This is a genomic window from Desulfovibrio porci, assembly GCF_009696265.1.
Lineage (GTDB): Bacteria > Desulfobacterota > Desulfovibrionia > Desulfovibrionales > Desulfovibrionaceae > Desulfovibrio > Desulfovibrio porci.
Genome location: NZ_VUMH01000016.1, coordinates 1 through 55,295, shown reverse-complemented (window position 1 = coordinate 55,295; position 55,295 = coordinate 1). Strand labels below are relative to the sequence as shown.

General features: G+C 62.3%; 41 protein-coding genes. 19 read left to right on the top strand and 22 right to left on the bottom strand.

Annotation, left to right across the window (positions count from 1 at the left end):
• Positions 1-366 precede the first annotated feature (366 nt).
• The 6 genes from traT (at position 367) to FYJ44_RS12895 (ending at position 8,323) form a co-directional block, all read left to right on the top strand.
• A complete protein-coding gene (gene traT / locus FYJ44_RS12920) occupies positions 367-1,014 on the top strand; it encodes a complement resistance protein TraT (protein WP_229772705.1) in 648 nt (215 codons plus the stop codon).
• Between the two features lie 1,065 nt (positions 1,015-2,079).
• Positions 2,080-4,194 carry a methyl-accepting chemotaxis protein gene (locus tag FYJ44_RS12915; RefSeq protein ID WP_229772704.1) on the top strand — a complete coding sequence of 705 codons (2,115 nt, stop codon included), beginning with the start codon at positions 2,080-2,082 and terminating at the stop codon, positions 4,192-4,194.
• A gap of 252 nt (positions 4,195-4,446) precedes the next feature.
• The gene (locus tag FYJ44_RS12910) at positions 4,447-5,577 is read left to right on the top strand and encodes a VgrG-related protein (RefSeq protein WP_154512803.1); all 1,131 of its coding nucleotides are present in this window, start codon (positions 4,447-4,449) and stop codon (positions 5,575-5,577) included.
• A 19-nt stretch (positions 5,578-5,596) separates the two neighbouring features.
• Positions 5,597-7,291: a glycosyltransferase family 9 protein gene (locus FYJ44_RS12905; RefSeq protein ID WP_154512800.1), complete on the top strand. Its 1,695-nt coding sequence runs from the start codon at positions 5,597-5,599 to the stop codon at positions 7,289-7,291.
• An 84-nt stretch (positions 7,292-7,375) separates the two neighbouring features.
• A complete protein-coding gene (locus FYJ44_RS12900; RefSeq protein ID WP_154512797.1) occupies positions 7,376-7,981 on the top strand; it encodes a DUF8043 domain-containing protein in 606 nt (201 codons plus the stop codon).
• Between the two features lie 18 nt (positions 7,982-7,999).
• A complete protein-coding gene (locus FYJ44_RS12895; protein ID WP_154512795.1) occupies positions 8,000-8,323 on the top strand; it encodes a hypothetical protein in 324 nt (107 codons plus the stop codon).
• A gap of 99 nt (positions 8,324-8,422) precedes the next feature.
• Here the strand turns inward: FYJ44_RS12895 and thiE are convergent, their stop codons facing one another.
• A complete protein-coding gene (gene thiE, locus FYJ44_RS12890) occupies positions 8,423-9,070 on the bottom strand; it encodes a thiamine phosphate synthase (protein WP_154512793.1) in 648 nt (215 codons plus the stop codon).
• A gap of 11 nt (positions 9,071-9,081) precedes the next feature.
• Positions 9,082-10,086: a DUF362 domain-containing protein gene (locus tag FYJ44_RS12885; protein WP_154512791.1), complete on the bottom strand. Its 1,005-nt coding sequence runs from the start codon at positions 10,084-10,086 to the stop codon at positions 9,082-9,084.
• 123 nt (positions 10,087-10,209) lie between these two features.
• Here FYJ44_RS12885 and FYJ44_RS12880 point away from each other — a divergent pair, with 123 nt between their 5' ends.
• Together FYJ44_RS12880 and FYJ44_RS12875 are read left to right on the top strand one after the other, a co-directional pair.
• The gene (locus FYJ44_RS12880; protein WP_154512789.1) at positions 10,210-12,840 is read left to right on the top strand and encodes a mechanosensitive ion channel family protein; all 2,631 of its coding nucleotides are present in this window, start codon (positions 10,210-10,212) and stop codon (positions 12,838-12,840) included.
• Positions 12,841-12,873: 33 nt separating this feature from the next.
• Positions 12,874-13,224, top strand: coding sequence for a cupin domain-containing protein (locus FYJ44_RS12875; RefSeq protein WP_154512787.1), 351 nt, complete (start codon positions 12,874-12,876; stop codon positions 13,222-13,224).
• 59 nt (positions 13,225-13,283) lie between these two features.
• Here the strand turns inward: FYJ44_RS12875 and FYJ44_RS12870 are convergent, their stop codons facing one another.
• The 8 genes from FYJ44_RS12870 to recA all read right to left on the bottom strand — a co-directional run bounded on the left by FYJ44_RS12870 (position 13,284) and on the right by recA (position 23,877).
• Positions 13,284-14,099, bottom strand: coding sequence for a hypothetical protein (locus tag FYJ44_RS12870; protein ID WP_288230658.1), 816 nt, complete (start codon positions 14,097-14,099; stop codon positions 13,284-13,286).
• An 86-nt stretch (positions 14,100-14,185) separates the two neighbouring features.
• Positions 14,186-15,619: an aldehyde dehydrogenase gene (aldA, locus tag FYJ44_RS12865; RefSeq protein WP_154512785.1), complete on the bottom strand. Its 1,434-nt coding sequence runs from the start codon at positions 15,617-15,619 to the stop codon at positions 14,186-14,188.
• A 204-nt stretch (positions 15,620-15,823) separates the two neighbouring features.
• Complete coding sequence (gene ahbA / locus FYJ44_RS12860; protein WP_374042609.1) at positions 15,824-16,279, bottom strand: siroheme decarboxylase subunit alpha; 456 nt, start codon at positions 16,277-16,279, stop codon at positions 15,824-15,826.
• A gap of 101 nt (positions 16,280-16,380) precedes the next feature.
• Positions 16,381-17,541 carry a heme b synthase gene (gene ahbD, locus FYJ44_RS12855; protein ID WP_195841029.1) on the bottom strand — a complete coding sequence of 387 codons (1,161 nt, stop codon included), beginning with the start codon at positions 17,539-17,541 and terminating at the stop codon, positions 16,381-16,383.
• Complete coding sequence (gene hemB, locus FYJ44_RS12850; RefSeq protein ID WP_154512779.1) at positions 17,541-18,530, bottom strand: porphobilinogen synthase; 990 nt, start codon at positions 18,528-18,530, stop codon at positions 17,541-17,543. Before hemB ends, ahbD begins: the two co-directional genes overlap by 1 nt.
• 282 nt (positions 18,531-18,812) lie before the next feature.
• Positions 18,813-19,994: a 12,18-didecarboxysiroheme deacetylase gene (gene ahbC / locus FYJ44_RS12845; RefSeq protein WP_154512777.1), complete on the bottom strand. Its 1,182-nt coding sequence runs from the start codon at positions 19,992-19,994 to the stop codon at positions 18,813-18,815.
• A gap of 11 nt (positions 19,995-20,005) precedes the next feature.
• Complete coding sequence (alaS, locus tag FYJ44_RS12840) at positions 20,006-22,684, bottom strand: alanine--tRNA ligase (RefSeq protein ID WP_154512775.1); 2,679 nt, start codon at positions 22,682-22,684, stop codon at positions 20,006-20,008.
• An 89-nt stretch (positions 22,685-22,773) separates the two neighbouring features.
• Complete coding sequence (gene recA, locus FYJ44_RS12835) at positions 22,774-23,877, bottom strand: recombinase RecA (RefSeq protein WP_154512773.1); 1,104 nt, start codon at positions 23,875-23,877, stop codon at positions 22,774-22,776.
• 190 nt (positions 23,878-24,067) lie between these two features.
• Here recA and FYJ44_RS12830 point away from each other — a divergent pair, with 190 nt between their 5' ends.
• The 3 genes from FYJ44_RS12830 to FYJ44_RS12820 all read left to right on the top strand — a co-directional run bounded on the left by FYJ44_RS12830 (position 24,068) and on the right by FYJ44_RS12820 (position 27,555).
• Positions 24,068-25,159: an adenine nucleotide alpha hydrolase family protein gene (locus tag FYJ44_RS12830; RefSeq protein ID WP_154512771.1), complete on the top strand. Its 1,092-nt coding sequence runs from the start codon at positions 24,068-24,070 to the stop codon at positions 25,157-25,159.
• A gap of 161 nt (positions 25,160-25,320) precedes the next feature.
• Positions 25,321-25,683 carry an RNA polymerase-binding protein DksA gene (gene dksA / locus FYJ44_RS12825; protein ID WP_154512769.1) on the top strand — a complete coding sequence of 121 codons (363 nt, stop codon included), beginning with the start codon at positions 25,321-25,323 and terminating at the stop codon, positions 25,681-25,683.
• 228 nt (positions 25,684-25,911) lie between these two features.
• Positions 25,912-27,555 carry an NFACT RNA binding domain-containing protein gene (locus FYJ44_RS12820; protein WP_229772703.1) on the top strand — a complete coding sequence of 548 codons (1,644 nt, stop codon included), beginning with the start codon at positions 25,912-25,914 and terminating at the stop codon, positions 27,553-27,555.
• A gap of 26 nt (positions 27,556-27,581) precedes the next feature.
• Here FYJ44_RS12820 and FYJ44_RS12815 read toward each other — a convergent pair whose 3' ends face one another.
• The 7 genes from FYJ44_RS12815 to FYJ44_RS12785 all read right to left on the bottom strand — a co-directional run bounded on the left by FYJ44_RS12815 (position 27,582) and on the right by FYJ44_RS12785 (position 34,891).
• Complete coding sequence (locus tag FYJ44_RS12815) at positions 27,582-28,046, bottom strand: YbaK/EbsC family protein (RefSeq protein ID WP_154512767.1); 465 nt, start codon at positions 28,044-28,046, stop codon at positions 27,582-27,584.
• Positions 28,047-28,348: 302 nt separating this feature from the next.
• The gene (locus FYJ44_RS12810) at positions 28,349-28,777 is read right to left on the bottom strand and encodes a DMT family transporter (protein ID WP_154512765.1); all 429 of its coding nucleotides are present in this window, start codon (positions 28,775-28,777) and stop codon (positions 28,349-28,351) included.
• A 444-nt stretch (positions 28,778-29,221) separates the two neighbouring features.
• On the bottom strand, positions 29,222-30,175 hold the full coding sequence (locus tag FYJ44_RS12805; RefSeq protein WP_154512763.1) for a carbohydrate kinase family protein: 954 nt from the start codon (positions 30,173-30,175) through the stop codon (positions 29,222-29,224).
• Between the two features lie 26 nt (positions 30,176-30,201).
• Positions 30,202-30,525 (bottom strand): divalent-cation tolerance protein CutA, encoded by a 324-nt coding sequence (gene cutA / locus FYJ44_RS12800; protein ID WP_154512761.1) that lies wholly within the window; start codon positions 30,523-30,525, stop codon positions 30,202-30,204.
• Between the two features lie 167 nt (positions 30,526-30,692).
• A complete protein-coding gene (locus tag FYJ44_RS12795; protein ID WP_154512759.1) occupies positions 30,693-33,356 on the bottom strand; it encodes a hybrid sensor histidine kinase/response regulator in 2,664 nt (887 codons plus the stop codon).
• A 70-nt stretch (positions 33,357-33,426) separates the two neighbouring features.
• Complete coding sequence (locus tag FYJ44_RS12790) at positions 33,427-33,777, bottom strand: Hpt domain-containing protein (RefSeq protein ID WP_154512757.1); 351 nt, start codon at positions 33,775-33,777, stop codon at positions 33,427-33,429.
• A 10-nt stretch (positions 33,778-33,787) separates the two neighbouring features.
• Positions 33,788-34,891 carry an HD domain-containing phosphohydrolase gene (locus FYJ44_RS12785; protein WP_154512755.1) on the bottom strand — a complete coding sequence of 368 codons (1,104 nt, stop codon included), beginning with the start codon at positions 34,889-34,891 and terminating at the stop codon, positions 33,788-33,790.
• A 466-nt stretch (positions 34,892-35,357) separates the two neighbouring features.
• Here FYJ44_RS12785 and FYJ44_RS12780 point away from each other — a divergent pair, with 466 nt between their 5' ends.
• The 5 genes from FYJ44_RS12780 (at position 35,358) to FYJ44_RS12760 (ending at position 44,757) form a co-directional block, all read left to right on the top strand.
• Positions 35,358-38,981, top strand: a complete 3,624-nt coding sequence (locus tag FYJ44_RS12780; RefSeq protein WP_195841028.1) for a PAS domain-containing protein — start codon at positions 35,358-35,360, stop codon at positions 38,979-38,981.
• A gap of 314 nt (positions 38,982-39,295) precedes the next feature.
• Complete coding sequence (gene nth / locus FYJ44_RS12775) at positions 39,296-40,003, top strand: endonuclease III (RefSeq protein ID WP_154512751.1); 708 nt, start codon at positions 39,296-39,298, stop codon at positions 40,001-40,003.
• A 105-nt stretch (positions 40,004-40,108) separates the two neighbouring features.
• On the top strand, positions 40,109-41,062 hold the full coding sequence (locus FYJ44_RS12770) for a chemotaxis protein (protein WP_154512749.1): 954 nt from the start codon (positions 40,109-40,111) through the stop codon (positions 41,060-41,062).
• Positions 41,063-41,345: 283 nt separating this feature from the next.
• Entirely contained in the window at positions 41,346-42,137 is a 792-nt protein-coding gene (gene fliR / locus FYJ44_RS12765; protein WP_154512747.1) for a flagellar biosynthetic protein FliR, read from the top strand.
• A gap of 295 nt (positions 42,138-42,432) precedes the next feature.
• Positions 42,433-44,757, top strand: a complete 2,325-nt coding sequence (locus FYJ44_RS12760) for an ATP-binding protein (protein WP_154512745.1) — start codon at positions 42,433-42,435, stop codon at positions 44,755-44,757.
• A gap of 235 nt (positions 44,758-44,992) precedes the next feature.
• On the opposite strand, the gene gltX is transcribed toward FYJ44_RS12760, so the two are convergent.
• Both gltX and FYJ44_RS12750 read right to left on the bottom strand, forming a co-directional pair.
• Positions 44,993-46,387, bottom strand: coding sequence for a glutamate--tRNA ligase (gltX, locus tag FYJ44_RS12755; RefSeq protein WP_154512743.1), 1,395 nt, complete (start codon positions 46,385-46,387; stop codon positions 44,993-44,995).
• 187 nt (positions 46,388-46,574) lie between these two features.
• Complete coding sequence (locus FYJ44_RS12750) at positions 46,575-48,572, bottom strand: ATP-binding protein (RefSeq protein ID WP_154512741.1); 1,998 nt, start codon at positions 48,570-48,572, stop codon at positions 46,575-46,577.
• Positions 48,573-48,734: 162 nt separating this feature from the next.
• Between FYJ44_RS12750 and argB the strand changes: the two genes are divergently transcribed.
• Entirely contained in the window at positions 48,735-49,517 is a 783-nt protein-coding gene (gene argB, locus FYJ44_RS12745) for an acetylglutamate kinase (protein WP_154512739.1), read from the top strand.
• A gap of 13 nt (positions 49,518-49,530) precedes the next feature.
• Here the strand turns inward: argB and FYJ44_RS12740 are convergent, their stop codons facing one another.
• The 3 genes from FYJ44_RS12740 to zraS all read right to left on the bottom strand — a co-directional run bounded on the left by FYJ44_RS12740 (position 49,531) and on the right by zraS (position 53,188).
• Positions 49,531-50,151 (bottom strand): HD domain-containing protein, encoded by a 621-nt coding sequence (locus tag FYJ44_RS12740; protein WP_154512737.1) that lies wholly within the window; start codon positions 50,149-50,151, stop codon positions 49,531-49,533.
• An 88-nt stretch (positions 50,152-50,239) separates the two neighbouring features.
• The gene (locus tag FYJ44_RS12735) at positions 50,240-51,607 is read right to left on the bottom strand and encodes a sigma-54-dependent transcriptional regulator (protein WP_287704669.1); all 1,368 of its coding nucleotides are present in this window, start codon (positions 51,605-51,607) and stop codon (positions 50,240-50,242) included.
• Between the two features lie 54 nt (positions 51,608-51,661).
• Entirely contained in the window at positions 51,662-53,188 is a 1,527-nt protein-coding gene (zraS, locus tag FYJ44_RS12730; RefSeq protein WP_154512735.1) for a two-component system sensor histidine kinase ZraS, read from the bottom strand.
• A 230-nt stretch (positions 53,189-53,418) separates the two neighbouring features.
• On the opposite strand from zraS, the gene FYJ44_RS12725 reads away from it, so the two are divergent.
• Complete coding sequence (locus FYJ44_RS12725) at positions 53,419-53,892, top strand: periplasmic heavy metal sensor (RefSeq protein ID WP_154512733.1); 474 nt, start codon at positions 53,419-53,421, stop codon at positions 53,890-53,892.
• A 364-nt stretch (positions 53,893-54,256) separates the two neighbouring features.
• Positions 54,257-54,760 carry a Spy/CpxP family protein refolding chaperone gene (locus FYJ44_RS12720; protein WP_154512731.1) on the top strand — a complete coding sequence of 168 codons (504 nt, stop codon included), beginning with the start codon at positions 54,257-54,259 and terminating at the stop codon, positions 54,758-54,760.
• The last annotated feature ends 535 nt before the right edge of the window (positions 54,761-55,295 follow it).

The window sequence follows — 55,295 nt, the reverse complement described above, 5'->3', positions numbered from 1 at the left end:
TCGACCGCGTGCAGTCAATTTGGCATTCTTATGGCTGTTCACCCTGTCCTCGGCTCGGTTTACTGTTGTCTGTCAACTCCAGCTTTACCGGCTTGAGGCAGGGTGAACAACCTATTGGAACATTACACCTAGGTTGTCTCTGAACCGGTCTTTTTGACTTCCGGCCGCGCCTTCAGATCGTTGTCATCCGCAAGGCGCAAAGCCGACGACGACTGAAACAAACCCGTTTCCCTTGCCGGAAAGCAAAAACTGCTTATGGGGGAAACTCCTCCCCGGTACAGATCATCTTTGAAGCGCTTCGCCTTTTCAGCGGAGCGCGGGCAGCGCCGTCAGGCGCGCCGTCATGCAAGGAGCCGTATGCCTATAATGCGATTATTTCTTCTCCTGCTTCTGGGTTTAAGCCTGATTCCCCTCAATGCCTGCGTCCGCCAGCGCGACGGCGACGCCTCCGAGGTGGAGGTGCTGCGCTCCGGCGCGCTGAACCGGGCCGGTGACGAGGACATTCCCAATGTAGTCTATGTGAACGTGCGGGACATGACCAACCGCGTTTTCCACCTCCGCTCCCAGACTGAAGCATGGTTGGGACGCAAAGGCTTCACCGTGACCGACAACCCCAGCCAGGCAGGCTATATCGTCCAGATTACCGTGCTCGCGGCGGGGCAGGCGGCCCCGGAGAGCCTGCGCGGCGTGGTGGACGCCGGTTATGACGCCCCGTCCGTTCTTTCCGGCACGGGGGGCACAGCCCTGCTGGCCGATGTGCTGCTGGTGCAGCGGCGCGTGCCCAGCTCCCGCCGCCCCAGCCGGACGAATTTGAAAAACATCTCCAACCGTAATGCCGTGGCCAGCAGCCAGATGCGTCTGGGCCTGCTGGTGCGCCACGATATCCGGCTGAAATCCGAGCTGCCCGCCTATTTCGCGGATGTGCTGGCCCGTGAGCTGAGCACGGATATCAGCGCCGCCGACAGCGACACCGCCACCGCCACGGCCGCGCCTCAGCCCACGCCCGCGCGCTGAACGCGCGAATCCCATCCATTATTGTGGCGCGGTCCCCCGCAACGGCGGAGGGCCGCGTCATTTTTTCGTACTTTTCAGCGCGCGTTCTGTGTTCGCCCGAAATTCTACAATCCCGAGAATATGCATTCTGAAGGGCTGAAGCACGTCTGCTTCAGCCCTTGCCCTTTCGCCCGGTGCAAGAGCGCAAAGCTGCTCGTAGACCTGCGCGGAACATCCGCACCTCTGACGCCCGTATGCCGTTCAGGCCACATGGTCCTGGCGGTCCGCTTCGGACGCTCCCGCAGCCGACGGCTGCATAGCGGCCTTTTGAGGTAACATGCTCCGAAAATAGTAATCCGCATAATTTGTGATAATTAGTAAATTATAGCTATTTCCCCATCATATTTATCATATTTAGCCTTATTTAAAATATTTCATCTAAAATAATAAAAATATTTTTATTATTTATTTTATTAAATAAAATTTCTTCTTATAATTCATTGTTGATTCGTCATTACAATTAAAAAAACATTGTTGCTTGTTAATTGCCTTATCTAAAGTTATGCTTTTTTATTCCGATTATAATCACATGGCTTTTTGTTTTTCAGCAGAAAGATATGATTTATCCAATTCTGCGTAAAAAATATGCCCGTTATACTGCCTGATAAAATTTAAATCGTAGCGGTGCGGATTATGACCTCCAGCAATATTTCCAACCACCTGCTTTCCATAGTGATCTTTTCGGCACTGTCTCCCTTCGCAGAGAGAGAGAGAGAGAGAGAGAGATTCTGCGCAGAACCGCCTTCTCCGCGTATCATTTCTTAAAGCCTGCATTCCCCGCATAGAGAAAAAATACGGAGTCTTTATATTCCGGCCAGCCTGGAACGTTTTGTCATTGAAAATATCGAAACATTCCAGGCTGCGCGAATAAACACCGCCCCCAAGGATAAATCAACTCCAGTCCACCTGAACGCTGTGGACGTCCCGGCGTTCGGATTCCGAGGAGAGATGCTGTCCGGTCTGGATGCATATCCCCCCCAAAAAACTACAGGAGATGCTATGCTTGCCTAGTACCGCCATCTGCGTATGACCCCCAAAATAGTTCTGCCCGTCACTATCGTGCTTGTGGTGACCCTGAGCCTCCTCACCTGGCAGATCCAGTCCAAGAGTTCGCAGGCCATTGAAGAAGTGGCCAAGCGGGAACTGGCGGCCCTTGGCGCGCAGAACGGCAACTTTGTGATGAGCTATCTGAACACGGCTCTCAGCGAAGCCGCAGCCATGGCCGACAGCATGGAACAGACCCTTAAAAAGGGTGTGCCCCCGTCGCGGGAAACTCTGATGGCCATGGAGGAAGGCGTACACAAGGACAATCCCGATCTTTTCGGCTGCGGCATCATGTGGGAGCCCAATGCCTTTGACGGCAAGGATGAGGCCTATCGGGGCGCTCCGGGCAGCAATGCCGAAGGACGCTTCCTGTCTTACAGTTCCACAGGCGCGGAAATAACGGATCTGAACGACCAGCTCCAGCAAAGCTATTACACCGTGCCCAAAAAGACGCTGGCCCCCTATCTCTCCGACCCCTATCCGTTCCCGGTGGGCGGCAAGGAAGTCGACATGTCCACGGCCGCCTATCCCATCGTTATCGACAACGTGTTCCGTGGCGTGGCGGTGGTGGACATGTCCCTGGAAAAACTGAATACGCTTGTCACCGAGATTTCCGCCTACGAGAGCGGTTACGCCGGGCTGCTCAATGACCAGGGCCGGGTGATCGCCCACAAGGACAAGACCCTTGAAAGGAAAAATCTTTTCGAGATCAACAGATTCAACAACCCTCAGGAAGCCAGAAAGGCCTTCACCGCCGGCGCACCCTATATGGAAGAGGTGGACACCAAGGCCGGCAGGGTTTTCCGCTACTATCAGCCCATCCCCATCCGGGGCAGCAGCCAGCACTGGTACCTGGCCATCGTCGTGCCCATGGGCGAAGTGCTGGCCCAGGCAACGTCCATCAGCCAAATGACCATCGCCCTGTGTTCCGCCACTCTTGTGGTCCTGCTGGTGGTGATCTTTCTGCTGATCCGCTCCTCGGTGAAACCCATCAACTATCTGGCTAATACGGCGGAAATCATCGCCGGCGGCAATCTGCAACAACCCATCGAGGATGAGCGTTTCGGCGGCGAAGTGAAGATGCTGAGCACTTCCCTGAAAAAAATGATCGCTTCCCTGCTGGAAGGCATCACAAAGGCAGAGGCTCTCTCCGCCTCGGCGCAGGAGGAATCCCGCAAGGCCCAGGAGGCCATGCAACAGGCCGAAGCCGCCGGCCAGGAGGCCAAGAGCAAAACGCAGGCCATGCTGGCGGCCGCCGACAAACTGGAAGAAGTGGGCAATGTGGTTTCCTCGGCCTCCAGCGAACTTTCGGCCCAGATCGAACAGTCCGACCGCGGCGCGGCCGAATCCGCCCAACGCCTCTCCGAAGCGGCCACGGCCATGAACGAAATGAACGCCACGGTCCAGGAAGTGGCCAAGAACGCGGGTTCCGCCTCCGCCGCTTCCTCTGAAACCAAGGAAAAGGCCGAAGCCGGCGCGCACGTGGTGGAAAAGGCCGTGCGCAGTATTGAGGAAGTCCACCAGCTGTCCCTGGTGCTCAAGAACGACATGACCCAGCTTAACGAGCACGCCCAGGACATCACCCGGATCATGAGCGTCATCTCGGATATCGCGGACCAGACCAACCTGCTGGCGCTGAACGCCGCCATTGAAGCGGCCCGCGCGGGCGAGGCCGGGCGCGGCTTTGCCGTAGTGGCCGACGAAGTGCGCAAACTGGCTGAAAAGACCATGGCCTCCACCCAGGATGTGGGCAACGCCATCAAGGCCATCCAGGAAAGCACGGCCAAAAGCATGACCGGCGTGGACAACGCCGTGGAGCGCATCGGCGAGGCCACGGAACTGGCCAACCAGTCCGGCCGGGCTTTGCAGGAAATCGTGGCCACCGTAGAAGCCACCGGCGACCAGGTCAACGCCATCGCCACGGCCAGCGAGGAGCAGTCCGCCGCCAGCGAAGAGATCAACCAGTCCATCGTCCAGGTCAACGACATGTCCCGCCAGACCGCCGAGGCCATGGCCGAAGCCGCCAGGGCCGTGTCGGATCTGGCCGCGCAGGCCCACAGCCTTACGGAACTTATTGAGGCCATGAAAAAAGCTTAGGTCAAAAACAGCCCTCAGTCCGCCACAACAGTGGCGCTTCCCCCCCTGCCCCGTCGGCTCCGCGCCGACGGGGTTTTCCTTTTCCAACCGCGTCGGCAATTTGTCGCGCGGGCCTCGCGTCCCTCCATTCCCAAAGCGCGCCGCCGCGCAAGGCCCGTACCACGCTCCTTGCCGGACATTGGCACTGTCCTTGCTTTCATCCTGTCGAGGCGGACCCAAGTCCGCCCTTCGCCCCGTCCCAGGAGGAAGAACATGGCACACTCCGCATGGCTGATCCGGCCTCCGGCCGAACAACAGCAGCAAAACCCGTCTCCCGCCGCGCCCCAGCGCCGCGCCCAGAGCGCGCCCACGGGGGGCATCTCGCCTTTCGCCGCCCTGATGGCCGGTCAGGAACGGAAGGGAGCGGACAAAAGCGCGCCCGAGGCAGGGCGGCCGCAGGAAGCGACCAGCACGCTGCAATTGCGCAATCCCGTTCTGGCCGGGCGCTCTCCCAGCGACCTCGCGCGCTCCCAGACCTTCACCAAGGCACAGGCGGATCTGCGTCAGACCCAGGCCATGGAAGGCCTGATGCAAAGCCTTTCCGGCGGCGATTCGCCGTTGGATCTGGCCCGCAACATGGGCGTGGCCCGGCATCTGCGCAGTCTGACCAACGCCGTTGAAGGGCGAGTGGGCAATCTGTCCATGGGCGACTTCATCCACACACGCTCCACCGGCAAGCGCGCGCGCCGCGCGCCCACGCCGGAAAGCGACGGCCTGGGTCGTCTTTCCGCCCGCTTCGAATCCGGCGGCGACGGCATCGCGGCCATCGGCTACGACCGCAACGGCGGCACGTCCTACGGCAAATACCAGATCGCCTCGCGCGTGGGCAGCATGAAGAATTTTCTGGAATTCCTGGACGGCGAGGCCCCGGATGTCGCCCAGCGCCTGCGCAAGGCCGGACCGGCCAATACGGGCGGCCGCCGCGGGGGCATGCCCGACGCCTGGCGGGCCATCGCCAAGGAGCAGCCCGAGCGTTTCGAGGCCCTGCAGGAGGCCTTCATCCGCGAAAGCCACTACAAGCCCGCCATGGAAGCCATTGTGGAGCGCACCGGCCTGGAAGCGGACAAACTTTCCCCCGCCATGCGGGAAGTGATCTGGAGCACCGCCGTGCAGCACGGCCCGGCCGGCGCGGCCCGTATTTTCGACCGGGCCGACAACCTCAGCGGCAAGCCTACGGACCCGGCTTACGAGCGCAAGCTCATCAGCAACGTCTACAAACTGCGCGCCGGGCAGTTCGGTTCCTCCACCGAAGCGGTGCAGGCGGCGGTGCAGAACCGCTTCCGGCAGGAAAAAAATCTGGCCCTGAACATGCTGGACGGCGGCGGGCGCACCGCCCTGGCCTGAACCCTCGGGACGGCGCGGCATGAGCACTGATGTTCTGCTTCTCAATCTGACCCGTTTCGGGGATCTGCTGCAAAGTCAGCCCCTGATCCAGGATCTGCACGACAGCGGCCACCAGGTGGGTCTGGTCTGTCTGGACAATTTCGCCGCCGCTCTGCCCCTGCTGCGTCATGTGGACGCGGCCTGGCCTCTGCCCGGCGCGAAACTCATGGCCGCGCTGGACCGGGACTGGCGGACGGCGGCCGCGCAACTGCTGGATCTGGCCCGGCGCATCCGCCGGGAGGCCGCGCCCCGGCACGTCGTCAACCTGACGCCCACCCTGCCCGCGCGCCTGCTCTCCAAGCTCCTGGCCCCCACGCCGGAAGCGGTGCTGGGCTTCGGCCTGGATCCCGAAGGCTTTGGGGTCAACCAGGGCGTCTGGTCCTCCTTTTTGAGCGGCGCCACCCTGCGCCGCCTGAACGCGCCCTTCAATCTGGTGGACATGTTCCGCATGGTCGGCGCGCCCCTTTTCGCTCCCGGCATTGCCGGGCGTCCGGGACGCTTCAGCCTGCGGACCCCTCCGGATGCGGCCATGGCCCATGCCGACGCCCTGCTGGCCCGGCCCGAAAATCTTCCCATGAGTGCGCATCCCAAAGGTTTTGTGGCTCTGCAACTGGGGGCCAGCGAAGCCCGGCGGCAGTGGCCGGTCGCGCATTTCGCGGCTCTGGGCGAACGCCTCTGGCGCGAGGCGGGCCTCTGCCCGGTCCTGCTGGGCGCGCCCGCCGAACGTCCGATGGCGCGGGAGTACGCGGCGTGCGCCGCCCGTGATCGGACGCCCTTCGTCAATGCCGTGGGCCGGACCGATATTCCTCAACTGGCGGCCCTGCTGCGCAAAATGCGTCTGCTGGCCACCAACGACACCGGCACCATGCATCTGGCCGCGGGTCTGGGCCTGCCCTGCCTGGCTTTTTTTCTGGCTACGGCCCAGCCCTGGGACACCGGCCCCTATCTGCCGGGTTGTTGCTGCCTGGAACCGGCTCTGCCCTGCCATCCCTGTTCCTTCAGGCAGCCCTGTCCGCACGGTCATGCCTGCCTGACGCGCATCAGCCCGACCAGCGCGGGCGACCTGATCCTGGCCCGTCTGGAAGGCGGCGGCTGGCAGGCGGGCCTGAGTCCGGAGCTCCGCCGCGAGGCCCGCGTCTGGCTGACGGAAACCGACGCGCGGGGCTTTGCCGGGGTGCGCAGCCTCTCCGGCCACGATTCCGAAGACCGTAGCCTCTGGCTCAGCCAGCAACGCCCGTTCTGGCGTCACATTCTTGACGATCTGAGCAGCAACGCGGCCGGCCAAGCCGCCGGGCCGGCGAACGGGCACATTGAAAAGCACGCGGCCGGGCAAACAGGCGGGCAGTTGGACGCGCCGCCCTGCTCCCCGGATTTCTGCCGCCAGGTGACCCCGGTGCTGGCCCAGGCCGCGCGGCTGCTGGACATGCTGTCCGAGCAGGGCCGCCTGACGGGCAAGTCTGCCAAGGCGGGTCAGCTCTTTCTGCTCAATTGCGAACGCCTGCAAAATCTTCTGAACGCCTGCCCGCCGCTGGCCTCTCTGGCCTGTTTCTGGCGCGAGTTACGGCAGGAGCGCGGCGACCGCATGGATGAATTGCTGCATTTTGTGGGCCTGCTGGCCGGGCACCTCGAACGCTGGGCCGCACACATGACGGTTTCGAGCCGCAATCCATTGTAATTCCTTACTTGGTACGTGCCTTGCATAGTTAAAAGCACGCAACGTATCGGCAAATAATTCCCCGTGGGGAGCAAGGAGGGTTATATGATTATTGTTGACGGTTGCAAAAGCGACAAGGAAATTTCCAATTTCGCCAACCTGGAAGAAGTGCTGACCACTGTGATGGAAGACGAAAAAATGGATGACCGGGTGGTCACCGATGTTTTCGTGAACAATGAAATTTTTTCGGAAATATATCCTCATCAGGCCGAGGACATGTCCTGCGACACCATCTCTTCTGTGGAAGTGCGCTCCGTGCCTGCCGCCGAGCTGGCCGTGGACATGTCGGCGGAAATGGGCAAAGTGGCCCGGATGATGGGCAACGGGGCGCGCAATGTGGCCCGCCTGTTCCGCGAAGCCTCGGACACCGACGCCCTGGAGCTTTTGCAGGATCTGCTGGACGTGACCCGCGATTTCATGGGCATGCTCGGCGCGCTGCGCGAACGCTATCTCGGCGGCGCGGATGAGGAATTCACCCGCAAGGCCGAAAAGCTGGCCGACCTGCTTTCCGAAATGAGCGACGTGCTGGAAAATGAAGACTGGATTCTGCTGGCCGACCTTCTGGAATACGAATTCCTGCCCCTGTGCGAGGAATGGCAGGTAGTCAGCGAACATCTGCACGAGCAGATGGTCAAACGCATAGCCCAGTAAGGGCTGAAGGAGCGCCCCATGGGTCAGGGACTATCTCTCCTGGATCAGGCTCTGGATCTCGCCCGCCAGGAAATGGCGGCCCTGGAGGACGGGGCCTATGACAGGGCGGTGGAACTGGCGGAACGACGCGGCGAGATCACCAGCATGGCATGGCACCTGCTGGAATCCGGCGGCGCCGATCAGTACCGGAACCGCCTTATTGAACTCACCCGGCTTCAGGAACATCTGACCGAACTGGCCGCCCAGGCGCAGGAAGTCGTCCGGGCAAGCCTGCAACGTTCACGGCTGGAGAAACAGCGTATGCGGGGCTACCATCAGGCGGTGGGACAGGCTCTGCAATAGCCGCCATCCGGCACGCACACCGACGCGCAACGGGAAACAGCAACGCCCCGGCCTCCTGACGGAAGCCGGGGCGTTTTGCGTGCGGCGGAACCGGGCCGCTTACTGGCCGAGCCCCTGCCGCATGGCCAAGCGCACGGCCTCCACCTGGGCCGGGATGTCCCGCGCGCCCACCAGTTCCGAGACCAGAGCGCAACAGCGCGCGCCGTGGCGGGCCACCTCGGCGATATTGTGCGCCTTGATGCCGCCGATGGCCACAAAAGGCAGCTCAATATTACGCGCCACCCAATCCAGATAATCGAAGCCCACCGGGTCCACCACGTCCTCCTTGGTCTGGGTGGCGAAAATGGGCCCCACTCCGATGTAGTCCGCGCCCGCGTTCACGGCGGCCACAGCCTGTTCCGGCGAATGGGTGGACAGGCCGATGAGCATGTCCGGCCCCACCAGACGGCGCACCTCCGGCACGGGCAGGTCCTCCTGTCCGATGTGCACGCCGTCGGCCCCCACCAGCATGGCAATGTCGATGTGGTCGTTGACGATGAAGCAGGCCCCGGCCTTTTCGGTCAGGCGGCGCAGCAGGCGGCATTCTTCAAGCATCTTGCCGGCTTTGAACTTTTTTTCCCGGTATTGCAGGATGCGCACCCCGGCGTCCAGCAGGGCCCCGGCCACCACGGCCAGAGGGCGGCCCAGGGAAAGGCGCGAATCGGTCAGGGCGTAAATGTCGGTCTGTCCGGGCAGAATGGCGGGCATGACTGTCTCCTTCAGGGTTTGCACGCCGCCCACAGGCGGCGGACGCAGCTTTTTACAAAGCGCGCGGGATGAAACGAGGTGTGGGCCAATTCGCGCGGCAACTCAAAGTCACGCGCGTTAAAATCTTCAGGCCGTTGCAGCACGTATGCGGCGCGCCAACCGGCCGCGCCGCAGCCTTCGGCCTTGCGCCGCTCCAGAGCCGCGCCCAGCGGCGTCGCGTCGGGAGCCAGGCCCAGTACGGCGCAGAGGGCTTCATCCAGCGCCACGGCGGACGGGCTCGCGCCGATGAGCCCCAAGACGAACGGCTTCCCCCGGCTGGGGCCGGTGACGTGCATGGCCCGCACGCCGTCGGCCAGCGCGGCCACCGGCGGCAGAGCCGCCCAGAGCGCGGCCAGACAATCCGCAAAATAACCGGGGTCGCGGCCTTCGCGGGTGTGGATCAGGGCCTTGCGCAGTCCGCTGACGCAGCCGAAGCAGTTCTTTACCGCCAGGGTCAGCAGCATCTGGCTGTGGGCCTTGACCCTGGGCACGGAAAGAATCAGATCGCACTCCAGCGCCCGCCGGGAAACCATAAAACGCGGGCCGCCTTCCGGAGATGCGGAGGACGCGGGCGAAGAGGCGGGCAGGTGCAGACGTACCGGCACGGGCCGGTCCAGGGCGCGCACTCTGAGCTTCAGGGGCCGCAGGGCCTCCTCCAGGCCGATCTTGCGGGCCACGGCCTCGGCGCGGCCGAAACCCGGCGAATCGGCCACCTCCACGTTGGCGCCTTGTTCCAGCAGCCAGGCGCAGACCGCCGCCGTCACTTCGGGATCAGAGCAGGCCAGAGGCTGGGCCGTGATCAGATTGGGTTTGACCAGGACGCGCAGACCCGCGCCCACGCGCGGCCCGGCGGCCTCCAGCGCCTGAAACACGGTCTGCCGGAGCCGGGGCGCGGCATAATCCGGGCAAGCCAGCAGGGCCACAGGCAGAGCGCGCGGCCCGGCGGGGCGGGATGCGGGGAAAGAGGCGTCCGTCATACGGCGACTATGACGTTACAGACCCGGATTGTAAAGATCACCGAGGCTTGCACTCTTTTCAAGCCGCCCCTCTTGGCGTAAAAACAGTCAGCCGCGTTCACGCGGCCTATAAGGATATCCATCATGCGCCATTTCCGCCTCATCATTCTCCTGTTCCTCTCGCTCTGCCTCTCGGCCGCGCCGGGCCTGGCGGCTTCCGCCACGGCTCCGGCGGCCGCCGCCGGAGCCGCCAAAACGGAAAAAGCCGCCCCGGCCAAAGCTGAAAAAACAGACAAGGCCGCCGGGGCCGTGGACAAGGACAAGGCCGCCGACGCCGCATCGGACCAGAAAACCGACGGCGGGACAGCCGGGACGGAGGCCGAGCCGCCGAAACACGACCCCTGGGAAATGATTTGGACGGGCCAGCGCGGCATGCTCAATGAAATCAAAGAAACCGCCGTCAGGCTGAGCGACGGCTTCTCCGATCAGGCGGCCAATCTGACGGGCAAGGTCCAACCCTACGAGGAGGAAGCCCGCCGCCTTCTGGTGCTGACCAATACTTTCAAAAACTGGCCCAATCCCATGGAGGCCGTCAGTCGCCGCATCACGGTCACGGTCACCCAGCTGAACCAGGTGCTGGAGCCGGTCATGCTGGCCCGCTCCGAGGCGCAAGGCCTGCTGGAGCGCGTCAACTACATGGCCGACAGCCTGCCCGAGGATCTGCATGACGGCCGGATCAGCCCGGAAATGCAGAGCTATATTCAGGATATCGGTCAGGCCCGGCTGCGCCTGGCCGCCGTGCTGGCCCAGTACGATTCGGCGCTGGCTCCCTCCCTGGCTCTGCTCAAGCGGCTGGAAAAAACCCGCCAGGACATCAGCCAGCAGTTGCCGGTTCTCTGGAAAGACTATTATCTGCAACGCCCGGTGCCCTATCTCAGCCCCGAGGCCTGGGCCGATTTCGGCCAGCAGATGCTCTATTCCTATCAGGGCATGATATTGCGCCTGCCCGTGGAAATGCCGGTCACCCCGGATCAGTGGGGCACGGCTGCCCTGCGCTTTCTGATCTGCCTGCTGTTCACCGGCGTGATCAGCCTGCTGCTTTACCGGCGCTGGATCAATCAGGACTCCAGACCCGCCGGGCGTCATATTTTCCGGGTCAGCCTGCCCTGGCTCTGCCTGGGGCTTTCCCTGCTGGGCAGTTCCCTCTCCGCCACGGGCGAGTTTTTCCGGCTCTTTCTGGCCTTGGGCAATTTATCCATCATTCTGGGGCAGGTCTTCCTGGCCTGGGATCTGCGCCTGCTGAAATATCCGGATGTGGAGCAACAGCCCGCGCCCTTCCTGCGGCTGCTGCCCCTGACCCTCTGCGCCTATGCCCTGCTCTACCTGCCCCTGACCAAACCTCTGGTGCTGGTGATCTGGACGGCCCTGGTCATCGCCTCTCTGATCTGGCGGCGGCGCTGGCGCAAAGTCAACTACGGCTCCCTGCAACTGGAATCCAGCGTGCTGGACGGCGACTCCATCGTGCTCTGGCTCTGCCTGCTGCTGGCCCTCTCGGGCCTGCACATCTACAGCATGGCCCTCTACCTGATCTTTGTCTCCTGCTCCCTGGCGCTGGAGCTCAGCCTGGGCGGCATGGCCCTGGTCAGCAACATCAACGAGCATCTGCCCAAGGAAGGCGCGCGGGCCGCCCTGGCCCGCCTGCTGGTGGCCCTGGCCGCGCCCGTTGTCCTGGTGGTGGCCGTGGTGGGCGTGCTGCTCTGGGTGGGCACCCTGCCCGGCGGCATGTATCTGCTGGGCGAGTACGTGTTCAGGGGCGTGAACGTGGGCGCCACCCAGTTCAACATCGTCCAGATACTGCTGATCATCAGCGTGTTCTACCTCACGCGCACGGCCGTGGCCATGGGTTCGCGCTTTCTGGCCAAACTGCCCAAACAGGGCCTGCAGATCGACGCCACGCTGATCCCGCCCATGCAGACGGCCTTCACCTACGCGGTGTGGGCCATCTTCGGCCTGTTCGTGCTGCGTGCCCTGGGCATGGAGCTGAGCAACCTGGCCATGGTGGCCGGCGGTCTTTCCGTGGGCATCGGCTTCGGCATGCAGACCATTGTGAACAACTTTCTCTCCGGTCTGATCCTGATCTTCAGCCGCACGCTCCAGGCCGGGGACGTGGTGGAAGTGGGCGGCACCACGGGCCGGGTGCGCAAGATCAGCGTCCGCGCCACCATGGTGGAAACCTACGACAACGCGCTCATCTACGTGCCAAACTCCGAATTCGTGGCCAGCCGCCTGATCAACTGGACCCGCAACAGCCGCACCGTGCGGCGCGAGATCAAGCTGGGCGTGGCCTACGGTTCGGACACGGCCCTGGTGATGAAGCTGCTGCTGGCCGTGGCCAACGGGCACGAAAACGTGCTCAAGTATCCCACGCCCACGGTCACTTTCAACGATTTCGGCGCCAGTACCCTGGATTTCCTGCTGCGTTTCTGGGTCAAGGACTATGACGTGGGCGTGTCCACCGCCTCGGACATCCGCCTGGCCATTGAAAAGCAGTTTCGCGAACACCACATTGAAGTGGCCTTCCCGCAGTTGGACGTCCACATCAAGGACATGCCGCCGCGCGTCAAAAGCCCGCAGGCTCCGTCCCGCGCTCGCGCCGGGCGTCCCGCGCGCCGACGCCTGCACCGGCCGCCGCAGATCCGGTCCGCAAAGCGGGCCGACAGCGCGGCGGAAAATACGGAGGCGACAGGGGCAAAGGACGCGCCGCAAACCGCGTAGGCGTCCTCATACACACACAACAAGGGAGGGGGTATGATCCGTCGCGCCCATGAACGGGAAAAACTGGAGAAAACCATGTTCGGCGGACCGGGGATGGCCCATTTCACCAAGCTTCTGAACGAGGATGAATTCGAGGGCAGGGGGCGCCTGTACAATCACGTGCTGCTCCGTCCCGGCGACGCCGTGGGCAAACACCGCCACAACGGCGACTTTGAAGTTTTTTTCATCCTCAAGGGCGAAGGCCTGTATGACGACAACGGCCGCGAAACCACGGTCAAGACCGGGGACGTAACCGTATGCCGCCACGGCGAGGAGCATGCCCTGTACAACAACGGCCCGGACGATCTGGAAATGGTCGCCCTGATCCTCTATTCCGGCAACTGATGCATTGAACGCGGAAAGGGACGGCCCCAAGCCGCCCCTTTCGCATCGGAGCGGTAGCCTCAGGCGGCCGCCTTCTTCTTTCTGCTCTTGACCACCCAGCCGATCAGGCCGCCGACCAGACCGCCCACCAGCGCGGCCAGCAGAACCTTGACCAGAAAAGAGTCCAGATAGGATATCCAGGGCACGCCCTGTTTGATGTCCAGCTCCGCCAGGATTTTCCGGGCATGGACTTTGGCCGCGCCCAGTTGCTCGGCCATGTTTTTGGCCGGGTCGAGAATCTGATACTGGTTGACGATGATCAGCTTGCCCCGGGCCAGCAGGTAACTGGAAACCACGACCTGCTTATCCACTTCCCGCCGCCCGCCCGCGCGGCTCACCTGATCCATGACCGCCATGAAGGAAAGGCTGGTGTCGCTGGAGTCGAAAACGCCCAAGGTGTCGATATCGCCAATGCTCATGCTGCCGTCGCCGGCCTTGCCCAGCAGGCGGTTGATCTTCTGTTTGAGGGTCGTTTTCAACTGCTCCTGCGCCTTGGCGACGCCTTTTTTCACCTCCACGAAGTCCTTGACGCTCAGGCTTTTGTCCGCAAACGGGCGCAACGTGGACAAAATGAAATAATTCTCCAGGCGCTGGCCCTGCGGATCCATAAATTTTTTGTGGCTTTCCTCGTCCACATAGAGGGCCAGAATCTGCATGTTTTTGGGGGAAATACCGGCCAAAAACTTGCGCATGCCGAGATAGGGCTCCTTGTCCCCGGCCATATAGCCCTGCGGCACCCTGTAGCTGATGCTCTCGCCGCCGATGGTCAGGGTTTCGGCGTGCGCGGCCACGGACAGCAGCAGGCAGGCGACAAGCGTAAACAGGATTTTCTTCACGAATTCTTCCTTTTCCGCACTGGAGGATATCGGGTAATGTGTGACGCGGGGCGCGACAGGCGCGCCCCGGCTGTTCGTGCCGCCGCTTAGTACTGAATATAGGCCACATGCGTCTGTAAATACTCCATCAGTCCGTGCTTGCCGTCCGCGCCGCCAATGCCGGACTTGCGCCAGCCCGCGTGAAAACCCTGCATGCCCTCGAAATTTTCGCGGTTGACGTAGGTCTCGCCGAACTTGAGGCGGTTGACGGCCTCCAGGGCCAGGGACACGTTGCGCGTGTAGATGGAGGAGGTCAGGCCATACTCGCAGTCATTGGCCAGAGCGATGGCTTCATCGAAATCGCTGAAGGTCAGCATGGGCAGCACCGGCCCGAAGATTTCCTTGCGCACGATTTCCATATCCTGGCGGCAATTGCGCAGCAGCGTGGGCATGTAGAAATAGCCCTTCTTTCTGTCCGCAGGCGCGCCGCCCATGACCGCCTCCGCCCCGTCGGCCCTGGCCCGGCGGACCATGCCTTCGATTTTGGCCAGCTGTTCGGCGTTGATCTGGCTGCACATGTCCGGCGCGGGTTCGTCAAAAGGATCGCCCAGCCGCACGGCTTCAAAAGCTTTGACCAGCTTTTCCGCGAAGGCGTCGGCAATGCTCTCGTGCACATAGACCCGCTCCGCGCAGTTGCAGACCTGGCCGCTGAAGATCGTGCGCGAGGCCGTGACGGCTTTGGCTGCCAGATCCAGATCCGCGTCCGCGCAGACGATGGCCGGAGCCTTGCCGCCCAGTTCGAGAGAAACCTTGGTGATGTTGGCCGCGCCGGCCGCGATGATGCGCTGCCCGGCCTCCACGCTGCCGGTGAGGGAAACCATGTCGGTGAGCGGGCTTTTGGCCAGGGCTTCGCCCAGGCGCGCCCCGCCGCCGGTGACCACGTTCAGCACGCCCTTGGGCAGGTCCAGCCCGGCGGCGATTTTGGCGAATTCCATGACCGTGACCGGGGCCACGCTGCTGGGCTTGATCACCACGGCGCATCCGGCCAGCAGAGCCGGAGCCACCTTGCGGGCCGTGACAAAGAGCGGGAAATTCCAGGGACAGATGCCCGCCACCACGCCGATAGGCTGACGGTAGAGCAGGATATTTTCACGCGGGCGGTCACTCTGGATGATTTCGCCTTCATAAATCCGCGCCCAACCAGCGTAATAGTCGAAATATTCGGCGGTGAAATCCACCTCCACCTGCGCCAGGGGCAGGGTTTTGGCCTGCTCCTCGGCCAGGATGGCGGCCAGTTCCGTGCGCCGCTCGCGGATGCCCCCGGCCAGCTTTTTCAGCGCCGTGGCGCGCGCGGGCGCCGGCAGCGCGGCCCAACCGTCCTGCGCGGCACGCGCCGCCTCCAGCGCGGCACGCGCGTCCTCCGCGCCGCCGTCAGGCACCTGGGCCATGATTTCTCCGCTGGAGGGGTTCTCCACATCAATCATTCCCGTGCCGGGGCGGCTAACCAGTTCGCCGTTGATGAACTGTGCATAGATGCGCATGGGGCTCTCCCTGAAAAAGGTTGGCGGGTACGCCGGGACGGCCGCGCGGCCGCCTCTCCATGTTTGCAAGCATACCTCCAGAGCGGCAAAGCCGTAAAGGCCGTGACCACGGAAAAGAAGAATCTCCCCCGCGCCGCGCCGGAACACGGAGCCGGGGAGATTGCTGCAAACCGGGTCTGCCCGCGCCCGAGGCGCGCCACGCGGCTAGGCCTCGTCGCCCATGCGGAAGTCCACGCGGATCTTGAACAGTTTTGTGGCGGGCAGGTTGAGAATGGCCACGCCGGTGCGCGCGCTGATCTCGTCCAGCACGGCCTGGGCCTCCTCACGCGAGGGGCTGATCAGGGTAAACCAGACGTTGTAGTTGTGCTCGCGCAGATAATTATGGGTCACGCCGGGCCGGGCGTTGACCTCGGCAATGAAGGCGTCCAGCTTGTCTTCGGGCACCTTGGCCGCGCAGAGTGTGGACACGAAACCCAGCTTGGCGGACTGGAAATTGGCCCCCAGGCGACGGATGATCTTGCGGCCGCGCAAGGTCCGCACCCGCTCCAGGGCTTCTTCCTCGGGAATGCCCAGGCGTTGGCCCAGCTCGGCGTACGGCCGCGGCGTCAGGGGAAAATCCGTCTGGATGATGTCCAGCAGCTGCCTGTCCAGACTGTCCATGCGGCTGTCCGCCGGGGGAAGAGCGCCGCCCTCCCCGGCTTTGCGGGTCTGTTTGTTCATAGTGCGGTCCTGTGCGCTGTCTGCCGGGTCGCCGCCCGGATTCAGCGCGTCTTCATTTTCGCGGGCTGATAGGTGCACAGCGGTTCCGGCCCCATGTGGTCCCCGTCCATGCTCTGCGCGCGGGCCCGGCAGCCGCCGCAGACCTTGTGGAACTCGCACGAGCCGCACTTGCCCTTGTAACAGGACTGGTCGCGGAACTGGCGGAAGTATTCGCTCTTGCGCCAGATTTCCGGGAAGGGCGTTTCGCGCACATTGCCGCAGTTGAGTTCCAGATAGCCGCAGGGCTGGACCTGGCCGGTATGGCTGATAAAGCAGAAGCCCGTGCCGCCCAGACAGCCCCTGGTCATGGCGTCCATGCCGAAGGTTTCCGGCGTGACGCGCAGGCCTTCCTCATGCGCGCGCTGGCGCATGATCCGGTAATAGTGCGGCGCGCAGGTGGCCTTGAGATGCATGCTTGTGCCCTTGCGGAAATCATAGAGCCAGTGCAGCACGTCCTCATATTCCTGCGCGGTGATGACCTGATCCGCCAGCCCCGAAGCCCGGCCCATGGGCACCAGCAGAAAGATGTGCCAGGCCGCCGCGCCGATGCGTTCGCAAAGCTCGAAGATTTTCTTGAAGCTGCTCAGGTTGTTGCGCGTCACCGTGGTGTTGATCTGAAAGGGCACACCCGCGTCCTTGAGATGACCGATACCGCGCATGCTGGCCTCGAACGCGCCGGGCACGCCCCGGAAGGCGTCGTGACTTTCCGCGTCGGCCCCGTCAATGGAGATGGAGCAGCGCTCCACCCCGGCTTCCTTGATGCGCCGGGCGTTTTCCGGCGTGATCAGGGTGCCGTTGGGCGAAAAGGCGCAGGTCAGTCCCTTGGCGTGGGTATAGGCCACCAGTTCATAGACGTCCGGCCGGATCATGGGATCGCCGCCGGTGAAAATGATGATGGGATTGCCCACCTGCGGAAAGGTGTCGATGAGCGCCTTGGCCTCGGCCGTGGACAACTCGCCGGGATAGGGCTCGGGATGGGCTTCGGCCCGGCAGTGCTTGCAGGCCAGATTACAGGAGCGGGTCACTTCCCAGGCGATGAGGCGGCAGACCGGGCTGCCGTCCTCCAGCACGCGGGTCGTGCCGGGCGCGCCGCCCGGATGTCCTGTCGTATGGCCGGCCATGGTTCCCGGATGAGCGCCGGAGTGTTGGTCCTGTCCGTGCATCAGCGCGCCAGCCTTTGCCGGAGGATTTCCTCGGCGAAATAGGTGATGAGCATGTCCGCGCCCGCGCGTTTGAGGCCCTGCAGGCTTTCCAGCATGACCGCGCGCTCGTCGATCCAGCCGTTGAGCCCCGCCGCGCGGATCATGGAATATTCGCCGCTGACCTGATAGGCGCAGAGCGGCACGTCCACATGCTCGCGCACCAGACGGATGATGTCGCTGTACGGCCCCGCCGGCTTGACGATGAGCGCGTCCGCGCCCTCGTCCAGGTCTGCGCGGGCTTCGATCAGGGCTTCGCGGGCGTTGCCGGGATCCATCTGATAGGATTTGCGGTCACCGCTGGCCGGGGCGGATTCCGCCGCGTCGCGGAACGGTCCGTAATAGGCTCCGGCATACTTCACGGCATAGGACATGATGGGCAGCTCTTTCAGGCCGCCTTCGTCCAGGGCCGCGCGGATGGCCGCTACCCGCCCGTCCATCATGTCCGAGGGGGCCACCATGTCCGCGCCGGCCGCCGCGTGGCTCACCGCCGTCTTGGCCAGCAGGGGCAGTGTGGGGTCGTTGAGCACAGCGCCGTCGGGCATCAGCACGCCGCAATGGCCGTGGCTCATGTATTCGCAGAGACAGACGTCGGTAATCACGATGAGCCTGGGCCAGCGCTCCTTGAGACGGCGCACGGCCTGCTGCACGATGCCGTCCTCGGCATACGCGCCGCTGGCCTTTTCGTCTTTCTTGGCCGGAATGCCGAAGAGCAGTACAGCCGTCAGGCCCGTATCCACGGCTTTTTCCACCTGCTTTTCCAGCTCGCCCGGCGAAAGCTGGTACTGGCCGGGCATGGAGGCCACTTCTTTGCGGAAAGACCGGTCTTCGGTTTCCACCACAAAGTAGGGCATAATCAGGTCTTCCACCAGTAGAGGCGGAGTTTCGCGCACCAGGGCGCGGAGTTCCGGGGTCCAGCGCAGCCGACGGCCGCGATGAAATGGCGTAGTCATGGCTTTTTCCTTTATATGTAGGCAGCCTTTCTTGTTGTTGACCGCCTTTACGCTAAACCAGCTCTTTTCCGAAGGGGGCTTCGCTCAATACTGAGGGCTAGACCAAAGTATTTTTTCTCACAGGCCGCCATTTTTTGCGGCGCACCGGACGCCAAGGAGTTTTGCCCCGCCCTCAAGGAAAGTGAGCCTTGCGCGCGGGAGTGTACTCCAATGGCACTCGACCAAGCGACAAGACGAGCTTGACGCCGAGGGCGGGCAAAAGAACCGGAGTCCGGCGCGTCGCTATATTCCGATTTCCTCGTCAGTCAGATAACAAGCCGGGTCCTGCGCCCACTCGTCGCCGTAAAAAGCCTCGGCCCTGGCCCGGAAGTTGCCGCCGCAGATGTTCAGATACCGGCATTTGGCGCAACGGCCGCCCACATGGGCCTTTTTGTTCTTGAGCTTGTGCAGCAGTTCGATGGACGGGTCGTCCCAGATCTGCGAGAAGGGCCGCTCCAGCACATTGCCGAAGACGTGTTCACGCCAGAACTGGTCGGCGTGCACCTTGCCGTCCCAGGAAATACAGCCGATGCCCCGGCCCGAATTGTTGCCTTCGTTGTACTGCAAGAGTTCAAAGACTTCCTCGGCCCGTTTGGGGTCCTCGCGCTGCAGGCGCATCCAGACATAGGGGCCGTCGGCGTGGTTGTCCACGGTGAGGATTTCCTTGGGATGGCCCGCGTCGAACAGGGCGCGGGTTTCATCCATGATCAGGTCCAGCACGGCGCGGGTTTCGGCGTGATCCAGATCTTCCTTGATCAGTTCCGAACCGCGTCCCGAATAGACCAGGTGGTAAAAACAGGCGCGCGGCACTTCCAGCTCTTTGAGCAGACGGAAGATGCCGGGGATTTCCGCCACATTGCGCTTGTTGATGGTGAAGCGCAGGCCCACCTTGAGGCCCTCGGCCTGGCAGTTGGCGATGCCTTGCAGGGCTTTTTTGAACGCGCCGGGCACGCAACGGAAATGGTCGTGCACGTCTTCCATGCCGTCCAGGGAAATGCCCACGTAGGACAGGCCCACTTCCTTGAGTTCGCGCGCTTTCTGCGGCGTGATCAGAGTGCCGTTGGTGGAGATCACCGCGCGCATGCCCTTGCCGGTGGCGTGGCTGGCCAGTTCCACCAGATCCTTGCGCACCAGGGGCTCGCCGCCGGAGAAAAGCATCACCGGCGCGCCGAAAGCCGCCAGATCGTCGATCATGGCCTTGGCCTGTTCGGTATTGATGTCGTCCGTGCCGTCCACTTCCACGGCATGGGCGTAGCAATGCACGCACTTCAGGTTGCAGCGCTGGGTCATGTTCCAGACAATGACCGGCTTCTTGTCCTTGGAGAATTGCAGCAGATGCGAGGGCAGTTTGCCGGATTCCCGGCCGTAGCGCAGCGCGTCCGAAGGTTCCACCTGCCCGCAGTACAATTTCGAAATGCCTATCATCAGGATAGTCCTTATTTTTCGATCAGGGTTTTCAGCACGGCAAAGGCTTCGTCCAGACCTTCGGGCCTGGCGCCTCCGGCCTGGGCCAGATCCGGACGGCCGCCGCCCGCGCCGCCGCAGGGCGCGGCCACCTGTTTGATCAGGGCCGGAGCCGTGAATCGGCCGTGCAAATCTTTGGAAACATAGAGCAGCAGGCCCACCTTGCCCTCTTCCACCGTGGCCAGACAGGCCACGCCCGCGCTGGAAAGACGCGAGCGCACGTCGTCCATGACCTCGCGCAACGCCTTGACCGGCACATTGTCCAGGCGCGCGGCCAGCAGGCGCACGCCGTTGACATCCTCGGCCCGGCGCAGCAGGTCCGCGCCCGTGGCGGGCGCGGCCGAGGCCTTTTCCGAGGCCTTGCGCATTTTCTTGACTTCCGTCTGCAAGGCCTGGACGCGCTCGGCCAGCTGGCCGGGTTTGGACTTGAGCATTCCGGCCAGAGCCGCGACCTCGGCGCGCTGCTCCGCGGCCAGGCTGTAGGCGTTCCAGCCGGTGACCGCCTCGATGCGGCGAACGCCCGCGGCCACGCCGGTTTCGGCCACGATCAGGAACGATCCGGCCTGGCCGGTGCGGCAGAGATGCGTGCCGCCGCAGAGTTCCACTGACTCGGGGCTTTCGCCCTCGCGGCCTACGCTCAGCACGCGCACGGTCTCGCCGTATTTCTCGCCGAACAGGGCCATGGCTCCGTCGGCCAGCGCCTGTTCGCGCGGCATTTCGCGCGCGGTCACCGGCAGGTCGGCCAGGATGGCGCGGTTCACGTCGCGCTCCACGGCGGCCAGTTCCTCGGGCGTCAGGGCCGCGATGTGCGAAAAGTCAAAACGCAGGCGCTGCCCGTCCACCAGGGAACCGGCCTGCTTGACGTGGCCGCCCAGCGTCCGGCGCAGGGCCGCGTGCAGCAAATGCGTGCAGGTATGGTTGCGGGCCGTGGCCTGGCGGCTGTCCGCGTCCACGCTGAGGGCCGCCTCCTGTCCCGCGTGCAACTCGCCGCGCAAGACTTCAATTTCATGCACAATGAGGTCCGGCGCGGGCTTGCGGGCGGTCAGCACCCTGGCCTGGCCCGACGCGGCGGAGAGCAGCCCGGCATCGCCCGCCTGACCGCCGGATTCGCCGTAAAACGGCGTTTTTCCCGCCACGGCGAAGCCGGTTTCGCCTTCGCCCAGATGGTCCACGGGCGCGCCTCCGGCGTTCAGCAGAGCCGTGATCGGGCTTGCGGCCGTGAGGCTTTCATAACCCACAAAGACGCTGCGCAGGCCGTCGGCGGCCAGCTTTTTGAAGGTCGCGTCGCCCTGCCCCGCGCCCTGGCCCAGCAGGCCGCCCTTTTTCTGATGCTCGCGGGCGCGCTCGCGCTGTTCGCGCATGTGGGCTTCAAAACCCGGCCCGTCCGCCGTGAAGCCGCGCTTGCCCGCCACGTCCGTGACGATATCCAGGGGGAAGCCGTAGGTATCGTAGAGCTTGAAGCAGAACGCGCCGGGGATGACCGTCTGCCCGGCGGCGCCCAGGCGTTGCAGTTCCTCGTCCAGCAGATGCAGGCCCTTTTCCAGGGTCAGGGAGAAGCGCTGCTCCTCCTCGAACACCGCGCGGTCGATGAAATCCGCGTTTTCCGGCAGGTCGGGGTAGGCTTCGCCCATGACCTCCGTCACCTTGCGGGCCACCTTGTGCATGAATGGCTCGTGCACGCCCATGAGCGTGGCGAAGCGTAGGGCCCGGCGGATCAGACGGCGCAGCACGTAACCCCGGTTCTCGTTGGAAGGCAGCACGCCCTCGGCAATGAGAAAGGCGGCGGAGCGGCTGTGGTCGGCGATGACGCGCAGGGCCGTGTCCACGTCGTTGGTGTCCGGCGCGCTGAAACTGTAGGTCACGCCCGCCAGCCCGGCCGCGTACTGGATGATTTCCTGAAAAAGATCGCAGTCGAAGTTGGATCGCTTGCCCTGGCAGACCGCGGCAATACGCTCCAGGCCCATGCCGGTGTCGATGTTGGGCGCGGCCAGCAGGGCGCGGCTGCCGTCGGCGGCTTGGTCGAACTGGGTGAAGACCAGGTTCCAGATTTCCAGAAAGCGGTCGCAGTCACATTTGCCGATGCCGCAGTCCGGCCCGCAGGACATGTCCTCGCCCTGGTCGATGTAGATTTCGGAACAGGGGCCGCAGGGGCCGGTATCGCCCATGGTCCAGAAATTGTCCTTCTCGCCCATGCGGATGATGCGCGCGTCGGTGAGTCCGGCCACTTCTTTCCAGATTTCGGCGGCCTCGTCGTCTTCGCGGAAAACCGTGACCCAGAGCTTTTCCTTGGGCAGTTGCAGTTCCTCGGTGACGAACTGCCAGGCCCAGGTGATGGCCTCGCGCTTGAAGTAGTCGCCGAAGGAGAAATTGCCCAGCATTTCGAAAAAGGTGTGGTGACGCGCGGTGCGGCCCACGTTTTCCAGGTCGTTGTGCTTGCCGGACACGCGCAGGCATTTCTGGCAGGAGGCCGCGCGGGTGTAGGCGCGCGTCTCCTCGCCCAGAAAGAGCTTTTTGAACTGGACCATGCCCGCGTTGGTGAACAGCAGGCTGGGATCATTGGGCGGGATCAGCGGTCCGGACGGCACGACTTCGTGCCGGTGGCTCAGAAAAAAGTCCAGATAACGACGGCGGATTTCTTGGGCAGTCAGCATACGGGCTCCGTGGCGGGGCTGCCCGGCCAAAGCTGCGGCGGCCGGGGAAAGAATTACGGCCGGGGGAGAGAAGTCCCCGGCCCGGACGGCTACTCGTATTCCGGCGCGGCCGGGATTTCGGCGTCCAGCGGGGAAGCGCCCGCGTCCAGATCTTCGGGGCCGGGCGTGAATTCCTTGGGATGCATGCCCAGAAAATCAATGACCTTGGCCTCGATCTGATTGCGCAGGTCCAGGTTTTCATCCAGAAGGGCGCGCACCTTTTCCCGGCCCTGGCCCAGCTTTTCGGAGCCGAAGGCGAACCAGGAGCCGCTCTGCTCGACGATCTTGGCCTCAATGCCCAGATCCAGCAATTCGCCGGAACGGGAAATGCCCTGACCGTAGAGGATGTCGAAAATGGCGCTGCGGAACGGCGGAGCCACCTTGTTTTTGACCACCTTGACCTTGGTGCGCGAGCCGAAAGACTCTTCCTTGTCCTTGAGGGTCTGGATGCGGCGGATGTCCATGCGCACCGAGGAATAGAACTTGAGCGCGTTGCCGCCGGTGGTGGTCTCCGGGCTGCCGTAGCCCTGTACGCCGATCTTCATGCGGATCTGGTTGATGAAGATCACCGAGGTGCGCGACTTGTGGATGGTGCCGGTGAGGCGGCGCATGGCGTGGGACATGAGGCGGGCGTGGCCGCCCACCTGGGTTTCGCCCATGTCGCCCTCCAGTTCGGCCTGGGGAATCAGGGCCGCCACCGAGTCGATGACCACCAGATCCACCGCGCCGGAACGCACCAGCATGTCCGCGATGTCCAGAGCCTGCTCGCCATAGTCCGGCTGGGAGATAAGCAGGTCGTCGGTATTCACGCCCAGGCGCTTGGCATAGGCCACGTCCAGAGCGTGCTCGGCGTCCACAAAGGCGCAGGTGCCGCCCTGCTTCTGGCACTCGGCGATGATGTGCAGGGTAAGCGTGGTCTTGCCCGAGGATTCGGGGCCGAAAATTTCGGTAATCCGACCGCGCGGGATGCCGCCCACGCCCAAGGCCAGATCCAGGCCGATGGACCCGGTGGGGATCACGGGGATATTGACATGGGCCTCGTCGGACAATTTCATCACCGCGCCCTTGCCGTATTTGCGCTCAATGGTGCCCAGCGCGGTGTTCAGGGCTTCGAGACGGGCATTTTCAGGGCTCAGGGCCGGTTTTTTGGCCATAACTGTTATTGCTCCGGGTAAGAGATATTCAAGCGCATTATCTTAGCAAAGGGCGCAACGCAAGGCAAATGCCCCGGCCGCCCGTGATATGGCATCCTACCTTAACAGAGATAATTATCAATAGCTAAAAACCGGCCGGATCCGGCAAAAGTCTTGCGCTCGGGCGCGTCCTTCGCGTACAAGGCCGGACATGACTGCTTCTCCCGACATAATTGTCCTTTTTTCCGGCGGCCTGGACAGCATTCTGGCCGCCAAGGTGCTGGAAGATCAAGGCCTGCAGGTGCGTTGCCTGCACTGCGTCTCGCCCTTTTTCGGCGATGCGGAGGCCCTGCCGCGCTGGCGGCGGCTGCACGGCCTGGACATCGTCAGCCTGGACGTCAGCACGGATTTCGCGGCCCTGCTGCGCCGTCGGCCCGCGCACGGCTTCGGCAAGGTCATGAATCCCTGCGTGGACTGCAAGATACTGCTGCTGCGGCACGCCCGCCTGTACATGGAAACCGTGGGCGCGCGCCTGCTGGCCACGGGCGAGGTGCTGGGCCAGCGCCCCATGTCCCAGCGGCGCGACACCCTGCACCTGATCCCCCGCGACGCGGACGTGACCGGCCTGCTGTTGCGCCCGCTCTGCGCGCGCCTGCTCCCCCCCGTTCCGGCCGAGGAAAACGGCCTGGTGGACCGCTCGCGCCTGCTGGCCATTTCCGGGCGCGGGCGCGGCGAGCAACTGGCCCTGGCCGCGCATTTCGGCCTGAAGGAAATTCCCACACCCGGCGGCGGCTGCCGCCTGACCGAGCGGGAAAACGCCCGGCGCTACTGGCCCGTGCTGACCCGCCGCGCCGGGGACGGAGACGCGCTCGCGCGGGATTTCGCCCTGGCCAATCTGGGACGGCAGTTCTGGCGGCGTCTGGACGGACGCGATTACTGGCTCGGCGTGGGCCGCAACAATGCGGACAACAAACGGCTGGCCGCCGCAGCCGGACCGGAGGACGCCCTGCTCAGCCTGACCGGCCTGCCCGGCCCTCTGGGCCTGGCCCGCGAGGGCGCGGCCTGGCCGCGTCCCCTGCTGGAGGAAGCCGCCGCCCTGACCGCCTCCTACGCGCCCAAGGCCGTGGCCGCCCAAGGCCTTACCGCCCTGCGCGCGGACTGGCGGGACGGCGGCCAGGACCTGGCCGTGCCGCCGCAACGCGCGGGCACGCTCTGGTCTGAGCCTTCCTGGGAAGAGGTGCGGGCCGAAATCCGGGAAGAGGCCCGCCTCCGGCGGGAAGCGCAATCCCGGTCCGACGCCTGAGCCGCCGGAACAGGGCGCAATCCGCGCGACTCTTCCTCCTCAGAGGCGAAGTCTCTTTACAAATACGGTTTTTACAGCTATACATTCCTATTGCAACCTGAGAGAAGTCTACACGTTGAACCGACGCCGCATGCGCGACGCCCGGTCCGACCGGAGGATATATGGACCACAAAGATCTTGAATTTTTTCGCAAGCTCCTGTCCGACATGCTGGAGGAAGCCCAGCAGAAGGGCGACAGCACCATCGAGGAGTTGACCGACAGCAATGAAGTCTTCGCCGACCCGGCCGACCGGGCCACGGCGGAATCCGACCGCGCCTTCACCCTGCGCATCCGCGACCGCGAACGCCGCCTGATCCGCAAAATCCAGGCCGCCCTGCAACGCATTGATGACGGCACCTACGGCATCTGCGAAGAATGCGGCGACGAGATCAGCATTCCCCGCCTCAAAGCCCGTCCGGTGACGCGCCTGTGCATCAACTGCAAGGCCAAGCAGGAAGAGGATGAACATTTGCGCGGCGACTAGGCATGCGGCCTTTTTTGCCGCCGACGGCATTAAACAGCGCGGTCCGGCTTGGTTGCTTGCTGATCCATGCTCCCGCGCCGTTTATCCTCGGCATGGGTATCAAAGGCTGTAAGCGGCCTTGTCCCAACAGTCTTTAGCCCCGGCGACGACAAAAAATTTTCGCATTTCTCTGAAACCATACATTTTTTCCACTTTTCCCGCCCCCACAGGCGGGATTTTTCATGGTCAATGGCGCGAACGGGTCGGCCGCTGTTGCCGCCGGGTCTGTTCCCCGCTAATCTCATCCACATGGACGCCCATCTTTTCCGCCGCTTCTGTGACACGCTGCTCCCGCTGCTCACCGGCGCGCGCCTGGAAAAACTCCAGGAACCCGCGCCGGGCATGCTGACTCTGACCTTCTACGGCGCGGGCCGTAAGCACCAGCTCTGTCTGCGTTTCGGCCGCAAAGAGCCGTTCTGCTTTCTGACCGGAAACCGGATCAGCGCGGGTCACGCGCCCACAGCCCAGCTCATGCGCCTGCGCAAATACGCGGCGGACCGCCGGACGGCCGCCTGCGTGGCGCAATACTGGCAGCGGCGGCTCTGGCTGCTGCTGGGCAACCCGGCCCCCGCCGAAGCCGGAACCATGCTGACCTGGCTCTTGCTGGACCTGCGCGAGGGGCCGTCCCTGCATTTTCTGGACGCCCAGGCCGAACCGGAAGCGGAAGACGCGCGCTGGCCCGCTCCCGCCGAACTGGCGCAAGCCCGCCGCGACTGGCGGCAGTGGCCCGTGCTCACGCCCGCCCTGCGCCGCAGTCTGGAGCATTTGGAGGAGCCCGAACAATGGGCCTTGCTGGAAGATCTGCGCGCGGGCGGGGGAGATGTTTTTCTATACCGGGGCGCGTCCGGCATACGCGCCATCTCGGCCTGGCCCCTGCCCCCGGCCCTGCGCGGCGAGCTGCGGGAGGAAAGCGGCCCGGACGTTCTTCCCCTGCTGGAACAGGCCGGGCAGAGTCTGGTGCTGGAACGGCTGGCCAGGGACCAGGCCACGGCGGCGGCCCAGCCCCTGACCCGGCGCGGGCGCAAGCTGGAACGCCTGCTGGACAAATTACGGGAGGAGGAAGCCCGGCTGAAGGGCATGTGCGCCGCCCAGGCCGACGCCCTGACCCTGCGGGAAAATCTCTGGCGCTGGCCGCCGGAACTGCGCGCGCCCGGCGTCAGCGTACCGGAAGGGGAGCACGGCCCGGCGCGGGAAATCAGGCTGGATCCGCGCTACACCGTGCGCGAAGCCATGGAACGCCTTTTTCACACGGTCCGGCGCGGGCGGCGCGGTCTGGAACATCTGGCCCTGCGTCGCGCGGCTCTGGAAGCCGAGGCCGCAGCCCTGGAACGCGCGCGCCGGGAGAGCATGGCGGGAGCCGCGGCCGGAAATGCGAAAAACGCTGCGGCTCCCGGCCCGCAAGGGATGGCCGGAACAACTGGTGTCGCCCTGCCCGGCGGCCTGCCCAAAAACGTGCAGCTTTTCATCAGCGAGGACGGCTTCGCCCTGCTGCGCGGACGCGACGCCAAAGGCAATCTGGCGGCGCGCAAGCTGGCCGCGCCCCATGATATCTGGCTGCACGCCGACAACGGGCCGGGCTCGCATGTGATCATCCGCCGAGCCCACGGCGGCCAGCCCGTGCCGGAGCGTACCCTGGACCAGGCGGGCGGCCTGGCCGCCTGCAAAAGCTGGCAGCGCGACGCGGCCAAAGCGCGCATCCTCTATGCCGAGGTGCGCCACGTGAAAGCCCTGCGCAACGCTCCGGCGGGCACCGTGCGGGTGGACAAGGTTTTCGCCTCGCGCGAGGTCCCCGTGGACCACGACCTGGAAATCAGGCTGCTGCCCGGCGCGTAGCGCGCAGCGTCCGGGGAAGCGCCGTATTATTCCGCCTTGCAGACGTCCACCCAGACGCCGCGCGTCACCCGCTCCAGGTCCGCCAGGGAAATTTCCACGGCGTTGTTGGGCGCGCCCGCGGCCGGATAGACCGGGTCGAAACGCTTCAGGCTCGCGTCCAGATAGACGGGCACGCCGTCCGGCAGGGCAAAAGGGCAGACGCCGCCCATGGGGTGGCCCACCAGACTTTCCACGTCCTCGGCCTTGATGAAATGGGCTTTCTCGTGAAAAACGTCCTTGAACTTGCGGTTGTCCAGCCGGGCCGTGCCCATGACCACCAGCACCAGCGGCCCGTCCTTGCCCAGCAGGGAAAGGGTCTTGGCGATGCGCCCCGGCTCGCAGCCGACAGCACGCGCCGCCAGATCCACCGTGGCGCTGGAGACCTCGAACTGGCGGTAGGCCGCGCCCAGGCCGTGCCGCTCCAGAAATTCCCGTACCGCATCCACCCGCATGGCTTCCTCCTCCGAAGTGTCTGGCGGCATGCTCACGTTAAAAACGCATCCACCGCCCCAAGCAATACGCCCTCATCCACGAGTCTACACGATGAAGGCTGAAAGAAGCTGACACTTCCGCCACAACATTTCAATATTTTCAACATCGCAAGACCGTTGAGCATACCGCCACGAGATGGTTTTTCGAGGTATATCAAGGAAAACGAATCCGCTTTGAAGGAGTGTACTCTTCCGGTACTCGACTGAGAAAGCGGGGGAAGTTTGACGCAGAGATAACCGAAAAGACACTCGTGGCGGCATGCTCAGCGGCGGAATATCAGCAGCAAGCCGGCCAGCACCAGGGCAAAACCCGCCAGTCGCCGCCAGCCGAAAGGCGTCACCGGCAGGCCGAACCAGCCGAAATTGTCGATAACAGCCGCCATGACCAGGTTGCCGAAAATCATGGCCAGCACGGTGGTCAGCGCGCCGATGCGCGGCACGGCAATAACGGTGTTCAGCACCATGACCGCGCCCAGAATGCCGCCGATCCACTGCCAGGGCGGCGTTTCCGCCACGCGCGACAACTGGCCCCGTCCGAAAAAGAATACGGCCAGGGCCAGAAAGCACGCGCCGACCGTAAACGAAATCAGGCTGCTTTCCAGCACGCCCACAGTGCGGCTCAAGGCCGCGTTGATCGGCGACTGCATGGCGATCATGCAACCGGCCACCAGCATCAGCAGAATATACAACATAGAGGCTCCGTCCTTTAACGCAATTTCACGTTGAAATTGCTCCGGCGGCTGCGAGAGCAACCGCCCGCCACAAAGGCGTGCGCGCAATGTATTTGCGCAGGTAAGCGCCGAAGTGGGCGTCTTTACACGTTAAAAATATACATTCTTAACGTCAATCTGCTCTCGGGCCTGTTAACACGATAGAATTTTTGTTTGCCTGCAAGGAAGATACACCTGCTTCGCGGGAGTATACTCTTCTGGTACTCGACTGAAAAAGGAGGTGAAATCTGACGCAGCAGGCGGGCAAAAAGGCATAGTGTCAGCAGGACCGAGGACGAGTCTGGTCCAGGGCTGTCTCGAAAAAAAACGGCTTCGTTTCCTGCCACACAAGCGGGTCATTCCGGACCAGGGGGAGCGCTGTCCTCCCGGACAGCGCTCGGTGGAAAAATTTTTTTAAGACGGCTTCTACGGAAGCAGGCCCTCGGGCAGCGGTCCGAACACGGCCTCATAGCGTTCCCGGAAGCGGGCCGGGGTATAGGCATGTTCCTGCGTACCCATTTTTTCCAGGGCGAAGCTGGCGCTCACCGAACCCAGCTTGGCGGCCTCGGGCATGGGCAAGCCGTGCGTGAGGCCTTTGAGCAGACCGGCGCGGTGGGCGTCGCCCGCGCCGGTGGGGTCCGTCACGTTCGCAGGCGGCGCCGGCGGAATGCGCACTTCCGTGCCGTCGGCCCCGCGCACCAGCGCGCCTTCCGCGCCCAGAGTGGTCACCAGCCAGAGCGTGCGGCCCAGAAGCTCGTCCTCGCTCTTGCCCGTGGCCTTGCAGATCATGTTCAGTTCATAGTCGTTGGTGATGCAGGCCAGCGAACCCTCAATAGCCGCCAGCAGATCCGGACCGGAAAGCACGGGCAGCTGCTGGCCGGGATCATAGATGTAGGGTATGCCCTTCTCCTTGTAGAACGAGGGCAGACGGCGCATGTCCTCCACATTGCCGGGCGAGACGATGGCCATGTCATGCTCCGGATCAAGTCCGGGGAACGCGTAGTCGGCGGGCAGGGTCATGGCGCCGGGGTAAAAGCCGGTGATCTGGTTGCTGTTCATGTCCGTGGTGATGTAGCAGAGCGCGGTGAAGATGTCCGCGTCGCGCCGGATGCCGTCAAGCGGCAGGCCCAGTTTGTCCAGGGCTTCGGCATAGGGCACGAAGTCGCGCCCGGCGGCAGCCACTATAACCGGCTTTTCGCCGAGCAACGCCAGGGAATAGGCGATATTGCCCGCGCAGCCGCCGCGCCGCTCGTCCATGCCGTCCACCATGAAGCTGACATTGATCATATGCAGCTTGTCCATCAGGATATGATCCTGAAAATTGCCGGGAAAGGTCATAATGCGGTCAAAGGCCAGAGAACCGGAAACGTAGATGGACATGTTCACCTCACTGTTGCGGATACGCTCTACGGCGCGGACGGCAGGCTGTTTTCCTCAATCCAGCGCAAAAAAGGCTGGTGCCCGGCCTCCAGGGGCAGGGCCACGATACAGGGCACTTCATAGCTGTGCGCGTCACGCACGGCCGCGCAAAAATCCTCGAAAGCCGCCCGGCTGACCTGGGCCAGCAGCAGGCATTCCCCGGCCTCGCGCACCTCGCCTTGCCAGCGGTAGACCGAGCACGCGCCGGGCAGCACATTGACGCCCGCGGCCAGGCGGGTTTCCACCAGCATCCGGGCCAGCGCCAGAGCCTCGGGCTCATCAGGCACGGTGACATACACCAGAAACGACATGCTCCCTCCGGCGCGCGGCGCGGCCTTCGCGCCCGCCACGCGAGGCCAGTTTACACGGCCTTGCCCTGGTGGTCCAGCCGAGCGGCTGGAGCAACAGGACAGGCGCATGGATGGCCCGGCCCTGGCCGGGAGAGGGGCCGCCGGGGGACTCCCCGGCGGCGGGCGCACTACGTGAGGTCTGAGGCGAGATGCGAGGCAATGAGCCGGTACAGCGCGGGCACGTCAATGGGTTTGGCCAGATGACCGTTCATGCCCGCCTCTGTGGCGGCCGCGATGTCTTCATTGAAGGCGTTGGCCGTCATGGCAAGAATGGGGACGTTTTTCGCGCTTGCATGCGCCGAAGCGCGGATTGCCCTGGTCGCCTCGTAGCCGTCCATGACCGGCATCTGCACGTCCATGAGGATCAGCGCATAGCGCCCCGGCTCCGAACTCGTGAATTTTTCCAGGGCTTCCTGGCCGTTTTCGGCGCACTCGACGGCCGCGCCCGTCATTTCAAGAAATTCCTGGGCCACCTCCCGGTTGAACGCGTTATCTTCAACCAACAAAACGCATTTCCCGGAGAAATCATACTGCTCGCCGGAGACCCCGGACCCGGCCTTGGGCGAAATGCGCCGGGTGACTGAAAGCAGGGTGTCATACAGCGTGGAGGCGAAAAACGGTTTGGGGATAAAAGCGTCAACCCCGGCCTCGCGCGCCTGCCGCTCAATAGGCGCCCAGTCGTAGGCGCTGATAATAATGATAAGCGTGTCCGGCCCGACCTCCCGGCGGATGCGCCGCGCGGTTTCCACGCCGTCCATGTCGGGCATCTTCCAGTCAATGAAGCAGACGTCGTAGTCATCGCCGTGCTCGTGCGCCCGCAAGATACATTCCACAGCCTCCCCGCCGCTGAGCACCCAGCGCGTGCGCAGGCCCATTTTTTCCAGCAGGAGCGAAGCATGCTCGCAGGTGCCGCGGTCATCGTCCGCCACCAGCACCTTGAGCGGGTCCAGCCCGGCGAAATCCTGCGGTGTCCGGCGTCCGCTCAGGCCGAAGGGCAGTTCCACAGTGAATTCCGTCCCCTCGCCCTCCCGGCTTTTTACCGTGATGCCGCCACCCATCAGAGAAACAAGGTTTTTGGTAATGGCCATACCGAGTCCCGTGCCCCCGAAGGTTGTGGAGGTGGAGGCCGTGGCCTGTTCAAAGGGACGGTACAGACGGCTGAGGAAAGCCCGGCTCATGCCGATGCCCGTATCGCGGATAATGAAGCGGAAGCGGATGGTATTGTTCTTTTTGTGGAGTTGATGAATTTCCAGCCGGACAGCCCCGCCGGCCGGAGTGAACTTGACTGCGTTGGAGAGAATGTTGAGCAGAATCTGATTGAGACGCAAGACATCCCCGCACAATTCCTCCTCATCGACTTCGGACAGGGATATTTCAAAATTCTGCTCCCGCTCCTGCGCCTGCGGCTGGATAAGATTGACCACGGCCTGAATGGCCATCCGGAAATTGAAAGGCTCGTGCGCGATGGACAATTTGCCGCCCTCAATCTTGGACATGTCGAGCACGTCGTTGATGAGGCCGAGCAGATGGCGCGAAGACTGGGCTATTTTGCCCAGACAGTCCTCCACTCTGGCCGGATCGTCCAGCCTGCTCATGGCAATGGTGGTCATGCCGATAATGGCGTTCATGGGCGTGCGGATTTCGTGCGACATATGAGAGAGAAAATCGCTCTTCGCGGCATTGGCCTTGCGCGCGCTTTCCAGGGCGTCGCTCAGTGTCCGCTGGTAGGCGATGGCGTCGGTCTGGTCGGCCAATACCGTAATATGGCGTTCCAAAGCACCGTTCTGGTAAACGGGATAAACCCGGATTTTGAATTGCCGTCCGTTCACGGCAAAGGCGACGTCCCGTTCAACCGGGCCGCGCAGGCTTCCGTCGTTGAAAACGGTCCGCAACCAGTCAGTTACCTCGCACGGCAGCAGGGAATACAAGGCATTGTTGTCCCGGTACAGCTCATCAGCATCCAGGCCGAGGATGCGTCCACTGTTGGAGCTGATGTATTCAAACTTTTCTTTGCTGCGGGCAATCAAAAAAACTTCGTCTATGTTTTCGGCCAGCAGGTTGAACAGCTTTTCCCGATAGGCGATTTCCCTGTTTTTCTTGCGCTCAAGCCTGTTCGTGAAAACAATCAGCCAGATGAGCAGCCCACCCATCAGCAGGGTAACCAGAATGGAGAAGACTCTTGTCCTGTCCATATCGGCCAGAATCGCCGCGCTTCTGCGATCGGCGGACTTGCCGAAACGGTCCAGCACGCCGTCCAGCGTTTCCAGATACGGAAGCAGCTCACGCCTGTAGTATGCATTGGCCTGATCAAATGTTGCGACTCCGGCGATTTCCCGGACCGCCCGTCTCCGGACCTGCCGGAACTCATGCAGCACCCTTTCCAGAGCGTCCAGATCCTCCTTTTCACCCAGATAGATAGGCTTGATCCTCGCGATGGCATCATCCTGCGCCTTCTCCTGACGGCTCAGTATTTCTTCGAACTTCGCGGGACTCAGGCCAGGCGTGGAGAGCAGGGCGGGCAAGGTGTTCCGCATCTCGTAGATGCGGGCTTTCATCTCCCGGGCTTCGCGCGAAACCAGATATGGGTGCTCATAAAGTCTCGTTGTTGACTCGCCCATCCGGTACATGGCGAAAACCACAAAGGCGACATAGCAGAGCGTGATGACGCAAAGACCCAGCATCCGCAGGTTTCTTGGAGACACGGCGGCGTATTTTCCGCCGAAAACGGCTGTATCGTTCTTTGCGCGCGACTCTGTCGCCGCGCTGTCCGGGAATGCGACGCGAATTTTCATATGCTGATCCCGATCCCACTCCGCCTGTCGGCGCGGTGCGGGTTCATCAGAGGTAAAAGCGTCCGTTGCCCTACGAGCGCAACGCTGCGCAGATATTATTGTAGCTGTCTGTAATCTCCGGCATCATGCTGACGGCTTCATCCCAGTCGCCGTTACGGATGTGCTGTTCCTGTCGCAGCACCAGCTCCCGCATGCTTTCGCAGCCCAGGGCGCCGCAGACGCTTTTCAGCGAATGCGCGGCCACCCCCGCCGCTTCGCGCTCACCGGCGGCAACGGCCGCCAGCAATCGGGCATAACTTTCTTCCGTAAGAAATTTTTGCAGATAGCGCGCCAGCATGGCTTCATTGCCCATAAAACGCTCAAGAGCGACGCTCAATGCGATTCCAGCCTCTTCCAGCCGCGTTTTCCTGTCCTGATCCATTTCTTCAACCTCATTTCCGGGCATCCGTCGCGCCGGTCAGGTAAAGGTTCCGTATCCGGCCTTCAATAGCCTGAAAACACGCCAGAAGCCGGGGATTGAATACGCCGCACGCTCCGCCGCAAATCATGCCGACGGCTTTGTCGAAACTAAAGGCCTCCTTGTACACCCTTTTGCTGACCAGGGCGTCGTAGACGTCGGCAATGGATACAATCTGCGCCCAGAGGGAAATATCGTCGCCCTTGAGTTTGTCCGGATAGCCGCTCCCATCCCAGCGTTCGTGATGATGCCGGGCGATGTCGTAGGCGTAGTCAAAAAAGGGAAGATCCCGCATCTGGGGAATTTGTGCCAGAAGGCGGCATCCTTCGGTGGTATGCGTTTTCATTATTTCAAATTCCTCGGCGGCAAGCCGCCCTGGCTTGTTCAGTATGGCGTCGGGAACGGATATTTTTCCCACATCATGCATGATGGCGGCCAAGGAAATATACTGGATTGTTTCCTCCGAAAAGCCTTCTCCCAGGGAAGAACAGGTCAGAAAGAGCCGGGCTATGTCGTGAATCCGCCGGACATGCTCGCCGGATTCGCCGCTGCGGAACTCAATGGCCGTGGCCAGAGAGGCTATCATCCCCATGTTCAGCTTCAGGATACGCTCGGCCTGCTGCTGTATTTCAGCCTTTTGCCGGTCGACAAGGTCCGCGAAGCGTTCGCGCGCCACAAAAAGTTCAATGACGGAATTGACGCGGCGCTGCACGATATAGGGCGAAATAGGCTTGGGGATGACATCCATCACGCCGAGGTCGTAAGCCTGCTTGATGACGCGCTCGTCCGCTTCGCCCGTAATCAGAAACACGGGAATCCGGCCGACCACCTTCTCTTTGCTGAGTTCAGCCAGCATGGTCATGCCGTCCATCACCGGCATGACCACGTCAAGCAGGATGGCGCAGACGCGTTGCCCGCGCTGCCGGAGCTTCACAAGCCCCTCCCGGCCGTTTTCCGCCATTTCAATGAGATAAGACCCGGCGAAAATATTTGCCAGCAGCGCGCGGTTCATTTCGCTGTCGTCAACAATGAGCACCGTGTCCGGAGCATCCGCCCGGCATCTGAATGAAGTTTCCATACGCCTTTGCTTACGAGTTGCACAGCATGTAACATTTTATATCGTGATTTTCCCCAGGCCCGAAAACGATATACGGCCTAAATATATACCTCACCTTCACTGCAAACCCAATTAAATCTAAAATGCGCAATATAAAAATAAATATGCTAAAAATCGTAATTGATTGCCTTTTTAAATATATTTCTTGTATTCATTAATCGTGTAGAATATGGTTTGAATAAAGCGTTTTAGCAATTTCTTCAAGTGTTCACATATCATAATTTTATCAATACACTTGCTCAAAATCTTAATATCATAAAAAACATAATGTACACTTATATAATTATATTTTTATCTATTATCAGCATGATCTCCTGCTGATCAATGTAGAGGAGAAGCCCGGATGACCCTGCTTATCAAGAGAGAGAGAGAGAGAGAGAGAGAGAGAGAGTATAATATAAGTATTGTTATTGTGATGAATACAGACATGAACGACATACTGCAGACCATGTCCACCGCGACGCTTTGTTTCGTCCTGTTTTTTTCGCTGACGGCGTCACTCGCGCGTGGCGCGACCCCTGATCCCGTTTCCGCGCCCATCCCCTCCCTGCCCTTTCCCGGCGAGGAAACCTTGCGGGACATGCCCATGACGCCCGGCAGCATCCGCGTCGGCTGTCCCACGGACTTTCCGCCCTATGCCTTTCTGGATGAAAAAGGTCGGCTTACAGGCATCTATCCCGAACTCATCACGACCCTGAACCTGCGCCTGAACGGCCTGCTTCAGGCCGTTCCACTGGAAGCAAACTATCCTTCCGGCAATATTCTCGCCCAATGGCCCGTGGAGGCCGTCATGGGCCCCGCGAAAGAACTGCCCGCCGACGCGCGGCTGTCCATGTCCATTTTCCGCTCTCAAGCCGTCTATCTCGGGCCGGAGCGGAGCAACGGCATGCGCCTGCTGCGCAAAAATCCCCTGCTGGCCATCGCCCTGCCCCACACTCCGGCTCTGACCGCCGTCCGCAGCCAGTACTCCAACATGTCCTTCACCTACCGGCGTACTCTGGACGAGGCCGTGCTGGCGGTGCGCGCGGGCGAGGGCGGCCTTATCATCGGCGACGAGCTTTCCGTACTGGCCGGAAAGCGGGCGCTGCCTGACGGTTTCAACGTTCTGGGTCACGTGGGCAGCCAGTACCACGGTATCGGCGTACGTCCGGATTTGGACAACGTGCTGACGCTGCTGGACAACGCGCTGCTCAACCTGCCGCCTCAGGAGCGGGAAAGCATTCTGAACGCGTGGCGCGGCACGGGTCAGGCCCTGCATCTGAGCAGGGCGGAGAAAGTCTGGCTGGCTGCCAATCCCACCATACGCGTGGCCGTATACAGTCGCATGCCGTATGCCGACATGGCCCGGAACAGTTTCGTCGGCATGGCCGCCAGTTATCTGGAACGGCTGGGCCAACAACTGCATGTGACCTTCAGACCCGTGCCTGCGGCGGACAGGCAGACAGCGCTGCAACTTCTTCGGCAGGGCAAGGCGGACATGCTGGCGGCGCTCTCCGTCGTCACAGCGGAAAAGGAAGGTCTGCGGACGACGCGGCCCTGGTTGAACGTCTCCGTGGCCATCGCCTCGCCCCAAGATGCTGTGAAGCCCGACCTGGAAAGCCTCAACGGTCAGAACTTGAGCGTCGTCGGGCACAGCCTGACCGCGGAATGGATCGCGGCCAACAATCCCGGCATCACCCTGCTGCCCGAAGCCGGCGAGGCGGCGACCCTGGACGATGTGGACAGGGGCCGGGCGCAGGCGGCAGCGGGTGAGCTGGACAGCCTCATCCATTACATTCGGCGCGACCGCCTGGACAACATTTCCGTCAGCGGCTTCACGCCCTTCACCCAGAAGCTGGGCTTTGCGGCGCGCGCCGATCTGCCCCTGCTGCAATCGGCTCTGGACAAAGGGCTCGCCGCCATTCCTCCGGCCACGTCCCGACAGATCTACCTGCAATGGGCGCAGGCCGTGGAAGTGCCCTTCATGGACTGGGAAATGTTCTGGCGCTATGCCCTGACCGCGTTGTTCTGCATGCTGGCCATCGTGGGCGTGTTCGCCCATGTGAACCGCAAGCTGCGCCGGGAAATCCGGGAACGGCAGAAGGCCGAAGGCATCCTCAAACTCATTTTTGCGCACATGCCGGCGGCGCTCACGCTCTGCGACGCCCGGGCGCGCTGCATCGACAGCAACCGGGGCGTGGCCGAGGCCTACGGCCTGCGCCAGGAAAACCTCAGCGGCAAAACCTTCACCCAGGCCGGCGAGGAGGCCGCCCTGCCGCTGGCCGCCCTCGTCGAACTGCGCCGCCTGGAATCCGTGGCGGACCAGGCATTCGCAACCCGCCGTTGCCAGGACACCCGGCACGTCAACCCGCTCAATCAGGAGAACGCCTATTTCAACACTTGGTTCATGCCGCTCTTTGACAAGGACGGCAAGCCCGACTGCCTGATCGTGCTCAGCGTGGACATTACCCCCGCCATGCGTCTGGAGCAGGAACTGCGCCGGCGACTGGCCCTGAGCCAGGAAATCATGGATTCCCTGCCCCTGCCAGTGTGCGTGCATGGAAGCGACGGCGCGTTTCTGCTGGTCAACAAAGCCTACGGTGAGTTCATGGGGCTGCCGACGGCGGAACTGCCGGGCAAAACCGTGCAGGACCTGCCCCTGCTGACCCCGGAGCAGCGCGTGCACTATCGGGAGCAGATCGCCGCCCTGCTGGAGGGCGGCGGCAGCGTGCGGGAGGAAACCTTTTTTCTGAGTCCGGACGGCGCCAAACGCACGATTCTGAGCTGTCTGAGCGCTTTCGCCGTGGCCGAGGGCGAAGCGCCGCTGGCGGCGGGAGCCATTGTGGACATCAGCGAACGCAAAGCCCTGGAAGAAGACCTGCGCGCAGCCCTGAACAAGGCCGATAAGGCCTCCCAGGCCAAAAGCTGTTTTCTGGCCCACATGAGTCATGAACTGCGCACGCCCATGAACGGCATTCTGGGGCTGAGCGAACTGCTGCTGCATGAGGATCTCACGCTCAGGCAGCGGGATTTTCTGGAAAAAATCCATTTCTCCGCCCGCATTCTGGTCCGGATCATCGGCAATATCCTGGAATTTTCCCGCCTGCAGAGCGACGCGCTGTATCTGAACGAATCGGTCTTTGATCTGCGCGAGGTGCTGGATTCGGTGCAGGCGGCGCTGGCCCCGGGCAGCCGCGCCAAAGGCCTCTCGCTCCGGTACAGTATCGCTCCGGACACGCCCTGCCTCTTGCTCGGCGACGGCGCCCGCCTCAGTCAGGTGCTGCTGGCCCTGGCCGGCAATGCCGTCAAATTCACGGAACAGGGCGGCGTCCGCATCCAGGCCGCTCTGGCGGAAAGGCGCGACGCGCAGGCCCTGCTGAGCTTCGAGGTCTGCGACAGCGGCATTGGTCTGGCTGGGGACGATCCGGCGCGGCTCTTCGAACCCTTTGCCCAGGGAGACGCGGGCATCCGCCGACGGCACGGCGGCGCGGGGCTGGGCCTGACCATCGCGCGCAAGCTGGTGGAAGCCATGCACGGCGAAATCAGTTGTGAAAGCGCGCCAGGCCGGGGTTCCCGCTTCAGTTTTACCGCCCAGTTCGATCTGGCCCGGACGCCGGACGCGGCGGAGGAGGAAGACGCGCCCGCCGGCAAAAGCGAAGAAAGGGAAGAAGATGCGGCCCTGAGCGCCATGTCTCCGGTCATCAAGGGCAGGCGCATCCTGCTGGCCGAGGACAATGCCGTCAATCAGTTGGTGGCGCGGGAACAGCTCACGGCCCTGGGCGCACAGGTGGACACGGCGGATGACGGCCTGGAGGCTGTGGAAAAAGCCCGCCGGAACAGCTATGACTGTATTATCATGGACATTCAGATGCCTCGCATGGACGGGCTCACGGCCACGCGCATGCTTCGGGACGATCCGGCCTTCAACGTGCCGGTGGTGGCGCTGACCGCGCACGCCCTGGAAGAGGACGTGCGGAAAAGCCTGGACGCGGGCATGGCCGCCCATCTGGCGAAACCCGTCGATCCGGCGGAACTGAGCGATGTGCTCTCACGTCTGCTGGAACACGATTGAGGTAGGGCGCTGCCAAGACAGACTCATCTAAAAAATCTTTATTTATTGACTAGATAGCTCAGCAGCGAACAAAAAGGGGCAAAGCCATCTTTGCTCCGCCGGAGCGAAGCGCATGCGGATGACTGGAGAGCAGAGATGTACTCAAGTACGTGAACAGCAAAAGCGCCGGATGACGCCGTCAGCGCCGAAAAGGCTGGTTTTGACGGATAATCACGATAAATAACAGACCGGTAAAACAAAAATTAGATGCGTCTGTCCTGAGGGCGCTGCCGAAGCGCCTTGCGGGCCGCAGCCGCCTGTGGCATAGCTGGGAGATGACAAAAACAGCGGAGTCCCGCCCGGCGCGGGCGCAAAAAGTTCTGGCCGCCCTTCAGGCCCGCTATCCCCGGCCCGAAACCCATCTCAACTCCCGCAACGCCTGGGAGTTGCTGGTGGCCACGGTGCTGGCCGCCCAGTGCACCGACGCGCGGGTCAACACCATCACGCCGGAACTTTTCCGGCGCTGGCCCGGCCCGGCGGAACTGGCGTGCGCCACGCAGGAAGAACTGGAAGAGGTCATCCATTCCGCGGGCTTTTACCACAGCAAGGCCAAAAATCTTCTGGGCGCGGCCCGCCGCGTGCGGGACCATTTTGACGGCCAGGTGCCCCGGGCTCTGGAACATCTGGTGACCCTGCCGGGAGTGGCCCGCAAAACCGCCAACGTGGTTCTGTTCGGCGCTTTCGGCATCAACGAGGGGCTGGCCGTGGACACCCACGTGAAACGGATCAGCCACCGGCTGGGCCTCACGGACCAGACCGACCCCGTGGCCGTGGAGCGGGATCTGATGGAACTTTTTCCACAAAAGGAATGGGGCGACGTCAACCACCGCATGGTCTGGTTCGGGCGGGATGTCTGCCACGCCCGCAAGCCATGTTGTGAAGCGTGCGAAATGGCGGCCTTCTGCCCACGCCTGGAGCCGCCCAAAGAACCGGGCCGCGCCGCGGCAAAACCGGCCGGGCGCCCGGTCGGCGCGCGCCGCTGAGGCTTTTCGGAAATTTCGCGGATATTTCCCCACCCGCCTTAAGGAAAGCGGACGGCGGCCGATAAGGTTCATTGACGCCGCTCCAGCCACAGGACGAGGACTGCCATGACCCAAAACAGCTTGCTCAACGTCAATAACAATGAGCTCGAAATCATAGAATTTCTCATTGATGAGAGGCTGCCCGACGGCGGCACCTACAGCGGCCACTACGGCATCAACGTGGCCAAGGTGCTGGAAATCATCCGGCTGCCCAGCGTGACCAGCGTGCCCAGCAAGCACGACGCCTCGGTGCTCGGCACTTTCAATCTGCGCGGCAAGGTGCTGCCCATCCTGAATCTGGCGGCCTGGCTCGGCAAGGAAATGGCCTCCGAAGAAAACAACAAGGTCATCGTCACGGAATTCAGCGGCGTGCAGGCGGCCTTTCTGGTTTCTTCGGTGACCAGCATCCACCGGATGACCTGGGACCGCATCGAACCGCCCAACCAGTACGTGCAGGCCTACTCGCGCGAAAGCATCACCGGCGTGCTGCGCATCCAGGACCGGGTGCTCTTCGTTCTGGATATGGAAAAGATCCTGGCCAGCCTGGACAGCACCCTGGACATGTCCCAGGTGGAGGTGGACACCACCCCGGTGGAAGGCGCGGGCGAATTTCACCTGCTGGTGGCCGACGACTCCAGTTCGTTGCGCCACATCATCAAGTCTTCGCTGGAAAAATCCGGTTTCCAGGTCACGGCGGTGGGCAGCGGCCGGGAAGCTTGGGATTATCTCACGCAACTGCGCAATGAGGCCCAATCCAAGCAGATGGAGCTCACCGATATGGTGCATCTGGTCATTTCCGACATTGAAATGCCGGAGATGGACGGCCACGCGCTGACGCTCAAAATCCGCGAGACGCCGGGCATGCAGCAGTTGCCGGTGATCCTCTTTTCCTCCCTGATCACCGAAGCACTGCACGACAAGGGCGTCAAGGTGGGCGCGGACCGTCAGGTTTCCAAACCCGATCTGCCCGGCCTGAGCAAAATCATCCGCGAACTGATCGCCGAAAAACTGCACAAGTGATTGCGCCGATCAGCTGACAACGGCGGCAGTTACAACAGCTCCCCTCCATTTTCGACTGCGCTTCAAGCAGCCCGCATTTGCAATGCGGGCTGCTTCGGCGTCAACGCACGCCGCCCTGCACGTCTGAAAACAAGTCGCTTTCAGCCGATCGCGAGCAGGCGGGACCGCATTCCCGCAACGGATCAAGGGCGCCGCAGGCTTTAAAATCAGGGACAAGGTAAAAACAAATCCGCCCGGTCGGGCCGCCGGGCCTTCTGGCAGTCTTTTTGCATTCAAACCCGGCATGGATGTCTTCAACTACGATCCGGCGGCAGTGCTGAGCCTGCTGCTCACCATCATGCGGGTGAGCATCGTCATGTTCATGCTGCCGGTCTTTTCCACCAACAATATTCCCATCCCGGTCAAGGCGGCGATCACCATCGTCTTTTCACTGGGAGTGTGGCCGCATTTGGCCCTGTCCGGCGCGGCCATGCCCGCCCATCCCTTTGACGTGGCGCTGATGCTGCTGGGCGAAGTTGTGCTGGGCTTGGTGCTTGGCATGGCCGTCAATTTTCTGTTCATGGGCATCCAGGCTGGAGGCGAACTGCTGGGCTTTCAGATGGGCTTCACTATGATCAACTTTGCGGACCCGCTCACCGGCAATCAGACCGGAGCCACGGCCTTTTTTCTCTGGATGGTTTCTCTGCTGGTCTTTCTGGCCCTGGACGGGCATCTGTACATGCTCAAGGGCTTTGCCGCCTCCTTCGCCCTGGTGCCGCCCGGCGGCCTGTTCATCGGTGAAAACCTGCTCTGGCAGGTGCTGCACTTGGCGGCACAGGTCTTCGTGCTGGCGCTGAAAATCGCCGCGCCCGTCATGGTGGCCCTGTTCATGGTGGAAGTGGCTCTGGCCCTGGTGGCCCGCACCTCGCCGCAGATCCACATCATGGAGTTCGGCTTTCCCATCAAGATCGGCGTGGGATTTTTCTTTGTGGGCCTGCTGCTGGTGGTCATGGCCGACCATGTGGAACAGTTCATCAGCGGCATGGACGCCCTGTTCACCAATCTGCTGCGCGGCATGAGCCCTCTGTATCAGTAAACGGCTTGCACCCGAGCGATATCCGGCGCATTTTTACCTTTAGTCGAATTATTCATTTGCCTCGCGGAAGCAGGCGAAGTATACTGTTTTCAACCTATTGAAACCTTTCATATTTTACGATTTTTCATTACATATCACGATATACTGTCAGTTAAGAATCAAATTTCTGCCGAGTCATAAAATATAAATTTTGATTACCTCTTAAGGTAAAAACTTTGCGTATATCGCTTATTATCATGCACGCGTATACGGCTGTTGATTTTGCGTGCTGCCACCGGAGTCTGAGGGAGCCGGCATGAGCCAATACGAGAATGAGCGGGAACAACTGCTGGATGTATTCGGCGAATTTCTTTATGTGGCGGATGTTCATACCTATGAACTGCTTTACATGAATGAGCGCGGCCTCAATCTCCTCAATCTCGACCCGAAAAACTACAAATATAAAAAATGTTATGAAGTCATTCAGGGATCTGACTCCCCATGCTCTTTCTGCACCAATAAGTATCTCAGCTATGATCATGTATACATGTGGGAATATAAAAATCCTTATTTAGGGCGTCATTTTTCCATACATGACAAACTGATCGACTGGCAGGGTCGCAAATCACGTATTGAACTTTCTTTCGATATCACGGATTTCAAATATAAAGTACAGACGCTTGAAAACAAGATAGAATCCATAGTCGAAAGCATACCCGGCGGCATCTGCCAGATGGCCGATGACGGCCACCTGAGCATCCTCTGGCACAATGACGCCTTTCTCAAAATTATCGGCTACACGCGGGAACAGTTCAAGGCCGAATTGAACGGCACGGCGGACTATGTTCTCCCTGAGGACATGGCCACACTGGCTGAAGCGCTTGAAAAAACAAAGCGGACCCGCCAGACCCAGCTTCTCGAAATGCGCATCCGGCGGCGGGACGGCGAAAGCCGCACCCTGCTGACCAGCGTCGGCTACAGCCATGCCGCCGAAAACGCGGCCTGCCCGGTCTATTACAATGTCCTCGTCGACATCACCGAATACAAACGCCTGCTGGAGCGGAACGAGCGGCAGGTCAAAGACGCCCTGCTGGCCAAGGCCCGGGCGGCCAGCGAGTCCAAAAGCCGCTTCCTGTCCCGCATGTCGCACGAACTGCGCACGCCGCTGAACGCCGTCATCGGCATGAACCGTCTGGCCATCCACGGACGGAACGACGCCAAGGTCCTGCAAAACTGCCATGCGAAAATAGAAGCCGCGGCCCAGTACCTGCTTTCGCTCATCAACGACGTGCTGGACTTTTCCCGCATTGAAAACGGCAAGCTGCAACTCTCCATCCAGCCATTTTCGCTTCCGGCGCTCCTCTATGATCTTTACGATCTTTTCGCCAATGAGGCGGCCCAAAAATCCCTGATCTTCTCCCTGTATGCCGAACCGTTTGAAGAGGAACTCTTTAACGGCGACGCGCTCCATCTGAAACAGATCTGCGTGAACCTGCTGTCCAATGCCTTCAAATTCACCGGCGAACACGGGCACGTCAGTCTGACAGTACGCAAACTGACGGCCAGAGGCCGGACGAGCGTGCTGGAATTTACCGTTTCGGATACCGGCATCGGCATCTCCCCCGACGGCCTGACGCGCATTTTCAACATGTTCGAGCAGGAAAGCAGCACCGTCACCCACCGCTACGGCGGTTCCGGCCTAGGGCTTTCCATCAGCAAAGCCTTGGCTGAACTCATGGACGGCAGCATTACCGCCAAAAGCAGGGAACGCCAGGGAAGCTCCTTTATCGTTATCCTGCCCCTCGAGACCGCGCCGGACCAGGCGACGCCGGATAGGACGGATGTGGCGGACCTCTGCTCACGCGTGCTGGTGGTCGACGGCCGGAGGGACGGCGGCGCGGCGAGCCGCATACTCAACGCCGCACGCATCAAGACGGCGTGCGCCACGGACGTTTCCGAAGCCATCCGCCTGCTGGACGCCTCCATCACGGAGCACGCGCCGTTTGACGCCGTTCTGCCCGGCGCGGACAGGCTCAGGGAGCATCTCCGCGAACGGCCGGAACTGGCGGATGTCCGTCTGGCTCTGACCGGCATGCCGTTGCCCGATCCGGAAATGATGGAAGACAACACGACCGGCTTCATCCGCAAGCCTTTTTTCCGTTCGGTTCTCCTGGATGGCCTGCGGGAACTCCGCGAAGGCGCGCCCAAGGCCGCGCCCTTGGAGCAACCCATTGACTTCACGGGAAAGCGCCTTCTCCTGGTCGAAGACAACGAGCTCAATATGGAAATCGCGCATGAACAGCTCAAGGCCCGCGGCTTCAGCGTCGAACTCGCCCGCGACGGACAAGAGGCTCTGGAACTCTTCGCCGCCAGCGGACCGCGCTATTTTGACGCCATCCTCATGGATGTGCTCATGCCGGTCATGGACGGTCTGACGGCGACCCGGAAAATCCGCCGCCTGCAACGCGACGACGCGCACACGATCCCCATCATCGCCCTTTCCGCCAACGCCTTTGCGGAAGACCACCAGAAGTCCCTGGACAGCGGCATGAACGCCCACATCAGCAAGCCTCTGGAAATTGACACCCTGTGCGAACTGCTCCAGAACTGTTTCAACAAGCGCTCCGCAACGGACGTTTGAAACCGGCGGCACGGTTCGCGACGTAATAAAGAAGCCCGGTCCGTCATTGACGGACCGGGCTTCAAGCGTGATGACAAACCCCGCTTGGCGGCGTTTGCGCCGCCGTCGGCCCGTTTTCAAGAAAACTCGCCGGGCGGAAAGGCACGAAAATCAGTCGGCTAACGGCGCAGCAAAGCTGCGACCCGCTCCTGATTTTCGGGCTGCAGACAATACGCCAAAGCGTTTCAAAGCGAATCTATGCCTGGGCGGGCCGCGCCAACCTGGCCAACGTCTCCTCCCGGCCCAGGAACGCCATGATCTCATTGAGATGCGAACCGCCCATGAAACCCATCAGGGCCGTGCGCAGGGGCGGAGCCACGTCCTTGAACTTCAGACCATTGTCCGCCACATAGGCGTTAAGCGCGGCTTCCAGAGCCTCGGCGCTGAAGGGCTCGCAGGCCTTGAAAATTTCGGCCAGGGCGCGCAGATGGGTCTTGCCCGCGTCCGTGAAATGTTTGGCCGCGTCCTTTTCCACGTAGACCAGCTCGGCGGCGGACACCAGCAGGGGCCGGAAACTTTCGGCCAGGGCCTTGAGGTTGTTGGCCCGCTCGCGGAACATGACGCAAAGCGACTCCAGACGCTCCCGTGGCACATCGCCCAAACCGGCCTCCAGCACAAAGGGCTCCACCAGCCCGGCCAGCTGGTCCAGCGGCAGTTCGCGCATGAAGTGGGCGTTGCACCACTCCAGCTTGGCCGGGTCAAAGGCCGCGGCCGCCGGGTTGAGATTGCCGCCGTCGAAATATTGCACCAGTTCGTCCAGGCTGAACAGCTCCTGATTGCCGTGGGACCAGCCCAGACGCACCAGATAGCTGACCAGGGCCTGCGGCAGCAGGCCGTCCTTCTGGTATTCGATGACCGCCCGCGCGCCGTGGCGCTTGGAGAGCTTCTGACGGTCCGGCCCAAGAATCATGGGCACGTGGCCGAAGCGCGGCACGGGCAGATCCAGGGCCTGATAAATCAGAATCTGGCGCGGCGTGTTGGAAACATGGTCGTCACCCCGGATCACGTGGGTGATGCCCATTTCGTGGTCGTCCACCACCACGGCCATATTGTAGGTGGGCATGCCGTCGGCGCGACGGATGACCATGTCGTCCAGTTCGCTCACATCCACGGCGATTTTACCCTTGACCATGTCGTCAAAGACCACCTTGCCCGTGAGCGGCGTCTTGAGACGCACGCAACGCCCTTCGCCGGGTCCCAGATCGCGCGTGCGGCAATGGCCGTTGTAGCGCGGCTTGAGGCCTTGCTGACGGGCCTCTTCGCGCATGGCCTCCACCTCTTCGGGCGTACAGGAACACCAATAGGCGTGCCCACTTTCCAGCAGCTTGTCCACATAGCTGTTGTAGATATCCGCGCGTTGCGTCTGGTAGGTGAGTTCGCCGTCCCAGTCCAGACCCAGCCAGCGCATGGAGGCCAGAATGGAATCCGTGTATTCCTGTTTGGAACGGAGCAGGTCCGTGTCCTCAATGCGCAGGTGAAAACGGCCGCCGGAATGACGGGCCAGAAGCCAGCAGAAAATGGCGGTGCGCGCGCCGCCGATGTGCAGATGCCCGGTGGGACTGGGCGCGAAACGGGTGACAACTTCCGACATACTATGCTTTCCTTGAAGAGAGAATGTAGGGCGGGCTTACGCGCAAGCGCGCGGCCCTGTCAAGGCGCGGCCCGGATTACAGCAGGGCAGACGCATCTGATTTCAACTTTTGCCGGCCTCTTTTTGTCCGTTGCCCGAGCTATCCAGTCAATAACATAAAGGTTGTTGGATACATCTGCTCTACGGATCACAGTTCTCCTGGCCGCCGCCGGGCGTGGATTGTGAGCATCCGGGTCAGTTCATTCACATCGACGGGCTTGGTCAGATGCCCGTCCATGCCGGCGGCCAGGCTGCGCTCCGCGTCGCCGCGCATGGCATAGGCCGTCATGGCGATGATCGGAATCTCCGCCGCGCCGGGCAGGCCGCTGGCGCGGATCTCGCCGGTGGCCGTGTAACCGTCCATGACCGGCATCTGTACATCCATGAGAATAAGATCAATATCCGCGTGCCGGGCGCGCCAGATATCCAGTGCCTCCCGGCCGTTGACCGCCGGAATGCAGCTTGCGCCCATGCCGTCCAGCAGGGCTTCCATGATTTCGCGGTTGATGTCGCCGTCTTCGGCCACGAGCACGCGCAGCCCCTTGATGCAACGGAGGTCTTCCGGACCGCCGTCGGCGTCGGCCACGGACGTTTCTCCGTCGGCCACGCGGAACGGCAGTTCCACATAGAATACGCTGCCCTTGCCTTCCTCGCTTTCCACGGCAATGGAACCGCCCATCAGCGCGGCGAGACGGCTGCAGAGGGCCAGGCCCAACCCCGTGCCCCCGAACCGGCGGGTGATGGAAGTATCCGCCTGGGAAAACGGCTTGAAAATCCGGGCCTGCTCCTCGGGGCTCATGCCGATGCCCTCGTCACTGACGCTGCAACGCAGGCGCACCGTATCCACGGTGCGGCACAACAGATCCAGGCTGATGCGCACGGTGCCCCGGTTGGAAAATTTCACCGCGTTGCTGCCCAGGTTGAGCAGTATCTGGCGCAGACGCAGGGCGTCGCCCGAGAGCATGGGTGGAATGTCCGGATCAATGCGGGTTTCCAGGCGGAGCTTTTTGACCTGGGCCTTGGCCTGAAGCAGCGTCAGCACGGCCTCGATTTCCTGTGCGGGCTGGAAGGGCAGGTTTTCCAGCTCCATGTGATCGGCCTCGATCTTGGAAAAATCCAGCAGATCGTTGCTGATGTCCAGCAGGGACACGCAGGTGGTGTGGATTTTTTCGATGTAATCCCGCTGCTGCGGCGTGAGGTCGGTATTCAGGGCCAGGTAGGCCATACCCATGATGCCGTTCATGGGCGTGCGGATTTCGTGGCTCATATTGGCCAGAAAAATGCTTTTGGCGGCATTGGCCGCTTCGGCCTCTTCCTTGGCTTCACGCAACACGCGCTCGTGCAGGCGGTGCTCGGTCACGTCGTCGGTATAGCCCGCGATGCGGCAATGCTCCCCGGAACCCATGACCTCATAGGCCAGCTTGAGCCAGTGCAGACCCAGCCGGGGATGCCGCACGCGCACCTCGGTGTGTTCCTGCCGTCCCTCCGTCCAGTCTTCACGGCGACACAGAGCCCGCCAGACCGGACGGTCCTCGGGCACAAGGCGCTCTTCCACCGCGTCCACGCGCTCTTCAGCGGAAAGATCCTCCGGCAGATCCAGCTGGCCGCAAAAAATGTCGTTGCCCGTGAGTTCCAGACTTCCCTCGCTGTAGCGCAGTTCAAATACGCCGAGCCGCCCCAGTCGGCAGGCCAGGGACAGCCGCGACAGGCTTTCCCGCAGGGACTGATGTATGGCCTGGATCTCACTGACGTCCTGGTGATAGCCGGTTATCCTCACCAGGGAGTCCCCGTCGGGGGAAATGCGGCGGCCGCCGCAACGCACGAAAATCGTGCCCCAATGCGGGTGGTGGTAAGGGTAACGCACTTCGTGCATCTGGGTATCGGCCAGAAACTGCTCCACCACCTCATTGACGTCGTCGTCGCAGCTCTTGTCCACCCGGCTGCGCCAGAAGGTGAAACATTCCTCGGGCGACGGATGCGCGTCCAGCCCCAGCAGACGCAGCATGGGCGCGTTGGCCAGCATGGAACAACGCCCTTCGCGGGTGTCGATCATGATCACCCACAGGCCGGTGTTGGCGGCATCCATGGCTTCCTGCATCCAGGAATGTTCTTTGAGCAGGTCCTGCCGGGATGAGTCTTGGGGCATGTAAACTCCGGGAAGATACAATTCCTCTTTTTTTACCTTGTTTACCGGCGCAAGGCAATGGCGGACGCGGCGGACTTGCGCCCGGCGGCCGCGAATGCTAATTTTCGCTCCTCGCGGCATGCGCCGCAACGCTTTCAAACCTTGCACTTTCGGGGAACAGCCATGACACAGCCCACAGTGGTCATCAAATACGGCGGCCACGCCATGGACAAACCGGAGCTGAGCGAAGCCTTCGCCACGGATCTGGCCCATCTCGCCGGACAGGGCATGCGCCTTGTGGTGGTGCACGGCGGCGGGCCGCAGATCAGCGCCCTGCTTACGCGGCTTCAGATCGAAAGCCGCTTTGTGGACGGCCTGCGCGTGACCGACGAAGCCACTATGCGGGCGGTGGAAATGGTGCTCTGCGGCCAGGTCAACAAGGCGGTGGTCAGCGCTTTCGCCCGGCACGGCGCGCGCGCGGCGGGCATTTCGGGCCGCGACGGCGGTTTGCTGCGCGCCCGGCCCAAAAATCCGGCTCTGGGCCTGGTGGGTGAGGTCACGGCTGTGGACCCGGCCCTGCCCCGCTGCCTGCTGGAGGCCGGTTTTGTGCCGGTAGTGGCGCCCGTGGCCTCGGGCCCGGACGGCGAAGCCCTGAACATCAATGCCGATACCGCGGCCGGAGCCCTGGCCGGAGCCCTGGCGGCCGAGTATTTTGTGCTGATTTCCGATGTGCCGGGCGTGCTGAACGCCGACGGCCGCCTGATTCCCGGTCTGAACAGGGCGGAAATAACCCGCCTGAAAGAAGACGGCGTCATCAGCGGCGGCATGATCCCCAAGGTGGAAGCCTGCCTGAACGCCCTGGACGCGGGCTGCTCGCGCGCCCTGATTCTGGACGGCCGCGCCCAGTCCAGCCTGCGGCGCTATCTGCTGGACGACGCGCCGCTGGGCACCGTGATCGTGCGCTGAGGAAGCGGCTTCCTCAGGATTGCGCCGGGTCTTGGTGGTGAATCCACCAGTCTTTTTCCACCTGGCCGTACCACCAGCGGTTGGGGTCCGTGCGCAGGATGGCCTCGGCCAGTTCGCGGGCCAGGGGCGTCCGCAGCCGCTTGAGCGCGCTGTCCAGCCATTCTTCGGCAAAGGCGTTGCCCTTGCCGAGTTCCACGTGCAGGTTGCAGATCAGGTCCAGTTGATCCGCATCGTGGGCCAGCGCGGCCTCCGGGCTTTGTTCTTCCGCCAGTTCATCCCAGAAACCGAGCACGTCCTCCGCCAGTCCGGTGCCCCGCGTGGCATCTTCCAGGGCCTGCCGCGCGCGGCACTGGTTGTAGCGATGATTGACGTAATTGAAATCGCCGGTGCGGGCCTCGTGCAGATCGTGGAACAGGCAGAGAAAGGTCACCCGCGCCGGGTCCGCCCCGGCCAGCCGCGCCAGGGCGTAGCCCAGCACGCTGACGCGGTAGGAGTGCTCGGCCACGTTTTCCCGGCCCGAGCCCAGAAAGGCGTAGCCGCTGCGCGGCGTATGCCGCAGCATGCCCACCTCGTTACAGAAGTCCGCCAGCCGTCCGAGCTGTTCCAGCGGCAGTTTTACTTTTTTTTCAGCCATAGCACCTTCATCTGTTCTTCACGTATTCAAGGCAAACGAGCGGCGCGCCGCGACGTTTAACGCGACTGGCGGCAAAAAGAACATGGCCTCATTCAAGGCCGTACTTGCGCAGCTTGTTGTGCAGGGTCGCCCGGGTAATGCCCAGACGCCGGGCGGCCTCGCTCTTGTTGTCGCCGGTCTGGCGCAGGGTTTCCTCAATAGCCCGGCGCTCCACCGTATCCAGAGACAATCCGGCCAGGGAAATATCGCCTTCGGGCACGGCGTCCGCCGTCTCCGCCGGAGAGGCGTCAACCACGTTGGCGGGCAGTTCGCGGCCTGTAATCAAGTCGCCGTTGCAGAGAATCACGGCCCGTTCCACGGCGTTTTCCAGCTCGCGCACATTGCCGGGCCAGGAATAGCGCAGCATGCTGTCCAGGGCCTGCGGCGCGAAGCCCTTGATGGTCTTGCGGTTGCGCTCGGCGAAACGCTGGAGGAAATGCGCGGCCAGCAGGGGAATGTCCTCGCTGCGCCGGCACAGGGACGGCACTTCGATGCTGATGACGTTGAGCCGGAAATAAAGATCCTCGCGGAAACGTTTTTCCGCCGCCTCGCGGCGCAGATCACGGTTGGTGGCGGCCAGCACGCGCACGTCCACGTTGATGGGCGCATCCGAACCCACCCGCTGCACCTCGCCCTGTTGCAGGGCGCGCAGCAGCTTGGCCTGAAGCGGCAACGGCATTTCACCGATTTCATCCAGAAACAGCGTGCCGCCGTCGGCCTGCATGAAGCGCCCCTCGCGCCGCCGGTCCGCGCCGGTAAACGAGCCTTTCTCATGGCCGAAGAGCTCGGACTCCAGCAGATTTTCCGCCAGAGCCGCGCAGTTCACGGTCACCAGCGGCTTGTCGGCCCGGGCGCTGCCCTCGTGCAGGGCGCGGGCCACCAGCTCCTTGCCGGTGCCCGATTCACCGGTGATCAGCACGGTGGCTTCAGTGGGGGCCACCGTGCTGATGATCTGCAACATGTCCTTGATCGCCTGGCTGCGGCCCAGAATATCCGGACGGGCCGCGGCGTCGGTGAGCTGGCGGCGCAGTTCGCGGTTTTCCACACTCAGGCGGGAATGCTCGATGGCCTGTTCCAGGGTGTGCTTGAGGGCCTCGAAATCCAGCGGCTTGACCAGATAGTCATACGCGCCCAGACGCAGGGCCTCCACAGCGGTTTCCACCGAGGAATAGGCCGTCATCAGGACCACCGGCAAGGCCGGATTATATTCAAGAATGCCTTTGAGGGCGTGGATGCCGTCCATCCGCGCCATGCGCACGTCGGTCAGCACCACGTCAAAGGCTTTTTCACGCACCAGAGCCACGGCTTCGTCGCCGTCGGCGGCTTCATCCACCGTGTATCCCCAGGAACGGAGCATGGTCCTGAGCATGCCGCGATGGGCATCGTCGTCATCGACTACCAGAATGCCGTTATTCACCCTTGCCACTCCTTATGCATTATATGCGGATACGCCGACCGTGGGGGACGGCGCTTAACTTTTTTTCCGTCCCCGGCGCTGATAGCGCAGTTCCGGGAATTCCTCTTTGGGAGCCAGCGGCAGCCAGACGCGGAAAATGGTTTCCCCGCGGCCGTCCTCTCCGGCGGGACGCGAATAGACGCTGATCTCGCCATCGTGCGCCGCCACGATCTTGTGCACCATGGCCAGGCCCAGACCCGTGCCCTGACCCTTGGTGGTGAAATAGGGATCAAAAATATGAGCTCTGGCGGGAGGGGCGATACCCGTGCCCGTATCCCGCACCATCAGGCAGACCCGCCGCTTGCCCTTGGCGATGGCCAGGGTCATGTGCCCGCCATCGGGCATGGCGTCCAGCGCGTTGAGGCAGAGATTGATCAGGGCCTGACCCATGCGTTCCGAATCCACCAGCACATTGGGCACGCGCCGTGAGGTGCGGTATTCCAGCGTGACCTTGCGCTGTTCCGCGTCCTGGCGGATCAGGCGCATCACGTGCGCCACCACGTTTTCCAGGCAGACCGGACGCGGCCGCACGTCGCTGGGACGGGAAAGGCCGATCAGGTCCGTAATCACCCGGTTCAGGCGGTCCACCTCGCGCACCATGACGGCGGCGGCCTCGCGGTCGTCGCTGCCCTCGGGGAAACGCTGGCCGAAATAGGTGGCATAGCCCTTGATGGAACTCAGGGGATTGCGGATCTCATGCGCCACGCCCGCCGCCAGATTGCCCACGGCGGCCAGCTTTTCCTTGCGGCGCACCTCTTCCTCCAGACGGCGCACCTCGCCCTCGGCCTTGTACTGCCGCCGGCGCGACTCGCGGGCACGCTGGGCATAGTACAGGGCCAGAAGACAGAGCAGGCCCGCCAGCAGCGTCGCGGCCGCCAGCATGGCCACATAATCGCGGTTCTGGCTGCGGGTGATCTCAAAGGGCGACACGTCGAGACCCAGAAAAATGATGGGCATGGGGAAACCCTTGGGAATGTCCTTCAGGCCCGGCGTGAAATAGCGGTAGACCACGAAAACCCGCTGGCCCTCCATCTTCATGATGCCCCACTGCGCCGCCGAGCCCGGGTCCAGGTCGCGCATGCGCTTTTCGTCCAGCTCCTGGCCTTCAAGCTGAAGGATCTCGCCCAGGCGGAAGCGCTTGCTGTGGGCCACAATGGTGCCGTCGGGCATGGTCACGGCCACGAAGATAATGTCCGGGCTGGCCGCCATTTCCTCCAGCAGCACCTGAAGGCGAACCCCGGTTTCGCTGCGCATGCCCGAGCGCAGAATGCTCTCGAAGGCCATGATCAGCGAAGAGCCCTTTTCCGCCAGCAGGCGGGCCATGGCCGCTTCGCTGCGCTCAATGGAGATGAAGGCCAGCAGGCCCACCATCAGAGCCAGCACCACAGCCGCGCCTCCCAGCACCAGGCCCAGAGGCGTGCGGGAAGCCCCCACGCGCATGCCCAGTTCGCGCGGCGGCGCGTCGGAAGCGCGGGCCTCATCTGTTCCGACGGCATCGGGGCCGTCGGCCGCGGGCCGGACGTTGTCTTGCTCAGCACTCATGTTGCGACTATAGCCGTCCGGACGATGCCTGTCATCCCATAGACTATTGCATGGTTAAAATTTTTGCACGTTTTTTGCAAGATTTTCTGAAATTAACGGTGAACGCACGCGGCGGCCTTATGGTTCTTGCGCCATGGAAAGCCGCCTGATATGGGTGAACAATACAAAGTCACATAAAAAATCCGATGAGGACACGCGTGCCGGAGCGAAGCACAATAAAAGGTCAACCTATGCTCAGAACTTGTTTCTCGCTTTGCCTTCTGGCGGCCCTCTACCTGTCGCAGCCTGTGGCCGCGGGGCACGGCGCTCCCGGCCCGCCCGACGGGCAGAGCGAATACAGGATGGGGCGCTACCTCGGCAATGTTCAGGATATGGATGAATGGCTGGAACAACTTTCCCCGACCCAGCAGGTCAAAGCCAGAATCATTATTGATGAAGCCCGGCCCCGGGTCCGGGAGTTGCGCGCCCGCATCCGGGAAAAAAAGGCGGAACTGGAAAGTCTCAATTATGATCAGGAAACTTCCCCGGCGACCCTGCCCCGCCTGGGCCGGGAGCTGCAGATGCTGCGCGACGAACTGCGCGCCACGCTGCTGGAAGTGGACAAACGCATGCTCCGGGAAATGGGAATTTCCCTGGGCCCGCCCATGAGCCGTGGGTGCCGGATGGGCCATGCCGGTATCGTCCCCACTGATGAATCGGACTGAGGCCGTCCCTGTCGCGGCCCAAACGGCCCCCCGCCCCGCCATGACGCCGGGGCGGGGGGCCGCCGCGTTTCCGGTGCGGCGCGCTTTTCAGCCGGGCCCGATCGCCTTGTCCGATCCCTGTGTGAAATATATCCACCTGTGTAAATTTTATACATATCGAGAAAGGACCTGTATAAAAAACATACGCCGGGCCATTTGTCCAGATTCTTGTGATACCAGTAAAACGTTATTAGATTATAGCAGGTTAGCTGTTCTCCCGGATTTTGGCACGCGCATTGCTATAAGAAAGGCATCACGCACGGAACACCGGGCGCGAAAGAAAAAGAAAAACAACCTGAATGCATTGGATGGCAAGGAGAGTATAATGGTAAGTTCCCGTTTCATTTTGTCCGCTCTGTTGGCCGCCGCTCTGACTGGAGGAGCACTGGTCACGGACAGCATGGCCCGCTCCCGCGACAACAGCTTTGATGACAGCTACAGCTGCGAAGGTTGCCCCGGAGGATACGGACCCGGCTACGGATGGAACAGAAACGCGGCTCTGAGCCCCGAGCAGCAGGATAAATATACAAAAATCGTAAGTGAATACGCCAAGCGCATGGCCCCCATTCAGGACCAGATTTTCATAAAACGGCAGGAACTGCGCGCCCTGCAGAACTCTACAAACCCTGATGTGAAAGCAGTGCGGGAAACCGCCACGGAACTAACGAAATTAAACAATCAGCTGGGTGACCTGCACGATGAAATGGCCCGGCGTATTGAGAAGGAAGTGGGCGAACCCGCAGGCGAAGCCCGCTCCGGCGGATACGGTCCCGGATACCACATGAGGGGCCACGGTATGGGTTACGGACACGGCATGGGCCGCTATTAACCCCAAATGCAACCTTTAACCTGCTGACCACCAACTTGCTTATCCGCCGACGGGCGGTCGATATATACGAAAAAATATACAAACAGACAAAAACAAATTTCCGTGCCGCTCTCAGCCCCCATCGGGAGCGGCACGGGGAACCCCCCGAAAAACCTCCTCCTTTGAACAGAACCCTCTAACCATCGGAACATCCTCCCTCTCTGCGGCCGCCGGTTGCCCCCGGCGGCCGCCCCTCTTTTTATCCGCACCATTGCAGACAGGTACGGCGGCACGCGACAGCGGCCGCTCCAGTCGAAGCAGCAATCTCCGGAAACCAGCGTTACGCCGTCACCGTTGAAAAAACTCCAACGCCATGTCTCGTGGGGGGAAGGGTTTGAAAACTCCCTTTGAGGGGAGACTTCTTCATGGAAAAGAGACCCCCCGGCCTAGCCGGGGGTTCTTCATATGCGCCTGTAAGGCTTTCTTACCAGCCGCGCCCTTCCAGGCGCATGTGCGATCTGACATTCGCATTTCTGCTACTTGCGGCCCGTAAACG

What these genes read in the sequence shown, in the direction of transcription:
- traT (WP_229772705.1), top strand. Translation starts at nt 367, where the DNA reads ATGCGATTATTTCTTCTCCTGCTTCTGGGTTTAAGCCTGATTCCCCTC.
- FYJ44_RS12915 (WP_229772704.1), top strand. Translation starts at nt 2,080, where the DNA reads ATGACCCCCAAAATAGTTCTGCCCGTCACTATCGTGCTTGTGGTGACC.
- FYJ44_RS12910 (WP_154512803.1), top strand. Translation starts at nt 4,447, where the DNA reads ATGGCACACTCCGCATGGCTGATCCGGCCTCCGGCCGAACAACAGCAG.
- FYJ44_RS12905 (WP_154512800.1), top strand. Translation starts at nt 5,597, where the DNA reads ATGAGCACTGATGTTCTGCTTCTCAATCTGACCCGTTTCGGGGATCTG.
- FYJ44_RS12900 (WP_154512797.1), top strand. Translation starts at nt 7,376, where the DNA reads ATGATTATTGTTGACGGTTGCAAAAGCGACAAGGAAATTTCCAATTTC.
- FYJ44_RS12895 (WP_154512795.1), top strand. Translation starts at nt 8,000, where the DNA reads ATGGGTCAGGGACTATCTCTCCTGGATCAGGCTCTGGATCTCGCCCGC.
- thiE (WP_154512793.1), bottom strand. Translation starts at nt 9,070, where the DNA reads ATGCCCGCCATTCTGCCCGGACAGACCGACATTTACGCCCTGACCGAT.
- FYJ44_RS12885 (WP_154512791.1), bottom strand. Translation starts at nt 10,086, where the DNA reads ATGACGGACGCCTCTTTCCCCGCATCCCGCCCCGCCGGGCCGCGCGCT.
- FYJ44_RS12880 (WP_154512789.1), top strand. Translation starts at nt 10,210, where the DNA reads ATGCGCCATTTCCGCCTCATCATTCTCCTGTTCCTCTCGCTCTGCCTC.
- FYJ44_RS12875 (WP_154512787.1), top strand. Translation starts at nt 12,874, where the DNA reads ATGATCCGTCGCGCCCATGAACGGGAAAAACTGGAGAAAACCATGTTC.
- aldA (WP_154512785.1), bottom strand. Translation starts at nt 15,619, where the DNA reads ATGCGCATCTATGCACAGTTCATCAACGGCGAACTGGTTAGCCGCCCC.
- ahbA (WP_374042609.1), bottom strand. Translation starts at nt 16,279, where the DNA reads ATGGACAGTCTGGACAGGCAGCTGCTGGACATCATCCAGACGGATTTT.
- ahbD (WP_195841029.1), bottom strand. Translation starts at nt 17,541, where the DNA reads ATGCACGGACAGGACCAACACTCCGGCGCTCATCCGGGAACCATGGCC.
- hemB (WP_154512779.1), bottom strand. Translation starts at nt 18,530, where the DNA reads ATGACTACGCCATTTCATCGCGGCCGTCGGCTGCGCTGGACCCCGGAA.
- ahbC (WP_154512777.1), bottom strand. Translation starts at nt 19,994, where the DNA reads ATGATAGGCATTTCGAAATTGTACTGCGGGCAGGTGGAACCTTCGGAC.
- alaS (WP_154512775.1), bottom strand. Translation starts at nt 22,684, where the DNA reads ATGCTGACTGCCCAAGAAATCCGCCGTCGTTATCTGGACTTTTTTCTG.
- recA (WP_154512773.1), bottom strand. Translation starts at nt 23,877, where the DNA reads ATGGCCAAAAAACCGGCCCTGAGCCCTGAAAATGCCCGTCTCGAAGCC.
- FYJ44_RS12830 (WP_154512771.1), top strand. Translation starts at nt 24,068, where the DNA reads ATGACTGCTTCTCCCGACATAATTGTCCTTTTTTCCGGCGGCCTGGAC.
- dksA (WP_154512769.1), top strand. Translation starts at nt 25,321, where the DNA reads ATGGACCACAAAGATCTTGAATTTTTTCGCAAGCTCCTGTCCGACATG.
- FYJ44_RS12820 (WP_229772703.1), top strand. Translation starts at nt 25,912, where the DNA reads ATGGCGCGAACGGGTCGGCCGCTGTTGCCGCCGGGTCTGTTCCCCGCT.
- FYJ44_RS12815 (WP_154512767.1), bottom strand. Translation starts at nt 28,046, where the DNA reads ATGCGGGTGGATGCGGTACGGGAATTTCTGGAGCGGCACGGCCTGGGC.
- FYJ44_RS12810 (WP_154512765.1), bottom strand. Translation starts at nt 28,777, where the DNA reads ATGTTGTATATTCTGCTGATGCTGGTGGCCGGTTGCATGATCGCCATG.
- FYJ44_RS12805 (WP_154512763.1), bottom strand. Translation starts at nt 30,175, where the DNA reads ATGTCCATCTACGTTTCCGGTTCTCTGGCCTTTGACCGCATTATGACC.
- cutA (WP_154512761.1), bottom strand. Translation starts at nt 30,525, where the DNA reads ATGTCGTTTCTGGTGTATGTCACCGTGCCTGATGAGCCCGAGGCTCTG.
- FYJ44_RS12795 (WP_154512759.1), bottom strand. Translation starts at nt 33,356, where the DNA reads ATGAAAATTCGCGTCGCATTCCCGGACAGCGCGGCGACAGAGTCGCGC.
- FYJ44_RS12790 (WP_154512757.1), bottom strand. Translation starts at nt 33,777, where the DNA reads ATGGATCAGGACAGGAAAACGCGGCTGGAAGAGGCTGGAATCGCATTG.
- FYJ44_RS12785 (WP_154512755.1), bottom strand. Translation starts at nt 34,891, where the DNA reads ATGGAAACTTCATTCAGATGCCGGGCGGATGCTCCGGACACGGTGCTC.
- FYJ44_RS12780 (WP_195841028.1), top strand. Translation starts at nt 35,358, where the DNA reads ATGAACGACATACTGCAGACCATGTCCACCGCGACGCTTTGTTTCGTC.
- nth (WP_154512751.1), top strand. Translation starts at nt 39,296, where the DNA reads ATGACAAAAACAGCGGAGTCCCGCCCGGCGCGGGCGCAAAAAGTTCTG.
- FYJ44_RS12770 (WP_154512749.1), top strand. Translation starts at nt 40,109, where the DNA reads ATGACCCAAAACAGCTTGCTCAACGTCAATAACAATGAGCTCGAAATC.
- fliR (WP_154512747.1), top strand. Translation starts at nt 41,346, where the DNA reads ATGGATGTCTTCAACTACGATCCGGCGGCAGTGCTGAGCCTGCTGCTC.
- FYJ44_RS12760 (WP_154512745.1), top strand. Translation starts at nt 42,433, where the DNA reads ATGAGCCAATACGAGAATGAGCGGGAACAACTGCTGGATGTATTCGGC.
- gltX (WP_154512743.1), bottom strand. Translation starts at nt 46,387, where the DNA reads ATGTCGGAAGTTGTCACCCGTTTCGCGCCCAGTCCCACCGGGCATCTG.
- FYJ44_RS12750 (WP_154512741.1), bottom strand. Translation starts at nt 48,572, where the DNA reads ATGCCCCAAGACTCATCCCGGCAGGACCTGCTCAAAGAACATTCCTGG.
- argB (WP_154512739.1), top strand. Translation starts at nt 48,735, where the DNA reads ATGACACAGCCCACAGTGGTCATCAAATACGGCGGCCACGCCATGGAC.
- FYJ44_RS12740 (WP_154512737.1), bottom strand. Translation starts at nt 50,151, where the DNA reads ATGGCTGAAAAAAAAGTAAAACTGCCGCTGGAACAGCTCGGACGGCTG.
- zraS (WP_154512735.1), bottom strand. Translation starts at nt 53,188, where the DNA reads ATGAGTGCTGAGCAAGACAACGTCCGGCCCGCGGCCGACGGCCCCGAT.
- FYJ44_RS12725 (WP_154512733.1), top strand. Translation starts at nt 53,419, where the DNA reads ATGCTCAGAACTTGTTTCTCGCTTTGCCTTCTGGCGGCCCTCTACCTG.
- FYJ44_RS12720 (WP_154512731.1), top strand. Translation starts at nt 54,257, where the DNA reads ATGGTAAGTTCCCGTTTCATTTTGTCCGCTCTGTTGGCCGCCGCTCTG.